Source organism: Bacillus cereus group sp. Sample62 (assembly GCF_036851315.1).
GTDB lineage: Bacteria > Bacillota > Bacilli > Bacillales > Bacillaceae_G > Bacillus_A > Bacillus_A wiedmannii.
In genome coordinates, this window is the sequence record NZ_JAFLPK010000001.1 from 90,001 (window position 1) to 147,119 (window position 57,119).

Consider the following 57,119-nt stretch of genomic DNA (forward strand, 5'->3'; position numbering starts at 1 on the left):
CCGGAAGGGGAGTGAAAGAGATCCTGAAACCGTGTGCCTACAAATAGTCAGAGCCCGTTAATGGGTGATGGCGTGCCTTTTGTAGAATGAACCGGCGAGTTACGATCCCGTGCGAGGTTAAGCTGAAGAGGCGGAGCCGCAGCGAAAGCGAGTCTGAATAGGGCGTTTAGTACGTGGTCGTAGACCCGAAACCAGGTGATCTACCCATGTCCAGGGTGAAGTTCAGGTAACACTGAATGGAGGCCCGAACCCACGCACGTTGAAAAGTGCGGGGATGAGGTGTGGGTAGCGGAGAAATTCCAATCGAACCTGGAGATAGCTGGTTCTCCCCGAAATAGCTTTAGGGCTAGCCTTAAGTGTAAGAGTCTTGGAGGTAGAGCACTGATTGAACTAGGGGTCCTCATCGGATTACCGAATTCAGTCAAACTCCGAATGCCAATGACTTATCCTTAGGAGTCAGACTGCGAGTGATAAGATCCGTAGTCAAGAGGGAAACAGCCCAGATCGCCAGCTAAGGTCCCAAAGTGTGTATTAAGTGGAAAAGGATGTGGAGTTGCTTAGACAACTAGGATGTTGGCTTAGAAGCAGCCACCATTTAAAGAGTGCGTAATAGCTCACTAGTCGAGTGACTCTGCGCCGAAAATGTACCGGGGCTAAATACACCACCGAAGCTGCGAATTGATACCAATGGTATCAGTGGTAGGGGAGCGTTCTAAGTGCAGTGAAGTCAGACCGGAAGGACTGGTGGAGCGCTTAGAAGTGAGAATGCCGGTATGAGTAGCGAAAGACGGGTGAGAATCCCGTCCACCGAATGCCTAAGGTTTCCTGAGGAAGGCTCGTCCGCTCAGGGTTAGTCAGGACCTAAGCCGAGGCCGACAGGCGTAGGCGATGGACAACAGGTTGATATTCCTGTACCACCTCTTTATCGTTTGAGCAATGGAGGGACGCAGAAGGATAGAAGAAGCGTGCGATTGGTTGTGCACGTCCAAGCAGTTAGGCTGATAAGTAGGCAAATCCGCTTATCGTGAAGGCTGAGCTGTGATGGGGAAGCTCCTTATGGAGCGAAGTCTTTGATTCCCCGCTGCCAAGAAAAGCTTCTAGCGAGATAAAAGGTGCCTGTACCGCAAACCGACACAGGTAGGCGAGGAGAGAATCCTAAGGTGTGCGAGAGAACTCTGGTTAAGGAACTCGGCAAAATGACCCCGTAACTTCGGGAGAAGGGGTGCTTTCTTAACGGAAAGCCGCAGTGAATAGGCCCAAGCGACTGTTTAGCAAAAACACAGGTCTCTGCGAAGCCGTAAGGCGAAGTATAGGGGCTGACACCTGCCCGGTGCTGGAAGGTTAAGGAGAGGGGTTAGCGTAAGCGAAGCTCTGAACTGAAGCCCCAGTAAACGGCGGCCGTAACTATAACGGTCCTAAGGTAGCGAAATTCCTTGTCGGGTAAGTTCCGACCCGCACGAAAGGTGTAACGATTTGGGCACTGTCTCAACCAGAGACTCGGTGAAATTATAGTACCTGTGAAGATGCAGGTTACCCGCGACAGGACGGAAAGACCCCGTGGAGCTTTACTGTAGCCTGATATTGAATTTTGGTACATTTTGTACAGGATAGGCGGGAGCCATTGAAACCGGAGCGCTAGCTTCGGTGGAGGCGCTGGTGGGATACCGCCCTGAATGTATTGAAATTCTAACCTACGGGTCTTATCGACCCGGGAGACAGTGTCAGGTGGGCAGTTTGACTGGGGCGGTCGCCTCCTAAAGTGTAACGGAGGCGCCCAAAGGTTCCCTCAGAATGGTTGGAAATCATTCGTAGAGTGCAAAGGCATAAGGGAGCTTGACTGCGAGACCTACAAGTCGAGCAGGGACGAAAGTCGGGCTTAGTGATCCGGTGGTTCCGCATGGAAGGGCCATCGCTCAACGGATAAAAGCTACCCCGGGGATAACAGGCTTATCTCCCCCAAGAGTCCACATCGACGGGGAGGTTTGGCACCTCGATGTCGGCTCATCGCATCCTGGGGCTGTAGTCGGTCCCAAGGGTTGGGCTGTTCGCCCATTAAAGCGGTACGCGAGCTGGGTTCAGAACGTCGTGAGACAGTTCGGTCCCTATCCGTCGTGGGCGTAGGAAATTTGAGAGGAGCTGTCCTTAGTACGAGAGGACCGGGATGGACGCACCGCTGGTGTACCAGTTGTTCTGCCAAGGGCATAGCTGGGTAGCTATGTGCGGAAGGGATAAGTGCTGAAAGCATCTAAGCATGAAGCCCCCCTCAAGATGAGATTTCCCATAGCGTAAGCTAGTAAGATCCCTGAAAGATGATCAGGTTGATAGGTTCGAGGTGGAAGCATGGTGACATGTGGAGCTGACGAATACTAATAGATCGAGGACTTAACCATATAATATGTAGCAATGTTATCTAGTTTTGAAGGAATATGCCTTCATAGTTTGGTGATGATGGCAGAGAGGTCACACCCGTTCCCATACCGAACACGGAAGTTAAGCTCTCTAGCGCCGATGGTAGTTGGGACCTTGTCCCTGTGAGAGTAGGACGTCGCCAAGCAACTAAACACGAGTCATTTGACTCGTGTTTTTTCGTGTTTTCTTTTATAATCCATAGTAATTAAAAAATGTGTTTAAATAATTATTATTTTGATTAAATACAGAGGAATGTGGCTAGGATAGTCAATAAGCAAAAGAGTTGCAAATTTTATTAATACGTATATAATTAAAGTCAAAGATAGTCAAAGTCAATAAAGGTGGCGGATAAATGAGAAATATATCTAATATCATTGAGCAATATCTAAAGCAAGTTATTGACTTAAGTAATAATAATGTGATTGAAATCAAAAGAAATGAGATTGCGGATCGATTCGAGTGCGTACCATCTCAAATCAATTATGTAATCAATACCCGTTTTACGTTAGAAAGAGGATTTGTAGTAGAAAGTAAACGTGGTGGAGGAGGTTACATTCGCATTATAAAAGTCAAACTGCATGACGATATAGACATGATCGATCAAATGCTTCATATGATTGATCATAGCGTTGCGCAAGGGAATGCAGAGAGTATGATTATACGTTTAATGGAAGAGGGAATCATAACAAATCGTGAAGCGAAACTTATGTTAAGTGTACTAGATCGTTCTGTATTATCAATGGATGTTCCTTCTCGAGATGAACTTAGGGCTCGAATATTATGCGCAATGTTAAGAACACTGAAATATAAATAAATATAGCTTTTGTAAAAGAATAATAACTAAGAGATAAGGCAGTTAAATATTGTAGAGGTTTTGAAAAAAGAACACGCACTTTTATTTAAACAAGTAAAGGAAAGTGAACAATCTAGTAATGTATGAAAAGTACTATCAGATAGATCGTTCCTATTGTAAAGGTGGGGATAGTGATGACTTGTCAAAACTGTAATATAAGACCAGCAACTTTACATTATACAAAAGTAATCAACGAAAAGAAGACGGAAGTTCATCTTTGTGAGCAATGTGCAGAACAAAGTGGCTATACGTCTTTCTTTCAATCACCGCAGTCTAACTTTTCATTCCATGATTTATTTGCTGGGTTATTACACGATGAATCAACAATGTTTGAAGAAGGACAAAACGGGCTTTCGAATACAAGTATATTAAGGTGTCCAGATTGTAAGATGACATATGAGCAATTTACAAAGGTGGGACGGTTTGGATGTGCTTCTTGTTACGATACATTTAAGGAACATTTAAAGCCATTATTAAAACGTCTGCACGGCGGACATACAGATCATTGTGGAAAAATTCCGGAACGTATAGAAGGAAATCTTCACTTAAAGAAAGAATTAGATGAACTAAAACTCATTCTGAAACAATACGTACAGAAAGAGGAGTTTGAGAAGGCTGCTGAAGTAAGGGATAATATTCGGGGTCTTGAAAATCAGCTTAGTGAGCATAGAGAGGGGGAATAGTTCTATGTCACTGGACAAAATTATGAATGAAGCGATTAGTCCATGGATGAAGGGGGATGGCCCTGATTCTGATATTGTTTTAAGTAGTCGAATTCGTTTGGCTCGTAATTTTAAAAAATATCAATTCTCTACTATGCAAAACGAAGAAGAAGCTAGACAGATTCATGAATTATTTAAAAAGGAATTTATAAATAAAACGGTAGAACCTTTTGGAGAGTTTGAGCTATTAAAAATGAATGAATTAACGCCTCTTCAAAGGAGAGTATTAGTTGAAAAGCATTTAATTAGTCCTAACCTTGCAGGAACAGAATATGGAGCATGTCTATTATCAGAAAGCGAACATATTAGTGTTATGCTTAATGAAGAAGACCACATTAGGATACAGTGCTTATTTTCAGGGTTGCAATTATCAGAGGCTCTTCAAAGTGCCAATCAAATAGATAATTGGATAGAGGAAGAGGTTGAATATGCTTTTGATGAATCACTTGGATATATAACGAGCTGCCCTACTAACGTTGGTACAGGATTGAGGGCTTCCGTAATGATTCACTTACCGGGACTCGTTTTAACGAAAAGAATTAGCCGCATTATACAAGTAATTCAAAAATTAGGGTTAGTAGTAAGAGGAATATACGGTGAAGGTAGCGAAGCGTTAGGTAATATATTTCAAGTGTCAAATCAAATGACGCTAGGAAAATCTGAAGAAGATATTATTGCAGATTTAAAGAGTGTCATTCAACAAATCATACAGCAAGAAAAAATGGCTAGAGAATTAATTGTACAAAATTCAAGTATTGAGCTTGAAGATAAGGTTTATCGCTCTTATGGCATACTAGCAAACAGTCGGTTAATTCAATCTGCAGAAGCGGCCACTTGCTTATCAGATGTACGACTTGGTATTGATTTAGGATATATAAAAGGTGTATCGAGAAATATTTTGACTGAGCTAATGGTTCTTACACAACCAGGCATTTTGCAACAATATGCAGGTGGACCTTTAGGACCAGAAGAAAGAGATTATCGAAGAGCAACCTTAATCCGTGAGCGATTACGTATTGAAAAAAACTAAGCGCAAGTAGGAGGCGATTTCTATGATGTTTGGAAGATTTACAGAAAGAGCACAGAAAGTATTAGCTTTATCTCAAGAGGAAGCAATTCGTATTGGGCATAATAATATTGGAACAGAACACATTTTACTTGGGCTTGTACGCGAAGGGGAAGGAATTGCAGCAAAAGCGTTAATTGCTCTTGGATTAAGTCCAGAGAAGGTTCAAAAAGAGGTAGAAGCGTTAATTGGACGCGGAACAGAAGCTTCTCAAACTGTACATTATACACCGCGTGCTAAAAAAGTTATTGAGTTGTCTATGGATGAAGCTCGTAAATTAGGTCATTCTTATGTTGGAACAGAACATATCTTACTTGGCTTAATTCGTGAAGGTGAAGGTGTAGCAGCACGTGTTTTAAATAACTTAGGTGTCAGCCTAAATAAGGCAAGACAACAAGTATTGCAGCTTCTTGGAAGTAATGAAGCAAGTTCAGGTCACCAAGGTGGTTCTTCAACGAATGCAAATACACCGACACTGGATAGCTTAGCGCGTGATTTAACAGTTGTTGCACGTGAAAATCGTCTAGATCCTGTTATCGGTCGTGGTAAAGAAATTCAACGTGTAATTGAAGTTTTAAGCCGTAGAACAAAAAACAATCCTGTATTAATTGGAGAACCTGGTGTAGGTAAAACGGCAATTGCAGAAGGATTAGCACAACAAATTGTAAATAATGAAGTTCCTGAAACATTAAGAGATAAGCGTGTTATGACACTAGATATGGGTACAGTTGTAGCTGGAACGAAATATCGTGGTGAATTTGAAGATCGTTTAAAGAAAGTTATGGATGAAATCCGTCAAGCTGGAAACATTATTCTATTTATTGATGAACTTCATACATTAATTGGTGCAGGTGGAGCAGAAGGTGCAATTGATGCATCAAATATTTTAAAACCATCTTTAGCACGCGGAGAGTTACAATGTATCGGGGCGACAACTTTAGATGAATATCGTAAATATATTGAAAAAGACGCGGCTTTAGAAAGACGTTTCCAACCAATTCACGTTGATGAGCCAAGTTTAGACGAATCAACTCAAATTTTGAAAGGTTTACGTGATCGTTACGAAGCACATCACCGTGTATCTATTACAGATGATGCAATTGATGCAGCTGTAAAGCTTTCGGACCGCTATATTACAGATCGTTTCTTACCAGATAAAGCAATTGATTTAATTGATGAAGCTGCTTCAAAGGTTCGCTTACGCTCTTATACAACACCACCAAATCTAAAAGAGCTTGAAGTAAAGCTTGAGGAAATTAGAAAAGAAAAAGATGCAGCTGTGCAAAGTCAAGAATTTGAAAAAGCTGCTTCCTTACGTGATATGGAACAACGCTTACGTGAGAAGTTAGAAGATACGAAGCGTCAATGGAAAGAGCAACAAGGAAAAGAAAACTCAGAAGTGACAGTAGAAGATATTGCAAATGTCGTTTCTACGTGGACTCGTATACCGGTTTCTAAACTTGCACAAACAGAGACTGATAAATTATTAAACTTAGAATCCATTCTTCACAACCGTGTTATTGGTCAAGATGAAGCGGTAGTAGCTGTAGCAAAAGCTGTTCGTCGTGCTAGAGCAGGATTGAAAGATCCGAAACGTCCAATTGGTTCATTTATTTTCTTAGGACCAACAGGTGTAGGTAAAACGGAACTAGCAAGAGCGTTAGCAGAATCTATGTTCGGTGATGAGGATGCAATGATTCGCATCGATATGTCTGAGTACATGGAGAAGCATTCGACTTCTCGTTTAGTTGGATCTCCTCCAGGATATGTTGGATATGAAGAAGGTGGACAATTAACAGAAAAGGTTCGCCGTAAGCCATATTCAGTTGTTCTATTAGATGAAGTAGAGAAAGCTCATCCTGATGTGTTTAACATTTTACTACAAGTATTAGAAGATGGTCGCTTAACGGATTCTAAAGGGCGTACAGTTGATTTCCGTAACACAATTGTTATTATGACATCTAACGTTGGTGCAGATGCGTTAAAACGTAATAAACATCTTGGATTTAACGTACAAGATGAGAGCCGCGATTATTCAGATATGAAAGGTAAAGTAATGGATGAACTGAAAAAGGCATTTCGTCCAGAATTCTTAAACCGTATTGATGAAATTATCGTGTTCCATATGCTTGAGAAAAAACATATTCAAGAGATTGTAACACTTATGGTGAATCAGTTAGTGAAGCGCTTAAAAGAGCAAGAGATTGAATTGCATTTAACAGAAGGAGCGATTTCAGCCATTGCTGATAAAGGATTTGACCGAGAATACGGTGCTCGTCCGCTGCGTAGAGCAATTCAGAAACATGTGGAAGATAGACTATCGGAAGAACTTTTAAAAGGTGCTATTGAGAAAGGACAAAAAGTTATCTTTGATGTTGAAGGGGAATCATTTGTCATTCATAGTGCTGAAAAGGTAAAATAAGTATAGACAAACTAAGAGGGCTACGAGATAGCCCTCTTTCTTGTACGAGAAGGATAAACTGTTTATAGATGAAAGTGAAGTGAAATATAAAACGATATGGCTAAAAAGAAAACAAAATTCACATGTCAAGAGTGTGGTTATCAGTCACCAAAATATATGGGGAAATGCCCTGGTTGTGGTCAATGGAATACGCTTGTTGAAGAGATGGAACCGGTTGTATCATCAAGACGCCTTAATTATGCCAATGCAATTCAATCGGAAGTAACAAAACCAAGACGCCTAACAGAAGTAGAAACAAAATCTGAGGCACGTATTGAAACGAAATTCCAAGAGTTTAACCGTGTACTTGGTGGGGGGATTGTAGATGGATCCTTAGTACTTATTGGTGGAGACCCTGGGATTGGGAAATCAACATTGTTATTACAAATTTCATCGCAATTAGCAGATTCTTCATATGATGTACTATACATATCAGGTGAGGAGTCAGCAAAGCAGATTAAACTTCGTGCAGATCGTTTGCATGTAAAGGGTAGTAATCTATTTGTTGTAGCAGAAACTGATCTACAGCGAATTGCAGCGCACATTGAAGAGATGAATCCAGCTTTTGTTGTTATTGACTCTATTCAAACGATACATTTACCTGAAGTAACGTCAGCCCCAGGAAGTGTAGCGCAAGTACGTGAATGTACAGCGGAATTAATGAAACTTGCAAAAACGAAAGGAATTCCTATTTTTATCGTCGGACATGTAACAAAAGAGGGGGCAATTGCAGGACCTCGTATGTTAGAACATATGGTCGATGCAGTTCTTTACTTTGAAGGAGATCGTCATCATACATATCGTATCTTGCGAGCTGTGAAGAATCGTTTTGGTTCCACGAATGAAATGGGTATTTTTGAAATGAAAGAGCTTGGTCTTGCGGAAGTCTTAAACCCTTCTGAAATTTTTCTTGAGGAAAGACCCGTTGGAGTCGCAGGATCAACAGTAGTTGCCTCAATGGAAGGAACAAGACCGGTTTTAGTAGAAATACAAGCATTAATCTCCCCTACTAGTTTTGGAAATCCTCGAAGAATGGCGACGGGAATTGATCATAACCGTGTATCGCTTATTATGGCAGTGCTAGAAAAACGAACAGGTTTATTATTGCAAAACCAAGACGCATATTTAAAAGTAGCAGGTGGTTTGAAATTAGATGAACCGGCAATTGATTTAGCTGTGGCTTTAAGTATTGCTTCAAGTTTTAGAGATAAATCTACGACACCAACTGATGCAGTAATAGGAGAAGTAGGATTAACTGGAGAAATAAGAAGAGTATCAAGAATTGAACAACGTGTACAAGAAGCAGCTAAATTAGGATTTCAACGTGCTATTATTCCTAGAAAAAATTTGGGGGGATGGACAATTCCGGATGGGATTGAGGTAGTAGGTGTATCTAATTTAGGGGAAGCGCTTCGTTTGACATTAGGAGGCTAGGCTATGGAAGAAAACAAGCAACGTGTCAAAAGTATGATTAATATTTTACAGCTCGTGGCCCCAGGAACACCACTGCGCGAAGGGATAGATAATGTGCTTCGCGCACAAACAGGGGGACTAATTGTTCTTGGATATAATGAACAAATTAAAAGTATTGTTGATGGGGGATTTCACATTAATTGTGCATTCTCTCCTGCTAGTTTATACGAATTAGCAAAAATGGACGGGGCACTTATTTTAAATGAAACTGGAAGTAAAATTTTAATTGCAAATGCACAGTTAGTTCCGGAGGCATCTATTGATTCTATTGAAACAGGTATGCGCCACCGGACGGCAGAGCGTGTAGCAAAGCAGACAGGTAGTCTCGTTGTGGCTATTTCACAAAGACGTAACGTAATTACACTATATCAAGGGAATTTACGTTATACACTAAAGGATATAGGTGTTATTTTAACAAAGGCAAACCAAGCTATTCAAACGTTAGAAAAATATAAGGCTGTATGGAATGATGGTATTACGAATTTGGGCATTCTAGAATTTGAAGAAGTCGTTACAATGTCCGAGGTGGTTCATGTGTTACATAGTGTTGAAATGGTACTGCGGATTAAAAATGAAATATTGAGCTATATTCATGAGCTAGGAACGGAAGGTAGGTTAATTCGTTTACAACTTACAGAACTACTAGCTGATTTAGAGGCAGAGGCAGCGTTATTAATTAAAGATTATTATCAAGAAAAAACACAAGACCATCATCAAATTTTGAAAAAGTTACAAGATCTTGCGAATACACAACTTCTAGAGGATAGCGATTTAGTTAAATTGCTTGGCTATCCAGGACAAATGAGCTTAGAAGAAAGTGTGACGCCGAGAGGATACCGAATCACAAGCAAAATTTCGCGCGTTCCGCCACTTATCATTGAAAATTTAATTAATCGATTTAAGACTTTGCAAGGTGTTTGTCGAGCAACTATTAATGAATTGGATGATGTGGAAGGAATTGGAGAAGTCAGGGCGAAGAAAATACGAGAAGGCCTAAAAAGAATACAAGAGCATCTCTATATGAGTAGACACAATTAAGAATATTACATTGATTCCATAATATAACGACACTAGAACATTTTTGGTATATGATATGGTATATTGGTAAATAAAACTATTTATAAAAAAACACGTCCGCTTTTGCATTCGGCGTTTTGATTAGCGAAACAATGGTTAATAATGAGTAGGAGGTGGTTGGATGTTAAAACGAATTGTACAGCTCTTCTTTCTAGTAATTGGCGGAGCGTTAGGGATTTACTTAATCCCAAAAGTTATTAATGTATTAGACATGGGTGCCGTTCCTTTATTGGAAGGATCGTATGTTCGTGCGATTATTGGTGCAATTATTTTATTTTTAACAACATTTTGGCTTGTAGATTATATTGTTCAACTTATTAAGCACATTGAAGAGGCTCTTGTAAAGGCGCCTGTAGCGGATGTTTTATTTGGTACATTAGGATTAATCTCTGGTCTTATTGTTGCATATTTAATTTTAATACCAATTCGTGAATTTACAATTCCAGTTATTAGTACAGTGTTGCAAGTGTTCTTTACTCTTTTACTTGGATATTTAGGATTCCAAGTAGGGTTTAAAAAGAGGAATGAATTGCTAGGATTATTTACATTACCACAACGTGGGAAGAAGAAAAATAATAATAGTGAGAATGAAGAAACTGAGGTAGAAGAATCTACAACTCATTGGAAAATTCTTGATACGAGTGTAATTATCGATGGGCGTATTGCTGATATTTGCCAAACAAAGTTTTTAGAGGGAACAATTGTGATTCCACAATTCGTGTTAGAAGAACTTCAGCACATTGCCGATTCTTCTGATGCTTTAAAGCGTAATCGTGGTCGCAGAGGATTAGATATTTTAAATCGTATTCAAAAAGAGATGCCGATTCCGGTAGAAATTTATGAAGGCGATTTCGATGATATTCAAGAAGTGGATAGCAAACTTGTAAAGTTGGCGAAAATCACTGGTGGAACGGTAGTAACGAATGATTTCAACTTAAACAAAGTTTCTGAATTACAAGGGGTAACGGTGTTAAATATTAACGATTTAGCTAATGCAATTAAACCTGTTGTACTCCCAGGTGAAGAACTGAGTGTTTATGTTGTCAAAGATGGAAAAGAACAAAATCAAGGTGTTGCATATTTAGATGATGGCACGATGATTGTAGTAGAAGATGGTAGAGAATATGTAGGTTCACAACTCAATGTGCTTGTTACTAGTGTGTTACAAACATCGGCTGGGCGTATGATTTTCGCCAAACGTAAATTATTAGAAAAAGCATTATAAGTAGAGGATTATTAATATGTATACATTAATTATTCCAGCAGCTGGTCAAGGTAAGCGGATGGGTGCTGGTAAAAACAAGTTGTTCTTACTTATTAATGAAGTACCGATTATTGTGCATACGTTACGTGCTTTTGAAAAAGATAAAGAGTGCAAAAGTATTATTATGGCAATTAACGAAGAAGAACGTCCGTATTTTGAAGGATTAATGCAGAAATATCCGATTGAAAAGCCAGTACAATTTATTCAGGGCGGAGCCGAAAGACAAGATAGTGTATATAACGCCATTCAGCATACTAGTGATGTTGAGTATGTTCTTGTACATGACGGCGCGCGTCCATTTGTAACGAATAAAGTGATTCAAGATGTATTAACTGCAGCGGAAAAATATGGAGCGTCCATTTGTGCGGTACCAGTGAAAGATACAGTTAAGAAAGTAGAGCAGGGTATCGTTGTCGAAACGGTAGAAAGATCTCAGCTTAAAGCTGTACAAACACCACAAGGGTTCGCTGTTTCTCTTTTGTTAGAAGCTCATAGAAGTGCAAAACAGGGTTGTTTCCTTGGTACAGATGATGCAAGCCTCGTAGAACGTATCGGGAAGCAAGTAGGTGTAGTAGAGGGGAGTTACTATAATATTAAAGTGACGACTCCAGAGGATTTATTAATTGCTGAAAGTTTCCTTCATGTTCAAAAGAAATGACAGTGATGATTATAGCGAAAAATAAGCTCGGCAACAGCCGGGCTTTTCTTTATAAGGGTAGCGATATAATATAGAATCATAAAGCTCTGTAGTTTAGCTTGAGGAGGATGTAAAAAATGTTTCGAATTGGACAAGGTTTTGATGTGCATGAGTTTGCGGAAGGTAGACCGTTAATTATTGGTGGAATTACAATCCCTCATGAGAAAGGGTTAATTGGTCATTCAGATGCAGACGTATTGTTACATACGATTGCGGATGCATGTTTAGGTGCAATTGCAGCTGGGGATATTGGAAAGCATTTCCCTGATACAGATCCTGCCTTTAAAGATGCTGATTCAGCTGTATTGCTGCAAAAGGTTTGGGAATTTGTACGTGAACAAGGTTACGAGTTAGGGAATCTAGATTGTACAATTATTGCTCAAAAGCCAAAGATGGCACCACATATTGAAAGTATGCGTAAACGTATTAGTGAACTATTAGAAACGTCTATTGACAATATCAATGTAAAGGCAACAACAACAGAAAAATTAGGATTTACAGGTAGAGAAGAAGGAATTGCTTCTCAAGCAGTTGTTTTATTACAGAAAAAATAATGGTTTTTAATTCGTAAGATGGATAATCACATTTTTTTGGTGTACAATTATAGAATGTGTTGACATTAAGAATGGAAGGTGTACCAATTATGGAAAAGCAAGTGAGAGTGCGCTATGCGCCAAGTCCAACAGGACACTTACATATCGGAAATGCGCGTACGGCATTATTTAATTATTTATTTGCTCGTCATCAAGATGGTAAGTTTATTATTCGTATTGAAGATACTGATGTGAAACGTAATGTTGCTGGTGGAGAAGAAAGCCAATTAAAATACTTGAAATGGCTCGGTATGAACTGGGATGAAGGTGTTGATGTTGGTGGTGAATTTGGACCATATCGTCAAACAGAGCGTTTAGATATTTATAAAAAATTATATGAAGATTTATTAGAGCGCGGTTTAGCTTACAAATGTTATATGACAGAAGAAGAGCTAGAAGCAGAGCGTGAAGGTCAAATCTCTCGTGGTGAAACACCGCGTTATGCTGGAAACCACCGTGATTTAACTGAGGAGCAAATGAAGGGATTTGAGGCTGAAGGCCGCATTCCGAGTATTCGTTTCCGTGTACCGGTTGATCGCGACTACACGTTTAAAGATATCGTAAAAGATGAAGTTGCATTCCATTCAAATGATTTCGGTGATTTCGTTATCGTGAAAAAAGATGGAATTCCAACTTATAACTTTGCGGTAGCAGTAGATGATCACTTAATGGAGATTACACATGTACTTCGTGGTGATGATCATATTTCAAATACGCCAAAACAAATGATGATTTACGAAGCTTTCGGTTGGGATATTCCGCAATTTGGTCATATGACTTTAATTGTAAACGAAAGCCGTAAAAAGTTAAGTAAGCGTGATGAATCTATTATTCAATTTATTGAGCAATATAAAGAGCTTGGATATCTTCCAGAAGCAATCTTTAACTTTATTGCACTATTAGGTTGGTCGCCAGTAGGAGAAGAGGAAATTTTCTCTCAAGATGAGTTTATCAAAATGTTTGATGCAGCTCGTTTATCAAAATCGCCTGCATTATTTGATTCTCAAAAACTAAAATGGATGAACAACCAATATATGAAAAAGCAAGACTTAGATACGGTGGTAGAATTAAGTTTACCGCATTTAGTGAAAGCTGGACGTATAGGTGAAAATGTAAGTGAACAAGAACAAGCTTGGATTCGTGATGTAATTGCGTTATACCATGAACAAATGAGTTTTGGAGCTGAAATTGTAGAGCTTTCTGAAATGTTCTTCAAAGATCATGTTGATTATGAAGAAGAAGGACAAGAAGTATTAAAAGGTGAACAAGTACCAGAAGTACTTCGTGCATTTGCTGGTCAAGTAGAAGCACTAGAAGCGATGGAACCAGCAGCAATTAAAGCGGCTATTAAAGCAGTGCAAAAGGAAACAGGTCATAAAGGTAAAAACTTATTTATGCCAATCCGTGTTGCAACTACTGGTCAAACACATGGTCCAGAGCTTCCTAATGCTATTGCACTTCTTGGGAAAGAAAAAGTTTTAAATCGTCTTCAAAAAGTAATTGGTTAACATTTTCTAGGTTTAGAAATATAATAAGTATACTTAAAACCTAATAAGGAAAAGCGACGAGAAGGAGAAGTAGAAAATCAGGCTTTTTACAGAGAGAACCACCTTTAGGCTGGAAGTGGTTTATAAGCGGATTTTTGAAATGCCCCTTCGAGTCTTCTGCTGAACAGCGAATTGTTTTGTGAAACGTCTTAGGGCGTAAAGTAAGCAGAAGCGGTGTACACCGTTATCAGAGATGAGTTTGAGGCTTTTTTTAGCCTAAACAGAGTGGAACCGCGCTTATAAGGCGTCTCTGTCAATATGACAGAGGCGTCTTTTTTTATACCGTAAAAGTGGATATGAGTATAAGTTTTATCCCTGTGTATAAAGATTTAGGAGGATAAGTAGGGAGTAAAGGGAGTTAGTTCACTCGAAAAAGCAGCCCATAAAGGGGAGGGAACATCGATGTTTAAGAGGCTTCGGGAAGATATTGAAGTCGTTTTTGAACAGGATCCAGCGGCAAGAAGTTATTTCGAAGTCATTTTGACTTACTCTGGATTACATGCAGTTTGGGCCCATCGAATTGCACATGCTTTTTATAAAAAGAATTTCTTCTTTATTGCACGTTGGATCTCACAAGTTAGTCGTTTCTTTACTGGTATTGAGATTCATCCAGGAGCAACAATTGGTCGTCGTTTTTTCATAGACCATGGAATGGGGGTTGTAATTGGAGAAACGTGCGAAATTGGTGATAATGTAACGATCTATCAAGGTGTTACATTAGGTGGTACGGGTAAAGAAAAGGGGAAGAGGCATCCTACAATTCAGGATAATGTATTAATTGCAACAGGTGCTAAAGTACTAGGTTCTATTACAGTCGGAGAGAATTCTAAAATTGGAGCAGGGTCTGTCGTATTAAAAGAAGTGCCTGCACATTCTACAGTTGTAGGTATACCTGGCCGAGTCGTTATTCAAAATGGAGTAAAGATCGGTCAAGAATTAAATCATTCTGACCTTCCAGACCCAATTTTTGATAAGTTAAAGATCATGGAAGTAGAACTTGATAAATTGAAAAAACAACTTGAAGTAAAGGTAGAAAGGAAGGATAAAAATGACTATTCACATTTATAATACGTTAACGCGTCAAAAGGAAGAGTTTACTCCATTAGAAGAAAATAAGGTAAAGATGTATGTGTGCGGACCTACAGTTTATAACTATATTCACATTGGGAATGCAAGACCACCTATGGTATTTGATACGGTACGCCGTTATTTAGAATATAAAGGGTATGATGTGCAGTATGTATCTAACTTTACTGACGTAGATGATAAATTAATTAAAGCAGCAAATGAATTAGGTGAAGATGTGCCGACAATTGCTGACCGTTTCGTTGAAGCGTATTTTGAAGATGTAACGGCACTAGGTTGCAAACATGCAACAGTTCATCCGCGTGTAACGGAAAATATGGATATCATTATTGAATTTATTCAAGAACTTGTGAATAAAGGATATGCATATGAATCAGAAGGTGATGTGTACTTTAGAACGAAGGAATTTGAAGGATACGGTAAATTATCGCATCAACCAATCGCAGACTTACGTCACGGTGCGCGCATTGAAGTAGGAGAAAAGAAACAAGACCCTCTTGATTTTGCTTTATGGAAAACTGCGAAAGAAGGAGAAATCTTCTGGGAAAGCCCTTGGGGGAAAGGGCGTCCAGGCTGGCATATTGAATGCTCGGCAATGGCACGTAAATACTTAGGAGATACAATCGATATTCATGCTGGTGGTCAAGACTTGGCATTTCCTCATCATGAGAATGAAATTGCGCAGTCTGAGGCATTAACAGGAAAAACATTTGCACGTTATTGGATGCACAATGGATATATTAATATTAATAATGAGAAGATGTCTAAGTCACTGGGGAACTTCATTTTAGTTCACGATATCATTAAGCAATATGATCCACAGTTAATTAGATTCTTTATGCTATCGGTACATTACCGTCACCCAATTAATTTCAGTGAAGATTTATTACAAAGTACAAATAACGGACTGGAAAGAATTAAAACGGCTTACGGTAACTTAAAACACCGTATGGAAAGTAGTACTGATTTAACAGATCATAATGAGAAATGGTTAGCGGAACTGGAAAAATTCCAGATTGCATTTGAAGAAGCAATGAATGATGACTTCAACACTGCTAATGCAATCACGGAGTTATATAATGTAGCAAATCATGCAAATCAATATTTACTGGAAGAACATACGTCTACAGTTGTAATTGAAGCATACGTAAAACAACTTGAAACATTATTTGGTATTTTAGGGTTAGAATTAGCGCAAGAAGAGTTGCTTGATGAAGAAATTGAGGTACTTATTCAAAAGCGCATTGAAGCTCGTAAAAATCGTGATTTTGCATTATCAGATCAAATTCGCGATGATTTAAAAGACCGTAATATTATTTTAGAAGATACCGCTCAAGGTACAAGATGGAAAAGAGGATAAGAATGATTGATGCAAAGCAATTAAACAGCTTAGCGTTAGCGTATATGGGTGATGCGGTATATGAACAATATATCCGCTATCACCTACTTCAAAAAGGGAAAGTTCGTCCTAATCAATTACATCGATTAGGGACAAGCTTTGTTTCGGCAAAAGCACAGGCGAAAGTTGTTTATCATTTATTAGAGACGGCATTTTTAACAGAGGAAGAAGAGGCGGTACTAAGAAGAGGGCGTAATGCAAATTCAGGTACTGTCCCGAAGAATACTGATGTACAAACATATCGATATAGTACAGCCTTTGAAGCGCTAATTGGCTATCATCACTTATTAAATAATCGTGAAAGATTAGACGAAATTGTATATAAGGCAATTGATGTTTTAGAAGAGAAGGAAGGGGGCACATCATCATGAGTAGTGAATATATTATCGGACGTAACCCTGTAATTGAAGCGTTACGCTCAGGAAGAGATATTAATAAAATTTGGATCGCGGAAGGTGCTGCCAAAGGACAAATACAAATTGTACTAGCACTAGCGAAAGAAAATAAGATTATTTTACAACATGCACCAAAGAAGAAGTTAGATCAATTAGTTGAGGGGAACCATCAAGGTGTAATTGCTCAAGTGGCTGCATATCAATACGCTGAGCTAGAAGATTTATTTAAAGTAGCAGAGAAGCGTAACGAAGATCCGTTCTTCTTAATTTTAGATGAAATTGAAGACCCACATAACCTAGGTTCTATTATGCGTACTGCGGATGCAACGGGAGCTCATGGAATTATTATTCCGAAAAGAAGAGCTGTGGGACTTACGGCATCAGTTGCGAAAGCATCGACTGGAGCGATTGAATATATTCCTGTTGCACGTGTAACGAATTTATCTCGTACAATCGATGAATTAAAAGAACGTGGACTTTGGATTGCTGGTACAGATGCAAAAGGGAAAACGGATTACCGCAATTTAGATGGTAAAATGCCAATTGGATTAGTAATTGGAAGTGAAGGAAAAGGTATGAGTCGTATTATTGGTGAAAAATGTGATTTCCTAATTACTTTACCGATGGTCGGTAAAGTTACATCCTTAAATGCTTCAGTAGCCGCAAGTTTGTTAATGTATGAGGTATATCGTAAGCGTCACGAAATTGGTAAATAAAAAATGAACGATATTTTAATCGTTGACGGTTACAACATTATCGGAGCTTGGGGAGACTTGAAGAAACTAAGGGATGTAGATTTGCAATCATCAAGGGATGCACTGATTGATAAGATGGCGGATTACCAAGGTTACACAGGTACAAAGGTAATGATAGTCTTTGATGCTTATACGGTCCAAGGTATTGAAAAAAAGATGAAACAATCGCGTGTGGAAGTCATATTTACGAGGAAGAATCAAACTGCAGATGAAAAGATAGAGCAACTAGCGATTGAGCTTAGAAATATAAATACGCAAATATATGTTGCGACTTCTGATTATACGGAACAATGGGTGATATTTGCGCAAGGTGCTCTTCGGAAATCTGCGCGTGAATTAGAGTTGGAAGTACAAGCGATGGAGCAACAAGTAAGAAGGCGTACACAAGACACAAAAGAAAAGCAACCCGCCATGCGAAAGATATTCAGTAAAGATATTACAGAAAAATTAGAAAAATTAAGAAGAGGAGAGCGTTGAAGCATTGACGCTCTTTATCTTTTTACTGTATAATATTGCTAAATAAATAGCGGTCGGAGGGATCAAGGTGGAAGCAGGCTTCGTAAGTGTAGGCGACGTTACATTTCGTGATTTAGAGGATGAGGCAATCGTTGAGTTAGTTCGAAAAGGTAATACTGACGCTCTAGAATATTTGATTCACAAATATAAGAACTTTGTTCGCGCGAAATCAAGATCTTATTTCTTAGTGGGTGCCGATCGAGAAGATATTGTTCAAGAAGGTATGATTGGATTGTTTAAAGCGATTCGTGATTATAAAGAGGACAAGCTGTCTTCATTCAAAGCATTTGCTGAACTGTGTATCACTCGGCAAATTATTACCGCTATTAAAACAGCAACAAGGCAAAAACATATTCCGTTAAATTCGTATGTGTCTCTAGATAAACCGATTTATGATGAGGAATCTGATCGGACATTATTAGATGTTATTTCGGAAGCGAAGGTAACGGATCCTGAAGAAATGATTATAAGTCAGGAAGAATATACAGACATAGAATCTAAAATATCTGAATTATTAAGCGATTTAGAAAGAAAGGTGCTTTCTTTATATCTAGATGGTCGTTCTTATCAAGAGATTTCCGAACAGTTAAATAGACATGTGAAATCTATTGATAACGCTTTACAGAGGGTGAAGCGGAAATTGGAACGATATATGGAAATGAGAGAGAGTACCACTTTAAATTCATAACAAATGCTACAGGTGTAAAAAATCACCTGTTTTCTTTTTTGTAGAGAGTACAAAAGGCATGTCATTGACATTGTCTTTTGTTGTATGATACATTTTTAGGGACATAATGTTACAAGGTTGGTGTAACTAATGAGGAAAAAAGTTGTACTCTCATGTGAAGAGTGTAAAAATCGAAACTACTCTACGATGAAAGATACGAGCTCAGTAGAGCGACTTGAAATAAAGAAGTTTTGTAAAACATGCAATCAGCATACAGTTCACAAGGAAACAAAATAAATAATTGAAATAATACACTGGAGGTCCCGTAGATGCGTTTAACGAACTTTTTCGGCGATGTAGGTCGCGAAATGAAAAAAGTAAGTTGGCCTAAAAAAGATGAATTACTCCGTTCAACAGCGACTGTTATCGCTACAGTTGTCTTCTTTGCGATTTTCTTCGCAGTGGTTGATATGGGCATTTCTTCTTTAATTCGGTTAATTCTTGGTTAATTCTTGAATAAGAAGCACTTATCCATGATATAATGTTATTTATAAGAACTGTGTAAAAGCCCGGTGAACGGGTTTTTTCATTTGCGCAAAAAAATGTACGTCAGGGAGGGAAGGACGCTCGTCCTAAATGAATGGAAAAAAGTTGGTATGTTGTCCATACTTATTCTGGATATGAAAATAAAGTAAAAGCAAACCTAGAGAAACGTGTAGAATCAATGGGTATGCAAGATAAAATTTTCCGTGTTGTTGTCCCGGAAGAAGTAGAAGTAGAAATGAAAAATGGTAAAGAAAAATTAATGAAAAGAAAAGTGTTCCCAGGTTATGTATTAGTAGAATTAATCATGACTGATGACTCTTGGTATGTTGTACGTAACACGCCAGGTGTAACTGGGTTCGTTGGTTCTTCTGGTTCTGGATCTAAACCATCACCTCTATTAGAAGAGGAAGTTGTTACTATTATGAAGCATATGGGAATGGATAACGAAGTGGTTGATTTCGACTTTGAACTTCATGAGACAGTGCGTGTAAATGAGGGACCATTCGCAGATTATACAGGTGCTATTGAAGAAATTGATGTGGAGAAGAAAAAGGTTAGCGTGCTTGTGGACATGTTTGGTCGCGAGACTCCAGTTGAGCTTGACTTCCATCAAATTGAAAAATTATAAAATGAAACTTGAAATGAATTGTAAAAAGTGATAATATCTTTTAAGTCAGTACGTCTTCGTTATCGGAGACGTTTTTTGAAAGATTTTATCCTTACAGATAAAATATGACGTGGGAGGGCAAATCACTGTCCAATTGACCACATCACGGACTTAAGGAGGTGTGTCTCGTGGCTAAAAAGGTAATTAAAATGGTAAAGCTTCAAATTCCTGCAGGTAAAGCTAACCCAGCTCCACCAGTTGGTCCAGCATTAGGACAAGCAGGTGTTAACATCATGGGCTTCTGTAAAGAGTTTAACGCTCGTACAGCTGATCAAGCTGGTCTTATCATCCCTGTTGAAATTACGGTATTTGAGGACCGTTCATTCACTTTCATTACTAAAACTCCTCCTGCTGCTGTTCTTCTTAAGAAAGTAGCTGGTATTGAGTCTGGTTCTGGTGAACCAAACCGTAATAAAGTGGCAACTGTTAAGCGTGATAAAGTACGCGAAATCGCTGAAACTAAAATGCCTGACCTAAACGCTGCTAGTGTAGAAGCTGCAATGCGTATGGTTGAAGGTACTGCACGCAGTATGGGCATCGTTATCGAAGACTAATTCGATTTGTTTTTAAAAAAGGTTGCGGGTCTGGAATTCCAATTCGCAACCTTTATTATCGTAAATGATTATCGTTTTTAAATAAATGGATGGCGCGCATCCTCAGGTTATACCTGAAAATAAGCGTAAACGTGGGAGGTTATTCCGCTAAAACCACATTCGAGGAGGAAATAAAAATGGCTAAAAGAGGTAAAAAGTACGTAGAAGCTGCAAAGCTTGTTGATCGTGCAACTGCTTATTCTGCAACAGAAGCGGTAGAATTAGTAAAGAAAACAAACACAGCTAAATTTGATGCGACTGTAGAAGTTGCATTCCGTTTAGGTGTTGACCCTAAGAAAGCTGACCAACAAATTCGTGGTGCAGTTGTTCTTCCGCACGGTACTGGTAAAGTACAACGTGTATTGGTATTCGCTAAAGGTGAAAAGGCTAAAGAAGCTGAAGCTGCTGGAGCTGACTTCGTAGGCGATGCTGATTACATCGGTAAAATCCAACAAGGTTGGTTCGATTTCGATGTAGTAGTAGCAACTCCTGACATGATGGGTGAAGTTGGTAAACTTGGTCGCGTATTAGGACCTAAAGGTTTAATGCCAAACCCTAAAACTGGAACAGTTACTTTCGATGTAACTAAAGCTGTTAACGAAATCAAAGCTGGTAAAGTTGAATACCGCGTTGATAAAGCTGGTAACATCCACGTTCCAATCGGTAAAGTATCTTTCGAAGATGCTAAATTAGTAGAAAACTTCGGAACAATTGCTGACACTTTACAAAAAGTTAAGCCAGCTGCTGCAAAAGGTACTTACATGAAGAACGTAACAGTTGCTTCTACAATGGGACCTGGCGTACGCGTAGACGTTTCTACATTAGCGTAAAAATTGGAAGTTGACTTCATAAAGAAGTTTTTATATAATCATTTATGTTGTGAATTTAATTAGTGTACCGTAGACAGTAGGTGTCAATAGACTTAATTTCCTACCTAGGTGTTAATATACGAAACGGAATTTTTTTTCTGTGACTATATGCCTCCATGTCTACAAGTTGGGCATGGAGGTTTTTAGTGCACTTTCGGTACATCTTCTATATAATCTACAGGAGGTGTAATAACATGAGCAAAGTAATCGAAACTAAACAACAAGTTGTAACTGAAATCGCTGAAAAACTTCGCGAAAGTAAATCTACAATCGTTGTTGACTACCGTGGTTTAACAGTTTCTGAAGTAACAGAATTACGTAAAAACTTACGTGAAGCTGGCGTTGAGTTCAAAGTTTACAAAAACTCTTTAACTCGTCGTGCTGCAGAGTCTGCTGAAATGGCTGAGTTAAACGAATTCTTAACAGGACCAAACGCAATCGCGTTCAGTAACGAGGATGTAGTTGCTCCTGCGAAAGTATTAAACGACTTCGCTACAAAACATGAAGCTTTAGAAATTAAAGCTGGTGTAATCGAAGGTAAACTTGTAACACTTGATGAGGTTAAAGCTATCGCTACTCTTCCATCACGTGAAGGCTTACTTTCTATGCTTCTTAGCGTTCTTCAAGCTCCAATCCGTAACCTTGCACTTGCTACTAAAGCAGTTGCAGAACAAAAGGAAGAGCAAGGCGCTTAATTTTTTAAAAGATAATTACTTGTTATCTATAAAACAATACAAACCTATTTAAGGGAGGATATTTACAATGACTAAAGAACAAATCATTGAAGCAGTTAAATCTATGACTGTATTAGAACTTAACGACTTAGTAAAAGCTATCGAGGAAGAATTCGGCGTAACTGCTGCTGCTCCTGTAGCTGTAGCTGGTGGCGCTGGTGAAGCTGCTGCTGAGAAAACTGAATTTGACGTAGTACTTGCAAGTGCTGGCGCTCAAAAAATCAAAGTTATCAAAGCTGTACGTGAAATCACTGGTCTTGGCTTAAAAGAAGCTAAAGAATTAGTTGACAACACTCCAAAAGCAATCAAAGAAGGCGTTTCTAAAGAGGAAGCTGAAGAAATGAAAGCTAAACTTGAAGAAGTTGGCGCTGCTGTAGAAGTTAAGTAATTAACTTTTGATGCTTTAAAAAAAGCTCGCTCTCATGCGAGCTTTTTTTTTAACTGTAAAGAAAAGAGGTGGCCATATGGCAGACCATTATTTTTCTAACGACCCTTCTAGTAAAAGTGATCGTAAACGATGGGAATTTACACTTCGTGGATCTCGATTTACTTTCTTATCTGACCGTGGGGTGTTCTCGAAAAACGAAGTGGACTTTGGTTCTCGTCTTTTAATTGAAGCGTTTCAAGTGCCAGATATTAAAGGTGATATATTAGACGTAGGTTGTGGATATGGACCAATGGGTTTATCGTTGGCGAAAGAGTTTCAAGACCGTAAAGTTCACATGGTGGATGTGAATGAAAGGGCGCTTGAGCTTGCGAAAGAAAATGCCGCTAACAATAGAATTGGAAATGTACACATTTTTCAAAGTAGCGTCTATGAAAATGTAGATGGTATGTATGCTGCTATTCTATCTAATCCTCCAATTCGTGCAGGTAAAGATATCGTGCATGAGATTTTAGAAAAGGCTGTAGAGTATTTAGTTCCAGGTGGAGAGTTGTGGATTGTTATTCAAAAGAAGCAAGGTGCACCATCTGCGCTGAAGAAACTAGAGGAAGTATTTTCTGAAGTCGAAGTTGTAGAAAAGAAAAAAGGATATTATATCATAAAATCAAAAAAACGTTGACGGTTATTTTTGGCTATGTTAACATTATACAATGCCAATATATGATTTTCTGCGTTGAGAAAGATGTATATTTTTGTTTCTCTTGGAAAAGATAGTAAAATCAGCAGATTATGAAACAGAATGATGGTTTTCTTATAGAAGCCATTTTTCTTTTTTGAGCAGGTAGAAAGACTCAACGTATTTATCTTTAAGAGAAAAAAACTACGCTAATAGCAGTAGTTGTATTTATTTGTGATTTTGCACAAATTTTTTTGTGCATTTATAATACTCATGATTTGAGGGGTGAAGCAGTTGACAGGTCAACTAGTTCAATACGGACGCCACCGCCAACGAAGAAGTTATGCCCGTATTAGTGAAGTATTAGAGTTACCAAATCTTATCGAAATTCAAACCTCTTCTTATCAGTGGTTTCTTGATGAGGGTTTGCGAGAAATGTTCCAGGACATTTCTCCGATCGAAGACTTTACGGGAAATCTATCGCTTGAATTTATCGACTACAGCTTAGGTGAACCTAAATACTCTGTAGACGAATGCAAAGAGCGTGATGTGACGTATGCAGCACCACTTCGTGTAAAAGTGCGTCTAATCAACAAGGAAACTGGTGAAGTAAAAGAACAAGATGTGTTCATGGGAGATTTCCCACTCATGACAGAGACTGGAACATTCGTAATTAACGGTGCAGAACGTGTTATCGTTTCCCAGTTAGTTCGCTCTCCAAGCGTATACTATAGTGGCAAAGTGGATAAAAACGGAAAACGTGGTTTTACTGCTACTGTAATTCCAAACCGCGGAGCTTGGTTAGAGTATGAAACAGATGCTAAGGATGTTGTATATGTGCGTATTGACCGTACGCGTAAACTCCCTGTAACTGTTTTGTTACGCGCATTAGGGTTTGGCTCTGATCAAGAAATCACCGAGCTTTTAGGTGATAACGAATACTTAAGCAACACATTAGAAAAAGACAACACAGATAGCACAGAGAAAGCATTGCTTGAAATTTATGAGCGTCTACGCCCTGGTGAACCACCAACAGTAGAAAATGCAAAGAGCTTACTTGTGTCTCGTTTCTTTGATCCGAAGCGCTATGATTTAGCAAATGTAGGTCGCTATAAGATCAACAAAAAGCTACACATTAAAAACAGATTGTTTAACCAACGTTTAGCTGAAACACTAGTGGATCCAGAAACTGGTGAGATTTTAGCGGCAGAAGGAACAGTCTTAGATCGTCGTACGCTGGATCGCATTCTACCTTACTTAGAGAAAAACATTGGATTCAAAACAGCGAAACCAATGGGTGGAGTGGTAGCAGGCGATGTTGAGCTGCAATCTATTAAGATTTATGCTCCTGAGTCAGAAGGCGAACGAGTGATTAATGTAATTGGTAATGCAAATATTACTCGTGATGTAAAACACATCACACCAGGTGATATCCTTGCTTCTATCAGTTACTTCTTCAACCTACTATACAAAGTAGGGGATACAGATGATATCGACCATTTAGGAAACCGTCGTCTGCGTTCTGTTGGAGAACTATTACAAAATCAATTCCGTATCGGTCTTTCTCGTATGGAACGTGTTGTTCGTGAGAGAATGTCGATTCAAGATACAAATGCAATTACACCACAAGCGTTAATTAACATTCGCCCGGTTATTGCATCTATTAAAGAGTTCTTCGGAAGTTCTCAGTTATCTCAGTTCATGGATCAAACAAACCCATTAGCAGAGTTAACTCACAAACGAAGACTATCTGCATTAGGACCCGGTGGTTTAACGCGTGAGCGCGCAGGTTTTGAAGTACGTGACGTTCACTACTCTCACTATGGTCGTATGTGTCCGATTGAAACACCAGAGGGACCAAACATTGGTTTGATTAACTCATTATCATCGTTCGCGAAGGTAAATGAGTTTGGTTTCATTGAAACACCATACCGTCGTGTTGATCCAGAATCTGGTCTTGTAACAGGGCAGGTTGATTACTTAACAGCAGATGAAGAAGATAATTATGTTGTAGCCCAAGCGAATATGAAATTATCTGAAGAAGGAGAATTCCTTAGTGAAGATATCGTAGCGCGTTTCCGTGGTGAAAACATTGTCACAAATAAAGAACGCATCGACTACATGGATGTATCTCCAAAACAAGTAGTGTCGGCAGCGACAGCTTGTATTCCGTTCTTAGAAAACGATGACTCTAACCGCGCACTTATGGGAGCGAACATGCAACGTCAGGCGGTTCCGTTAATGAATCCGGAATCTCCGATTGTAGGTACAGGTATGGAGTACGTATCAGCAAAAGACTCAGGTGCTGCAGTAATCTGTAAACATCCTGGTGTTGTTGAACGCGTAGAAGCACGTGAAGTTTGGGTACGTCGCTATGTAGAAGTTGACGGTCAAACAGTAAAAGGCGACTTAGATCGCTACAAAATGCAAAAATTCATTCGTTCTAACCAAGGAACTTGCTACAACCAACGTCCAATCGTAAGTGTTGGAAATGAAGTTGTAAAAGGTGAAATCCTTGCGGATGGTCCTTCTATGGAATTAGGTGAACTAGCACTTGGACGTAACGTGCTTGTTGGCTTCATGACTTGGGACGGTTATAACTACGAGGATGCGATCATTATGAGTGAGCGCCTTGTAAAAGACGATGTGTACACTTCTATTCATATTGAAGAATATGAGTCAGAAGCTCGTGATACGAAGCTTGGACCAGAAGAAATTACACGTGACATTCCAAACGTTGGGGAAGATGCATTACGCAACCTTGACGAGCGCGGTATCATTCGCGTTGGTGCGGAAGTAAAAGATGGAGATTTACTTGTTGGTAAAGTAACACCTAAAGGTGTAACAGAATTAACAGCTGAAGAACGTCTATTACATGCTATCTTTGGAGAAAAAGCACGTGAAGTACGTGATACATCACTACGTGTACCACACGGTGGTGGCGGTATTATCTTAGACGTAAAAGTATTCAACCGTGAAGATGGCGATGAATTGCCACCAGGCGTGAATCAACTTGTACGTGCATATATCGTTCAAAAGCGTAAAATCTCTGAAGGTGACAAGATGGCTGGACGTCACGGTAACAAAGGTGTTATCTCTCGTATTTTACCAGAAGAAGATATGCCTTACTTACCAGACGGTACGCCAATCGATATCATGTTAAACCCATTAGGTGTACCATCTCGTATGAATATCGGTCAGGTATTAGAGCTTCATCTTGGTATGGCAGCAAGATACCTTGGTATTCACATTGCAACACCAGTATTCGATGGTGCTCGTGAGGAAGATGTTTGGGGCACGATTGAAGAAGCTGGTATGGCGAATGACGCGAAAACAATTCTGTATGACGGACGTACTGGTGAACCATTCGATAACCGCGTATCTGTTGGTGTCATGTATATGATCAAACTTGCGCACATGGTTGACGATAAACTTCATGCTCGTTCTACTGGACCGTACTCACTTGTAACGCAGCAGCCTCTTGGAGGTAAAGCTCAGTTCGGTGGACAGCGTTTCGGTGAGATGGAGGTTTGGGCACTTGAAGCTTACGGTGCTGCTTATACTCTTCAAGAAATCTTAACAGTGAAGTCTGATGATGTTATTGGACGTGTTAAGACGTATGAAGCAATTGTTAAAGGCGAAAATGTTCCAGAACCAGGCGTTCCTGAATCATTCAAAGTATTGATTAAAGAGCTGCAAAGTTTAGGTATGGACGTTAAAATGATGTCTAGCGACGATAAAGAAATCGAAATGCGTGATACAGAAGATGACGACGATCATCAATCAGCAGATAAATTGAATGTCGAAGTTGAGACAACTAAAGAATAATTGGGATAACCTGTAGACTAAAAGGGAGGTAGGCCCCTTGATAGATGTAAATAACTTTGAATATATGAAGATTGGACTTGCTTCACCTGACAAGATTCGTTCTTGGTCATACGGTGAAGTTAAGAAACCAGAAACAATTAACTATCGTACGTTAAAGCCTGAAAAAGATGGCTTGTTCTGTGAGCGTATTTTCGGACCACAAAAGGACTGGGAATGTCATTGCGGAAAATACAAACGTGTACGTTATAAAGGTGTAGTTTGTGATCGATGTGGCGTTGAAGTAACGCGTGCAAAAGTTCGTCGTGAACGTATGGGTCATATCGAATTAGCTGCTCCTGTATCTCATATTTGGTATTTCAAAGGTATCCCGAGCCGCATGGGACTTGTCTTAGACATGTCCCCTCGCGCGCTTGAAGAAGTAATTTATTTCGCTTCTTATGTTGTAACAGAAAGTGGAGATACACCACTTGATAAGAAGCAATTACTTTCTGAGAAAGAATACCGTGCATATCGTGATCGATATGGTAGCACATTCCAAGCTGCTATGGGTGCAGAAGCGATTAAAAAGCTACTGCAAGACATCGATTTAGATAAAGAAGTAGACTTCTTAAAAGAAGAATTAAAAACAGCACAAGGACAACGACGTACTCGTGCTATTAAACGTCTAGAAGTATTAGAAGCATTCCGTAACTCTGGAAATCACCCATCTTGGATGATCCTAGATGTTCTTCCAGTTATCCCACCGGAACTACGCCCAATGGTACAGTTGGATGGTGGACGTTTTGCTACTTCTGACTTAAACGACTTATACCGTCGTGTAATTAACCGTAATAATCGTTTAAAACGTCTATTGGACTTAGGTGCACCAAGCATCATCGTTCAAAACGAAAAACGTATGTTACAAGAAGCTGTAGACGCATTAATCGATAATGGTCGCCGTGGCCGTCCAGTTACTGGACCAGGTAACCGTCCATTAAAATCACTATCTCACATGCTTAAAGGTAAACAAGGACGTTTCCGTCAAAACTTATTAGGTAAACGTGTTGACTACTCTGGTCGTTCTGTAATCGTTGTAGGACCGAACTTAAAGATGTACCAATGTGGATTACCGAAAGAAATGGCGCTTGAATTGTTTAAGCCTTTCGTTATGAAAGAGTTAGTTGGAAAAGGTTTAGCACACAACATTAAGAGTGCTAAACGTAAAATCGAGCGTGTACAACCTGAAGTTTGGGACGTTTTAGAATCTGTGATCAAAGAGCATCCAGTACTTCTAAACCGCGCACCAACACTTCACCGTCTTGGTATCCAGGCGTTTGAACCTACATTAGTAGAAGGTCGCGCAATTCGTCTTCACCCACTTGTATGTACTGCATACAACGCGGACTTTGACGGTGACCAAATGGCGGTTCACGTACCGTTATCATCAGAGGCACAAGCAGAAGCTCGTATTCTTATGTTAGCGGCACAAAACATCTTGAATCCAAAAGACGGAAAACCAGTTGTTACTCCATCTCAGGATATGGTATTAGGTAACTACTACTTAACACTTGAGCGTGAAGGCGCAATCGGTGAAGGTATGGTCTTCAAAGATGCAAACGAAGCAATACTTGCATACCAAAATGGATATGTACATCTGCACACACGTGTTGCAGTTGCTGCAAGTTCAGTAAATAACGTAACATTTACTGAAGAGCAAAAAGGTAAGCTTCTATTAACAACAGTTGGTAAATTAATATTTAACGAAATCTTACCAGAGTCGTTCCCTTATATTAATGAACCGACAAACTCAAACCTTGAAAAAGAAACACCAGCGGAGTATTTCGTTGAAAAAGGTGCGAACATTAAAGAAATTATTGCTAGTCGCGAAGAAGTGGCGCCATTTAGCAAGAAGATCCTTGGTAACATCATTGCGGAAGTATTTAAACGTTTCCAAATTACGGAAACATCTCGTATGCTTGACCGCATGAAAAACTTAGGATTTAAGTACTCTACAAAAGCTGGTATTACAGTTGGGGTATCTGACATTCTTGTATTAGGCGAAAAAGATGAAATTCTCCACGAAGCACAAGCAAAAGTAGATAATGTAATTAAACAATTCCGTCGCGGTTTAATCACGGAAGAAGAACGTTATGATCGCGTTATCTCTATTTGGAGTAATGCAAAAGATGTTATCCAAGGAAAACTGATGAAATCCTTGAATAAACGCAATCCAATCTTCATGATGAGTGATTCCGGTGCCCGTGGTAACGCATCGAACTTTACTCAGCTTGCTGGTATGCGTGGTCTGATGGCCAATCCATCTGGTCGTATTATCGAACTTCCAATTAAATCAAGTTTCCGTGAAGGTTTAACAGTACTTGAGTACTTCATCTCTACGCATGGTGCGCGTAAAGGTCTTGCCGATACAGCACTTAAAACTGCCGATTCTGGTTACTTAACACGTCGTCTTGTAGACGTTGCACAAGATGTAATTGTCCGTGAAGATGATTGTGGAACAGATCGTGGTCTATTAATTGGTGCGATTAAAGAGGGTAATGAAGTAATTGAGTCATTATATGATCGTCTTGTTGGACGTTTTGCAAGAAAAACTGTAAAACATCCTGAAACAGGTGAAGTATTAGTTAGTGAAAACCAACTAATTACTGAAGATATCGCTCATATCGTTGAAAATTCGGGTGTTGAAACTGTAAACATTCGTTCAGCGTTCACGTGTAACACTCGCCATGGTGTATGTAAGAAGTGTTACGGTCGTAACTTAGCAACTGGTACAGACGTAGAAGTAGGAGAAGCGGTAGGTATTATCGCAGCTCAATCTATCGGTGAGCCAGGTACACAGTTAACGATGCGTACGTTCCATACAGGTGGGGTTGCCGGAGATGATATCACTCAAGGTTTACCTCGTATCCAAGAGATCTTCGAAGCTCGTAACCCGAAAGGTCAGGCAGTTATCAGTGAAATCGATGGTGTTATCGCAGCGATCAACGATGTTAAAGATCGCCAAGAAGTAGTTGTACAGGGTGAAGTTGAAGCTCGTACGTATGCTATTCCTTACGGTGCACGTCTGAAAGTAACTTTAGGACAGCCAATTAGCCACGGTAAAGAGTTAACAGAAGGTTCTATTGATCCGAAAGAATTACTAAAAGTAACGGACATTACGGCGGTTCAAGAATACTTACTACGTGAAGTTCAAAAAGTATACCGTATGCAAGGGGTAGAAATTGGTGACAAACACGTAGAAGTAATGGTACGTCAAATGTTACGTAAAGTTCGTGTAAGTGATGCGGGTGAAACAGATGTATTACCAGGAACACTACTAGATATCCATCAGTTTACTGATGCGAATGCGAAGGTGTTACTGAAAGGTAAACAACCAGCAACGGCTAGACCTGTTCTACTTGGTATTACAAAAGCTTCACTTGAAACTGATTCATTCTTATCTGCAGCATCGTTCCAAGAAACGACACGTGTCTTAACTGATGCAGCAATTAAGGGTAAACGCGATGAGCTTCTAGGATTGAAAGAAAATGTTATTATCGGTAAACTTGTTCCTGCTGGAACAGGTATGAATCGTTATCGCAAAGTGGATCTTGTAAAAACAACACAAGGTGACATGAATGTAGAAAACGATGAAGTTTATGTGGAACAGTAAAATTTTCCTTCGTAAATTTTGTATAAAAACAGTTAATCCTAGTTGACATTGTATGAGTCAAAATGTTACTATAATCAAGGTTGCTCCTGAACGATGCTTTGGAGGATATTTATATGTCTTATCAAAAAGTGTCAAATGCTGAAAATGTAGTCGTTGGTCATAAACGCACATTGGAGGCAATCAAAAATGGTATAGTTAAAGAAGTTGTTATTGCGGAAGATGCTGATATGCGGTTAACCCATATGATCATTCGTACCGCCTTGCAACATAACATACCCATAACCAAAGTTGAATCAGTTCGTAAGCTTGGAAAAGTTTCGGGGATTCAAGTGGGAGCTTCAGCAATAGGAATAATAAGTTAAAACTGTTTTTGTGAGGAGAGAGCATTTGCTCTCCCTTGCAAAAACTTTGTTTTCAACTAATAATGAACCACCTGGATATGTGGTCATACAAACATGCGAAGGGAGGATAATCAAATGCCTACTATTAACCAATTAGTGAGAAATGGTCGTACTGATAAAGTATGGAAATCTAAATCACCTGCGTTAAACAAAGGGTTCAACTCTTTAAAGAAAAAATCAACTGATATCTCTGCACCTCAAAAACGTGGTGTATGTACTCGTGTTGGTACAATGACTCCAAAGAAACCTAACTCAGCGTTACGTAAATACGCTCGTGTACGTTTAACAAACGGTATCGAGGTTACAGCTTACATCCCAGGTATCGGTCATAACCTACAAGAGCATAGCGTAGTATTAATTCGCGGTGGTCGAGTAAAGGATTTACCAGGGGTACGTTACCACATCGTTCGTGGTGCGCTTGATACAGCTGGTGTTGACAAACGTATGCAAGGACGTTCTAAATATGGTACTAAGCGACCAAAACCTGCTAAAAAATAATAAACTTATAATGAAAGGAGGAACTCAATATGCCTCGTAAAGGACCTGTTGCGAAACGTGACGTGTTACCAGATCCAATGTACAAGTCTAAGCTAGTAACACGCCTTATCAACAAAATGATGGTTGACGGTAAAAAAGGTAAATCTCAAACAATTCTTTATAACGCTTTCGATATCGTTCGTGAACGTTCAGATAAAGACCCTATGGAAGTATTCGAGCAAGCTCTTAAGAACATCATGCCTGTTCTTGAAGTACGTGCTCGTCGTGTTGGTGGTGCTAACTACCAAGTTCCAGTTGAGGTTCGTCCAGAACGCCGTACAACTTTAGGTCTTCGCTGGTTAGTAAACTATGCTCGTCTTCGTGGTGAAAAAACTATGGAAGAGCGTCTAGCTTACGAAATCTTAGATGCAGCTAACAACGCTGGTGCATCTGTTAAGAAACGTGAAGACACTCATAAAATGGCAGAAGCTAACAAAGCATTTGCTCATTACCGTTGGTAGGATTCAACGTAAAATAAATGTATGCATAAACCGCTTTATTTGTCGCTTATGGAAGTGTGGAGAGGGAGAATGCCTCTCCCTTTCGTTGGGCGCTCGTTTTACATAATGAGGGTACTGGACACTGGCATATGTAACAATATAAAGTGGCTTTTTTGCTACTTAAAATAAAAATCCAATCCATATATGGAAGGAGCAAGACACCAAATGACAAGAGAGTTCTCTTTAGAAAACACTCGTAATATTGGTATCATGGCTCACATCGATGCTGGTAAAACAACAGCAACTGAGCGTATTCTGTATTATACAGGACGTATTCATAAAATCGGTGAAACTCATGAAGGTGCATCTCAGATGGACTGGATGGAGCAAGAGCAAGAGCGTGGTATCACAATTACTTCTGCTGCAACTACAGCTCAATGGAAAGGTCACCGTGTAAACATCATTGACACTCCAGGACACGTAGACTTCACAGTAGAAGTAGAACGTTCTTTACGCGTACTTGATGGTGCGGTAGCAGTACTTGATGCACAATCTGGTGTAGAACCACAAACAGAAACTGTTTGGCGTCAGGCTACTACTTACGGTGTACCTCGTATCGTATTCGTTAACAAAATGGATAAGATCGGTGCAGATTTCTTATACTCTGTAGGAACAATCCACGATCGTTTACAAGCAAACGCACATCCAATTCAGTTGCCAATCGGTGCTGAAGATGAGTTCAATGGTATCATTGACCTTGTTGAAGAGTGTGCTTATATGTACGGTAACGATTTAGGAACAGACATCGAGCGTGTTGAAATTCCTGAAGAGCACAAAGAATTAGCTGAAGAATACCGTGGAAAGCTTATCGAAGCGGTAGCTGAGCTTGATGAAGAAATGATGATGAAGTACCTAGAAGGTGAAGAAATCACTGTAGAAGAGCTTAAAGCTGGTATCCGTAAGGCTACAACTTCTGTAGAATTCTTCCCAGTAATCTGTGGTTCTGCATTCAAAAATAAAGGTGTTCAAATTCTGTTAGACGCAGTAATCGATTACCTACCGTCTCCATTAGATGTACCTGCTATTAAAGGTACTCTTCCGGATACAGAGGAAGAAATCGAACGTAAGTCTAGCGATGAAGAACCATTCGCAGCTCTAGCATTCAAAATCATGACTGACCCTTATGTTGGTAAGTTAACGTTCTTCCGTGTGTACTCTGGTGTGTTAAACTCTGGATCATACGTGAAAAACTCAACTAAAGGCAAGCGTGAGCGTGTAGGTCGTATCCTACAAATGCACGCTAACAGCCGTGAAGAGATTTCAACAGTTTATGCTGGTGATATCGCTGCTGCTGTAGGTTTAAAAGATACTACTACTGGAGATACTCTTTGTGATGAGAAGAGTCTTGTTATCCTTGAGTCTATGGAATTCCCAGAGCCAGTTATCTCTGTAGCTATCGAACCAAAATCTAAAGCTGACCAAGATAAAATGGGTACAGCATTATCTAAGCTTTCTGAAGAAGATCCAACATTCCGTGCTCACACTGACCAAGAAACTGGCCAAACAATCATCGCTGGTATGGGTGAACTTCACCTTGATATCATCGTTGACCGTATGCGCCGTGAATTCAAAGTGGAAGCAAACGTTGGTGCTCCTCAGGTAGCATACCGTGAGACTTTCCGCGCTGCTGCGAAAGTTGAAGGTAAGTTCGCTCGTCAATCTGGTGGTCGTGGACAATTCGGTCACGTTTGGATTGAGTTTGAACCTAATGAAGAAGGTAAAGGTTTTGAATTCCAAAACAAAATCGTCGGCGGTGTAGTTCCACGTGAATACATCCCAGCTGTTGGAGCGGGTCTTGAAGACTCACTTAAAAATGGTGTACTAGCTGGTTATCCACTAGTTGACATTAAAGCTGCGTTAGTTGACGGATCTTACCATGATGTCGATTCATCTGAGATGGCGTTCAAAATCGCTGCATCTATGGCACTTAAAGCTGCGGTTTCTAAATGTAGCCCAGTAATTCTTGAGCCAATGATGAAAGTTGAAGTTGTAATTCCTGAAGAGTACATGGGCGACATTATGGGCGACGTAACATCTCGTCGTGGACGTGTAGAAGGTATGGAAGCTCGTGGTAACGCACAAGTTGTTCGCGCTATGGTTCCACTTTCTGAAATGTTCGGTTATGCAACGGCATTACGTTCTAACACTCAAGGACGCGGAACATTCTCAATGACATTTGATCATTATGAAGAAGTACCGAAGTCTGTTTCTGAAGAAATTATTAAAAAAAATAAAGGTGAATAATTGATTTTTATCGATTGTTCAAGTATAACTACTTATGTAAGCTTAGAAAGTGAGACTTAAGTTTCGCTTTCTAGTCTGAATATAAAATAACCTATATAAACTAAGGAGGAATTTAGAATGGCTAAAGCTAAATTCGAACGTTCTAAACCCCATGTTAACATCGGTACAATCGGCCACGTTGACCATGGTAAAACTACATTAACTGCTGCGATCACTACAGTTCTTGCAAAAGCTGGTGGTGCTGAAGCACGCGGATACGATCAAATCGACGCTGCTCCAGAAGAAAGAGAGCGCGGAATCACAATCTCAACTGCACACGTTGAGTACGAAACTGAAACTCGTCACTATGCACACGTTGACTGCCCAGGTCACGCTGACTATGTTAAAAACATGATCACTGGTGCTGCTCAAATGGACGGCGGTATCTTAGTAGTATCTGCTGCTGATGGCCCAATGCCTCAAACACGTGAGCACATCCTTCTTTCTCGTCAAGTAGGTGTTCCTTACATCGTTGTATTCTTAAACAAATGCGACATGGTAGACGACGAAGAATTATTAGAATTAGTAGAAATGGAAGTTCGCGACCTATTATCTGAATACGGATTCCCAGGCGACGACATTCCTGTAATCAAAGGTTCTGCTCTTAAAGCTCTTCAAGGAGAAGCTGATTGGGAAGCAAAAATCATTGAATTAATGACTGAAGTTGATGCTTACATCCCAACTCCAGAACGTGAAACTGACAAACCATTCTTAATGCCTATCGAGGATGTATTCTCTATCACAGGTCGTGGTACAGTTGCAACTGGTCGTGTAGAGCGCGGAATCGTTAAAGTTGGTGACGTAGTAGAAATCATCGGTCTTGCTGAAGAAAATGCTTCTACAACTGTAACTGGTGTAGAGATGTTCCGTAAACTTCTTGACCAAGCTCAAGCTGGAGACAACATCGGTGCTTTACTTCGTGGGGTTGCTCGTGAAGACATCCAACGTGGACAAGTTCTTGCTAAAACTGGCTCTGTAAAAGCTCACGCTAAATTCAAAGCTGAAGTTTTCGTATTATCTAAAGAAGAAGGTGGACGTCACACTCCATTCTTCGCTAACTACCGTCCTCAGTTCTACTTCCGTACAACTGACGTAACTGGTATCATCCAATTACCAGAAGGTACTGAAATGGTAATGCCTGGTGACAACATCGAAATGACTATCGAACTTATCGCTCCAATCGCTATCGAAGAGGGAACTAAATTCTCTATTCGTGAAGGTGGACGTACAGTAGGTTACGGTGTAGTTGCTACAATCGTTGCTGAGTAATCTTTAAATAGATTATTAAAAAACCCAAGGGATTCTCCCTTGGGTTTTTTTATTGTTTATTAATATAGAAGAAAGAGGTGTGTTTTCTATCTTTGAATGAGTTTCTTCTATAGTATATAAAACAAGAAGTAACATCCATAAACTGTAAGTTGAATAAGAGCAGATGAAAACTTGAAATTCTTTAAAGTGCCATGTATAATAGCAAAAGTAGAGAAAAGCAGATGCAAACAAAAAGATGCTTGCATCTAGACGAATAACATTGTATAATAGACAATGTTGGTCTTTGACTGCGATGAAGTGGAAGGTTGCTGACACACCCGGCCGCTTTGCCATGGCATGGTGTGGGGAAATTTCCATGGAGAAGGTCTATTTTAGAAATAGGCGAACGAAGGAGGGAAAATAATGGCAAAAGAAAAAATTCGTATCCGTTTAAAAGCTTATGATCACCGTATTCTTGATCAATCAGCTGAGAAAATTGTAGAAACAGCTAAGCGTTCTGGGGCAACAGTTTCTGGTCCGATCCCATTACCAACTGAGAAGACTATTTACACAATTCTTCGTGCTGTTCATAAGTACAAAGATTCTCGTGAGCAATTCGAAATGCGCACACACAAACGTTTAATCGATATCGTGAGTCCTACTCCACAAACAGTAGATTCATTAATGCGTTTAGACTTACCGTCTGGTGTAGATATCGAAATCAAACTATAATTCATATAACTTAAAAATGTAGGAGGTGTAACTCATGACCAAAGGAATCTTAGGAAGAAAGATCGGTATGACTCAAGTATTTGCTGAGAACGGTGAGTTAATCCCAGTAACAGTTATCGCTGCTAATCCAAACGTTGTTCTTCAAAAGAAAACAACTGAAACTGATGGCTACAATGCAATCCAGTTAGGATTTGAAGATAAACGTGAAAAGTTAACTAACAAACCTGAACAAGGCCACACTGCTAAAGCATCTACAACTCCTAAGCGCTTCATTCGCGAAATCCGCGATGCAGACGTGGACGGATTAGAGGTTGGTCAAGAGGTAAAAGTTGAAGTTTTCGCTGCAGGTGAAATCGTTGACGTAACAGGAATTTCTAAAGGTAAAGGTTTCCAAGGTGTTATCAAACGCCACGGACAATCTCGCGGACCTATGTCTCATGGTTCTCGCTATCACCGTCGTCCAGGTTCAATGGGCCCAGTTGCTCCGAACCGTGTATTCAAAGGCAAAAAACTTGCTGGACGTATGGGTGGAGACCAAGTTACTATCCAAAACTTAGAAATCGTTCAAGTTGACACTGAGCGCAACTTATTACTAGTAAAAGGTAACGTTCCAGGTGCTAAGAAATCTCTTGTAGTTGTTCAAGGCGCTGTGAAGGTTAGCAAATAATTCACAATAGGAAGGAGGAATTCCAATGCCAAAAGTTACTGTATATAACCAAACTGGTTCACAGGTTGGTGAAATCGAATTAGCTGAAGCTATTTTCGGTATCGAACCAAATGAAGCTGTACTTTTCGAAGCTGTAATGATGCAACGTGCATCTTTACGTCAAGGTACACACAAAGTAAAAACTCGTTCTGAAGTTCGTGGTGGTGGTCGTAAACCATGGCGTCAAAAAGGAACTGGACGTGCTCGTCAAGGGTCTATCCGCTCTCCTCAATGGCGTGGTGGTGGTACGGTATTCGGACCTACACCAAGAAGCTATGCGTACAAACTTCCTAAGAAGGTTCGTCGTTTAGCAATCAAATCTGCATTAGCTACTAAAGTAGTTGAGAACAACATTGTAGTTCTTGAAGACCTAGTGTTAAATGCACCAAAAACAAAAGACATGCTAGCAGTACTTAAAGGATTAACTGTTGAGAAGAAAGCTCTTATCGTAACTGCTGATGCAAACGAATCTGTAGAGTTATCTGCTCGCAATATCCCTGGAGTAACAGTAATCACTGCTGATGGCGTAAACGTTTTAGACGTGCTTCATCATGATAAGCTAATCATGACAAAAGCGGCAGTGGAAAAAGTAGAGGAGGTGCTTGCATAATGAGAGATCCTCGTGATATCATTAAGCGCCCAGTTATCACTGAACGTTCTATGGAAATGATGGCTGAAAAAAAATACACGTTCGATGTGGACGTTAAATCTAATAAAACAGAAGTTAAAGATGCTCTTGAAGCGATCTTTGGTGTTAAAGTAGAAAAAGTGAACATCATGAACTACAAGCCGAAAGCAAAACGCGTTGGTCGTCACGCTGGTTTTACTAGCCGTCGTCGTAAAGCAATCGTTAAGCTAACTGCTGACAGCAAAGAAATCGAAATCTTCCAAGGCGTTTAATTCTTACTAAAGAAGGAGGGAAATTGAGATGGGAATTAAAAAGTATAATCCAACTACTAACGGTCGTCGTAATATGACTACGAATGATTTCGCTGAAATCACGACTGACAGACCAGAAAAGTCATTACTTGCTCCTTTAAGCAAGAAGGCTGGTCGTAATAACCAAGGTAAAATTACTGTACGTCATCAAGGTGGCGGACATAAGCGTCAATACCGTATCATCGACTTTAAGCGTAACAAAGATGGAATTCCAGGACGCGTTGCTACGATCGAATACGATCCAAACCGCTCTGCGAATATCGCATTAATTAACTACGTTGACGGTGAAAAACGTTACATTCTTGCTCCTAAATCTTTAGAAGTAGGTATGGAAGTTATGTCTGGCCCAGAAGCTGACATCAAAATCGGTAACGCATTACCATTAATCAACATTCCAGTAGGTACTGTTGTTCATAATATCGAGCTTAAGCCTGGTCGTGGCGGACAATTAGTTCGTTCTGCTGGTACATCTGCTCAAGTACTTGGTAAAGAAGGTAAATACGTACTTGTACGTTTAACTTCTGGTGAAGTACGTCTTGTATTATCTGCTTGTCGCGCTTCAATCGGTCAAGTAGGTAACGAACAGCACGAACTTATCAAAATCGGTAAAGCAGGTCGCTCTCGCTGGTTAGGTAAACGCCCAACAGTTCGTGGTTCTGTAATGAACCCGGTTGATCACCCACACGGTGGTGGTGAAGGACGTTCTCCAATCGGACGTAAGTCTCCAATGTCTCCATGGGGTAAACCAACTCTTGGATTCAAGACTCGTAAGAAAAACAAAGCGTCTGACAAATTCATCGTTCGTCGTCGTAAAAAATAATGGGATTGTAGTACGGTTCATTTCTAGAACCGTACGCCAATCACGAAGGGAGGCACCAAAATGGCTCGTAGCTTAAAAAAAGGACCATTTGTCGATGATCACTTAATGAACAAAATGGAAAAATTAGTTGCATCTGAGCAAAAACAAGTTGTTAAAACTTGGTCTCGCCGTTCAACAATCTTCCCTCAGTTCATCGGACACACAATCGCTGTATATGATGGTCGTAAACACGTACCTGTGTACATCACTGAGGATATGGTTGGCCATAAGTTAGGTGAATTCGCACCAACTCGTACGTATAAAGGTCACCTTGCTGACGATAAGAAAACTAGAAGATAATGAGAGGAGGCACTTCAATGCAAGCTAAAGCAGTAGCGAGAACAGTTCGTATTGCTCCTCGTAAAGTTCGTTTAGTAGTAGACTTAATCCGAGGTAAGCAAGTGGGTGAAGCGATTGCTATCCTTAACCACACACCAAAAACTGCTTCTCCAGTTGTAGAGAAAGTTTTAAAATCTGCAATCGCAAATGCAGAGCACAATTATGAGATGGATATTAACAACCTAGTTGTTGAAAAAGTTTTCGTTGACGAAGGTCCAACGTTGAAACGTTTCCGTCCACGTGCAATGGGTCGTGCAAGCCAAATTAACAAACGCACAAGCCACATCACAGTTGTGGTATCAGAAAAGAAGGAGGGATAATCGATGGGTCAAAAGGTTAATCCAATTGGTCTTCGTGTCGGCGTTATCCGTGACTGGGAATCTCGTTGGTTCGCAGAAAAAGATTATGCTACATTATTACATGAAGACATCAAAATCCGTGAGTACATTACTGTACGCTTAAAAGATTCTGCTGTTGCTAAAGTAGAAATTGAACGTGCAGCAAATCGTGTAAATGTTACAATTCACACTGCAAAACCTGGTATGGTAATTGGTAAAGGTGGTACTGAAGTTGAAGCACTTCGTAAAGCTCTTAACCAATTAACAGGCAAGCGTGTACACATCAACATTTTAGAAGTTAAGAGAGCTGATCTTAACGCTAAATTAGTAGGCGAAAACATTGCTCGTCAATTAGAAAACCGTGTATCATTCCGTCGTGCACAAAAGCAAGTTATTCAACGTGCTATGCGTGCAGGTGCTAAAGGTATTAAAACACAGGTTTCTGGTCGTCTTGGCGGAGCTGATATCGCTCGTGCAGAATCTTACAGTGAAGGAACTGTTCCACTTCATACACTTCGCGCTGATATTGACTATGCAGCAGTTGAAGCTGATACAACATACGGTAAATTAGGCGTAAAAGTATGGATCTACCGTGGAGAAGTCCTTCCTACAAAAAAGAAAGCTTCTGAGGAAGGAGGAAAATAATATGTTAATGCCAAAACGCGTAAAATATCGTAGAGAGCATCGTGGTAAAATGCGTGGTCGTGCAAAAGGTGGAACTGAAATTGCTTTCGGTGAATTCGGTTTACAAGCACAAGCTGCTTCATGGATTACAAACCGTCAAATCGAAGCTGCTCGTCGTGCAATGACTCGTTACATGAAACGTGGCGGTAAAGTATGGATTAAAATTTTCCCTTCTAAACCTTACACTGCAAAACCTCTAGAAGTACGTATGGGTTCCGGTAAAGGGGCACCAGAAGGCTGGGTAGCAGTAGTAAAACCTGGGAAAATTATGTTCGAAATCGCGGGTGTATCTGAAGAGGTAGCACGCGAAGCATTACGTCTTGCAGCTCACAAGTTACCTGTGAAATGTAAATTCGTAAAACGTGAAGAAAATGGTGGTGAATCTAATGAAAACTAATGATATTCGTGAATTAACCACTGCCGAAATCGAAACAAAAGTTAAAGCTTTAAAGGAAGAATTGTTCAATCTTCGCTTCCAACTTGCTACAGGACAATTAGAGAATCCAACTCGCATTCGTGAAGTGCGTAAAGCAATTGCTCGTATGAAAACTGTAGTTCGTGAAAGAGAGATCGGAATTAATCGATAAATTGAGGGGAGGTTTGCATAGTGAGCGAACGTAACCAACGCAAAGTTTATACTGGTCGTGTTGTGTCTGACAAAATGGACAAAACGATTACAGTTTTAGTTGAAACTTACAAAACTCATTCCTTGTACGGAAAACGTGTTAAGTATTCTAAGAAGTACAAAGCCCATGATGAGCAAAACCAAGCGAAACTTGGCGATATCGTTAAAATCATGGAAACTCGCCCGCTTTCTGCTACTAAGCGTTTCCGTTTAGTTGAAATCGTTGAAGAAGCGGTTATTATCTAAATAGACGAATCGGAATTTTTAGTCCGAAGGGAGGTTTCATAACATGATCCAACAAGAATCTCGTTTGAAAGTTGCTGACAACTCTGGTGCACGTGAACTTTTAACAATTAAAGTATTAGGCGGCTCTGGTCGTAAATATGCTAACATTGGTGACATTATCGTTGCTACGGTAAAACAAGCAACACCAGGTGGCGTTGTTAAAAAAGGTGACGTTGTTAAAGCAGTAGTAGTACGTACGAAGAGCGGAGCTCGTCGTCCGGACGGTTCTTATATCAAATTTGATGAAAACGCAGCGGTTATCATCAAAGACGATAAGAGCCCACGTGGTACTCGTATCTTCGGACCAGTAGCTCGTGAATTACGTGATAGCAACTTCATGAAGATCGTTTCTTTAGCTCCAGAAGTTCTATAATTTAAGGTATTGCCTTGCTAAGGAGGTGCAGAATTAAGATGCATGTAAAAAAAGGTGATAAAGTACAGGTAATCACTGGAAAAGACAAAGGAAAACAAGGCGTTATCCTTGTGGCTTTCCCAAAGCAAAACCGTGTTATCGTTGAGGGTGTTAACATCGTTAAAAAACACTCTAAGCCATCTCAATTAAATCCACAAGGTGGAATTATTACTAAAGAAGCACCTATTCACGTTTCTAACGTTATGGTTTTAGATCCGAAAACAGGTGAACCTACTCGAGTAGGCTTCAAAGTAGAAGATGGTAAAAAAGTCCGTATTGCAAAAAAATCTGGTGAATTATTAGATAAATAATTTTCTTAAGAAAGGAGGTCACTTCATTGAATCGCCTTAAAGAGAAGTTCCAAAAGGAAATTACTCCTGCTCTTGTGAGCAAGTTTAACTATAAATCTGTGATGGAAGTACCGAAAATCGAAAAGATCGTAATCAACACTGGTGTTGGTGACGCGGTATCTAACTCAAAAGCTTTAGACAATGCAGTAGAAGAATTAACACAAATCACAGGTCAAAAGCCTGTTGTAACTCGTGCTAAAAAATCAATCGCTGGTTTCCGTCTTCGTGAAGGTATGCCAATCGGTGCGAAAGTAACTTTACGCGGCGAGCAAATGTATGAGTTCTTCGACAAATTAGTATCAGTTTCTTTACCACGTGTACGTGATTTCCGTGGTGTTTCTAAGAAATCATTCGATGGTCGTGGGAACTACACATTAGGTGTTAAAGAGCAACTTATCTTCCCTGAGATTGATTATGATAAAGTAAGCAAAGTCCGCGGTATGGACATCGTAATCGTTACTACAGCGAAAACTGATGAAGAAGCTCGTGAACTTTTAACACAATTCGGTATGCCATTCCAAAAATAATGGAAGCCAACGCTAAGTAGAGGAGGCGAAAACGTGGCTAAAAAATCTATGATAGCGAAACAAAAGCGTACTCCTAAGTTTAAAGTACAAGAGTATACACGTTGCGAACGCTGCGGTCGTCCGCATTCTGTATACCGCAAATTTAAGCTTTGCCGTATTTGTTTCCGTGAACTTGCATATAAAGGTCAAATTCCTGGTGTTAAAAAAGCTAGTTGGTAAAACCCACAAATGGGAAGGAGGTAAAACACATGGTGATGACAGATCCAATTGCAGACATGCTTACTCGCATCCGTAATGCGAACATGGTACGTCATGAGAAATTAGAGGTTCCTGCTTCTAAAATCAAAAAAGAGATCGCTGAACTTTTAAAACGTGAAGGTTTCATTCGTGATGTAGAATACATCGAGGATAACAAACAAGGTATCCTTCGTATTTTCCTGAAATATGGTGCAAACAATGAACGTGTAATCACTGGATTAAAACGTATCAGTAAACCTGGCTTACGCGTTTACGCTAAAGCTGATGAAGTACCACGTGTACTTAACGGATTAGGTATCGCTCTTGTTTCTACATCTAAGGGAGTAATGACAGACAAAGACGCTCGTCAATTACAAACTGGTGGAGAAGTAGTAGCATACGTTTGGTAATATATATTTAAAACGAACGGAGGTGTGACCACATGTCTCGTATTGGTAAAAAGATTCTTGAAATCCCTGCAGGTGTTACTATTACAATTGCAGAAGACAATACTGTAGCAGTAAAAGGCCCTAAAGGTGAATTAACTCGTAAATTCAATGCTGATATGTCTATCAAAATTGAAGAAAATACACTAACAGTTGAGCGTCCTTCTGAACAGAAGGAACACCGTGCATTACACGGTACAACTCGTGCTTTAATCGGAAACATGGTTGAAGGTGTAACTACAGGTTTCGCACGCGGACTTGAATTAGTCGGTGTTGGTTACCGTGCTCAAAAACAAGGAGATAAACTTGTATTAAGCGTAGGTTATTCTCATCCAGTAGAAATGACTCCGGAAGCAGGTCTTGAAGTTGAAGTACCTGTACCAACTAAAATCGTAATCAAAGGTATCGACAAGCAACGTGTTGGCGAATTTGCTGCTAACATCCGTGCTGTACGTGCTCCTGAGCCTTATAAAGGTAAAGGTATTCGTTACGAAGGCGAAGTTGTTCGTCGTAAAGAAGGTAAAACTGCTAAGTAAACCCGTTAGGTGAGAGAAAGGAGTGACAAGAATGATCACTAAAGCTGATAAAAATGCGACTCGTAAGAAAAGACATGCACGTGTACGTGCTAAACTTACTGGTACTGCAGAACGTCCACGTTTAAACGTGTTCCGTTCTAACCAACATATTTACGCTCAAGTTATTGATGATGTAAATGGTGTAACGTTAGTAAGTGCATCTACTCTTGATAAAGACCTTGCTCTTAACGGTACTAGCAATACTGAAGCTGCTACGAAAGTAGGAGAATCAGTTGCTAAGCGTGCTGTAGAGAAAGGCGTTAAAGAAGTAGTATTCGATCGCGGTGGTTACTTATACCATGGCCGTGTTAAAGCTCTAGCTGAGGCTGCTCGTGAGGCTGGATTACAATTTTAATGGTCAAAGGAGGGAAAATTGATGCATCGCATTGACCCAAGTAAATTAGAACTTGAAGAACGTGTAGTTACGATAAATCGTGTCGCGAAAGTTGTTAAGGGTGGTCGTCGTTTCCGCTTTGCTGCACTAGTTGTAGTTGGCGATAAAAACGGTCATGTTGGATTCGGTACTGGTAAAGCACAAGAGGTACCAGACGCAATCCGCAAAGCTATCGAAGACGCTAAGAAAAACTTAATCGCTGTACCATTAGTTGGTACAACAATTCCACACACAATCAACGGTCATTTTGGAGCTGGTGAAGTATTCTTAAAACCTGCTGCTGAAGGTACTGGTGTTATTGCTGGTGGACCTGTTCGTGCGGTACTTGAATTAGCTGGTGTACAAGATATTCTTTCGAAATCTCTTGGTTCTAACACACCAATCAACATGATTCGCGCTACTGTGAACGGATTAAGCGAACTTAAGCGCGCTGAAGATGTTGCAAAATTACGCGGTAAATCTGTAGAAGAGCTACTAGGTTAAGGAGGGAAAACAAATGGCGAAAAAGTTAGAAATTACCCTCACTCGTAGTGTAATTGGTCGTCCACAAGATCAACGTGCGACGGTAGAAGCTTTAGGTCTTAAAAAGTTGAATTCAACTGTAGTTAAGGAAGAAACTCCTGCTATTCTTGGTATGATCAACAAAGTTTCTCACCTTATAACTGTAAAAGAAGCTTAAGGATAACTCATTAATATAAGGAGGTGCCTGGGAATGAAACTTCATGAATTAAAACCTGCAGAAGGTTCTCGTAAAGTACGTAACCGTGTCGGTCGTGGTATCGGTTCTGGTAACGGTAAAACTGCTGGTAAAGGTCATAAAGGACAAAACGCACGTTCTGGTGGCGGTGTTCGTCTTGGCTTCGAAGGTGGTCAAACTCCATTATTCCGTCGTTTACCAAAACGCGGCTTCACAAACATTAACCGTAAAGAGTTTACTATTGTAAACTTATCAACGTTAAATCGTTTTGAAGATGGTACAGAAGTAACACCTGAATTATTGCTGGAAACTGGCGTTATCAGCAAGTTAAACGACGGTGTTAAAATTCTTGCAAGCGGCGCAGTAGAGAAAAAATTAACTGTTAAAGCGCACAAGTTCTCTTCAAGTGCTAAAGAAGCAATTGAAGCAGCTGGCGGATCAGTTGAGGTGATCTAATGTTTCGTACAATCTCCAACTTTATGCGCGTTGCTGAGATAAGACGTAAAATATTATTCACTTTAGCGATGTTAATCGTATTCAGGATTGGCACGTTTATCCCAGTGCCATTTACAAATGGAGACGTACTGAAAGCACAAGATCAATTAAATGCCTTAGGTATCCTAAATACATTTGGCGGTGGCGCCTTAAAAAACTTCTCCATCTTCGCGATGGGAATCATGCCGTATATTACAGCATCCATCATCGTGCAATTATTGCAGATGGATGTTGTTCCTAAATTTTCGGAATGGTCGAAGCAAGGTGAAATGGGCCGTCGTAAACTAACGCAATTCACGCGTTATTTTACAATTGTTCTTGCGTTTATTCAGGGGTTTGGTATGTCAATCGGTTTTAACGGTATGGTAGGTGGGCAATTAATTTTGAATCCTGGTTGGAGCACTTATTTATACATTGCTACGGTACTGACTGCTGGTACTGCATTTTTAATGTGGTTAGGTGAACAGATTACAGCTAAAGGTGTAGGTAATGGTATTTCCATCCTTATCTTTGGCGGTATTGCCGCAGCGATCCCAAGTGTTATATCTCAAGTGTATCAACAACAGTTTCAAAATATCGGAGATCAATTGTTCATGAGTATCGTTAAAGTTGCATTGATCTTACTAGCTGTGCTAGCGGTTATTGTTGGTGTTATTTTCATTCAACAGGCTGTTAGAAAGATCCCAATTCAATATGCGAAGCGTGTAACAGGAGGGAATGGGAATCATGCTGGAGCACAAAACACACATTTACCGCTTAAGGTAAATAGTGCGGGTGTTATTCCAGTCATTTTTGCTGTTTCATTCTTAATTACGCCTCCAACTATTGCACAGTTCTTCCCGAATCATGATGTATCGCAGTGGATCATTGCAAACTTTAACTATTCTCACCCAGTGGGAATGATCATATATGTTGCGCTCATTGTAGCCTTCACATATTTCTATGCGTTTGTTCAGGTTAATCCAGAGCAAATGTCAGAGAATCTAAACAAACAAGGTGGATATGTTCCAGGTATTCGTCCGGGTAAGAATACGGAACAATATCTAACAAAAATCTTGTATCGTTTGACCTTTGTAGGATCAATTTTCCTAGCAGCGATTGCAATCTTACCAGTTATCTTTACGAAATTGGGAAATCTTCCTCCATCTGCACAGATTGGTGGAACGAGTATGTTAATCGTTGTCGGCGTTGCTTTAGAAACAATGAAGCAGCTAGAAAGCCAACTGGTAAAACGCCATTACAAAGGGTTTATCAAGCAATGAGTAAGTGGGAAGAATTGTCTTCCCTACATGCTCATGTACTCTGAGGGGGAACAAGGATGAACTTAATTTTAATGGGGCTTCCTGGTGCTGGTAAAGGTACACAAGCCGAACAGATTGTTGCCAAGTATAACATCCCTCACATTTCAACAGGAGATATGTTCCGTGCAGCTATGAAGGCTGAAACTGAAATGGGTCTACAAGCAAAATCTTTTATTGATAAAGGTGCACTTGTTCCAGATGAAGTTACAATCGGAATCGTTCGTGAACGTTTAAGTCAAGAAGACTGCGTAAGAGGTTTCTTACTAGACGGTTTCCCACGAACTGTTGCACAAGCATCAGCTCTTGAAGAGATTATGAAAGATCTTGGTAAAAAAATCGACTATGTTTTAAACATTAATGTGGATTCAGGGTTGTTATTAACACGCCTTACAGGCCGTCGCATTTGTAAAGAGTGCGGTGCGACTTACCACTTAGAATTCAATCCACCAGCAAAAGCTGATGTGTGCGATAAATGTGGTGGCGAATTATATCAACGCTCTGATGACAATGAAGAAACTGTGGCAAATCGTTTAGATGTAAATATTAAGCAAACAAAACCTTTGCTTGATTTCTACGAGGAGCTTGGTTACTTACAAAGCATTAATGGTGAGCAAGATATCAATAAAGTATTTGCTGATATCGATGTTCTCATCGGAGGCTTAGCGTAATGATCATCTGCAAAACTCCTCGCGAGATAGAAATCATGCGAGAAGCTGGCAGGATCGTTGCTTTAACTCATCAAGAGTTGAAACAGCATATTACTCCAGGAATTACAACGAAAGAGCTCGATCAAATAGCGGAAAAGACGATTCGAAAATATGGTGCTACGCCATCTTTTAAAGGATACAACGGATTTCCGGGGAGCATATGTGCTTCTGTAAATGAAGAGCTTGTACACGGAATTCCAGGGAAGCGCAAGCTCGAAGAGGGCGATATCATCAGTATCGATATTGGTGCGAAATACAATGGGTACCATGGAGATTCTGCATGGACGTATCCAGTTGGAAACATTTCTGAATCTGTTCAAAAGCTACTTGATGTCACAGAAAAATCGTTGTATCTTGGTCTAGAACAAGTAAAACCAGGCGAAAGATTATCAAATATCTCACATGCGGTTCAAACCCATGCTGAAGAGAATGGGTTCTCGATCGTTAGGGAGTATGTTGGTCACGGAATCGGGCAAGACTTACATGAGGACCCTCAAATCCCGCACTATGGTCCACCAAATAGAGGCCCTAGATTAAAGCCGGGAATGGTCATCTGTGTTGAGCCGATGGTGAATCAAGGAAGACGATATGTAAAAACACTATCTGATGACTGGACAGTGGTAACGGTAGATGGTAAATGGTGTGCACACTTTGAGCACACGATTGCTCTTACAGAAGCAGGATACGAAATCCTTACCACTTTATAAGTAGCTGGCTCTCCGGGATTTCAGAGCAGTGTAAAATGTTACTGATTTGAAGAAGGGAGAACTATTGAATGGCTAAAGATGATGTAATTGAAGTCGAAGGTACCGTTCTTGAAACGTTGCCAAATGCTATGTTCAAAGTAGAATTAGAGAATGGGCATGTCGTATTGGCTCACGTTTCTGGTAAAATCCGTATGAACTTCATTCGTATTTTACCAGGAGACAAAGTTACGGTAGAATTATCTCCGTACGATTTAAATCGTGGTCGTATTACGTACCGTTTTAAATAATATAGCACTCCGTAATCTTTAAGGAGGTTCGAGACATGAAAGTAAGACCGTCAGTTAAACCAATCTGCGAAAAATGTAAAGTTATTCGTAGACGTGGAAAAGTAATGGTTATTTGTGAAAACCCTAAACATAAACAAAAACAAGGTTAATCAGAAGGAGGTGCATTCAGAATGGCACGTATCGCAGGTGTAGATATTCCTCGAGACAAACGCGTTGTTATTTCTTTAACTTACGTATTCGGCATTGGTCGCACAACTGCTGAAAAAATTCTAACTGAAGCTGGTATTTCTTCAGAAACACGAGTTCGTGATTTAACGGAAGACGAACTAGGACGTATCCGTGATATCATCGATCGTATTAAAGTTGAGGGAGACCTTCGTCGTGAAGTATCTCTTAACATTAAACGTCTAATGGAGATCGGTTCTTACCGTGGTCTTCGTCACCGTCGTGGTTTACCAGTTCGTGGTCAAAACTCTAAAAACAATGCTCGTACACGTAAAGGTCCACGTCGTACAGTAGCAAATAAAAAGAAATAATAAGTAAAGGAGGTTGAACTAACAATGGCACGTAAAACAAACACTCGTAAAAAACGTGTGAAAAAGAATATTGAAGCTGGTATAGCTCATATTCGTTCTACTTTCAACAACACAATCGTAACACTTACAGATACTCATGGTAACGCACTTTCTTGGTCTAGTGCTGGTGCACTTGGTTTCCGTGGATCTCGTAAGTCTACTCCATTCGCTGCGCAAATGGCTGCTGAAGCTGCTGCTAAAGTTGCAATGGAGCACGGTTTAAAAACTTTAGAGGTTACTGTTAAAGGTCCTGGTGCTGGTCGTGAAGCTGCAATTCGTGCTCTTCAAGCTGCAGGTCTAGAAGTAACAGCAATTAGAGATGTTACTCCAGTTCCTCATAATGGATGTCGTCCACCAAAACGTCGTCGTGTGTAATTTTTCTGTATAGAATTTTCCCTTTTGTCTATAATGGATATGATGCATTATCGAGAAATTTCGTACAGAAACATCGCTTGTTGTGCACAATCGGGAACTGCCTAAGGGGGACTTTCGGTTAGACAGGGGGTATCCCTTTGTTTAACCGGGGTTTCGACGTTTTGAAGGAGGGTTTAGTTAATGATTGAAATCGAAAAGCCGAAAATCGAAACGGTTGAACTTAACGAAGATGCTAAATATGGTAAATTCGTAATTGAACCGCTTGAGCGTGGATATGGTACTACTTTGGGTAACTCCTTACGTCGTATTCTTTTATCCTCACTCCCTGGTGCCGCTGTTACTGCTATCCAAATCGATGGCGTATTACATGAATTTTCAACAGTTGAGGGCGTAGTAGAAGACGTTACGACGATCATCTTAAACTTGAAAAAGTTAGCTCTTAAAATCTACTCTGAAGAAGAGAAGACGTTGGAAATTGATGTGCAGGGCGAAGGTATTGTCACAGCTGCTGATATTACTCATGATAGTGATGTAGAAATCTTAAATCCAGATTTACACATTGCAACGTTAGCAAAAAATGCGCATTTCCGCATGCGTTTAACTGCAAAGCGTGGCCGTGGGTATACGCCAGCTGATGCAAATAAAAGCGAAGATCAACCAATAGGAGTAATTCCTATTGATTCTATTTATACTCCAGTATCACGTGTGACTTACCAAGTGGAAAAGACACGTGTCGGACAAGTGGCTAATTATGATAAGCTTACGCTTGATGTATGGACGGATGGAAGCATCGGGCCAAAAGAAGCTATCTCTTTAGGTGCCAAAATCTTAACTGAGCATTTAAATATCTTTGTTGGTTTAACTGATGAAGCACAAAATGCTGAGATTATGGTCGAGAAGGAAGAAGATCAAAAAGAGAAAGTTCTTGAGATGACTATCGAAGAACTAGATCTTTCTGTTCGTTCTTATAATTGCCTAAAACGTGCAGGAATTAATACTGTACAAGAGCTTGCGAACAAAACAGAAGAAGATATGATGAAAGTTCGTAACTTAGGACGTAAATCCTTAGAAGAAGTTAAACATAAACTTGAGGAATTAGGTTTAGGTTTACGTAAAGACGACTGAGGATTTAAACCCATCAACAAAGGAGGGAACTACGAATGGCATACAGAAAATTAGGCCGTACAAGTGCGCAACGTAAAGCTATGTTACGTGATTTAGCTACTGATTTAATTATCAACGAGCGCATCCAAACGACAGAAACTCGTGCAAAAGAACTTCGTTCTGTAGTGGAAAAAATGATCACTTTAGGTAAACGCGGAGATCTTCACGCTCGTCGTCAAGCAGCAGCTTTCATTCGCAATGAAGTAGCTAACGCTGAGACTGGTCAAGATGCACTTCAAAAATTATTCGCTGATGTAGCTCCACGCTATGCTGAGCGCCAAGGCGGATACACTCGTATTGCAAAAATTGGTCCACGTCGCGGAGACGCAGCACCAATGGTAATTATCGAGTTAGTATAATGATAATTAAAAGGGCAGGACAGTTCTTTTCAAGAAACTGGTCATGGCCCTTTTTTTTAAATATAAAAATAGGCTAACTTGGCGAAGGAAAGGGTGCCTTGTATTGAAAAAAGAGAAACTTCGGACAGAAAATATATCATTTCAATATCCTGGGGCAGCCACTTATGCATTAAAAGATGTTTCATTTTCCTTGTATGAGGGAGAATGGGTATCTGTTATTGGACAAAACGGTTCAGGGAAGTCTACACTTGCAAAATTATTGAATGGTTTGTTTTTGCCGGAAGCAGGGACTATCACAGTAAATGACACAATGGTTTTATCAGAGGACACGGTATGGGATGTTCGAAAACAAATTGGGATGGTATTTCAAAATCCAGACAATCAATTTGTTGGAACGACAGTGCAAGACGACGTTGTTTTTGGCTTAGAGAATATCGGAATGCCAAGAGAGCAAATGGTAGAAAGATTAAATCAGGCCCTCAAACTTGTCCGTATGGAAGATTATCTTAATGATGAACCTCATTCGTTATCTGGTGGGCAAAAGCAGCGAGTGGCAATAGCAGGCGTTTTAGCACTTCAGCCATCTATTTTGATATTAGATGAAGCAACGTCAATGCTAGATCCTCAAGGGAGACGTGAAGTAGTAGAAACGGTTAGACAACTTGTTAATCAAAAAGGTATTACCGTGTTATCAATTACGCACGATTTAGAAGAAGCGGCACAATCAGACCGTGTCATTATTTTAAATAAGGGAGAAATATTAGAGGAAGGGACTCCAAAGCAAATCTTCAAGTCCTCTCATATGCTCCAAGAAATTGGATTAGATGTACCATTTTCAGTGAAAATAGCAGAATTATTAAAAAGAAATGAAATTCTCTTGCAAAATACGCATCTTACAATGGAAAGCTTGGTGAACGAACTTTGGAGATTACATTCCAAAAAGTAGAACATCGTTATCAATATAAAACTCCATTTGAAAGACGCGCACTTTATGATGTAGACGTGTCGTTTCCAAGTGGGGGCTATTATGCCATTATCGGTCATACTGGTTCAGGTAAGTCGACGATGATTCAACATTTAAATGGTTTATTGCAGCCGACGAATGGAACAGTTCAAATTGGTGAACAATTCATTTCGGCAGGAAAGAAAGAAAAAAAGCTAAAGCCACTACGTAAAAAGGTAGGGGTTGTCTTTCAATTTCCAGAACATCAGTTGTTTGAAGAGACTGTGGAGAAAGATATTTGTTTCGGCCCTACTAATTTTGGGGTATCTGTAGAAGAAGCGAAGCAAAAGGCAAGAGAGGCAATTGAACTTGTAGGGTTAGAACCAGAACTGTTAACACGTTCACCATTTGAGTTAAGTGGTGGGCAAATGAGGCGTGTTGCGATAGCGGGTGTATTGGCGATGGAACCCGAAGTGCTTGTATTAGATGAACCTACAGCAGGACTAGATCCAAAAGGGCAGAATGAACTTATGGAGATGTTTTATAAGCTGCATAAGGAAAAAGGTCTTACAGTTATCCTAGTAACACATAATATGGAGGATGCTGCTAAGTATGCGGAGCAGATTGTAGTCATGCATAAAGGAACGGTCTTTTTGCAAGGAAGTGCAGAGGAAGTATTTTCACATGCTGATGAACTAGAGAAAATCGGCGTGGATCTTCCTATGTCTTTAAAGTATAAACGTGCAATTGAAGAGAAGTTTGGCATTTCAATCCCAAAGGCTACCTTATCTTTAGAGGATCTTACTCATGAAGTTGTGCAGGTGTTACGAAAAGGTGGTCATGAATCATGCAGCAGTTGATTATTGGAAGGTATATTCCAGGGAAGTCTCTTATTCATCAACTTGATCCACGTACGAAGCTGCTGATTGTCTTTTTATATGTATTTGTTGTTTTCTTAGCAAATAATGCGATTTCATATGGATTTTTATTTTTATATGCACTCATTGCTTTATTTTTTGCAAAAGTGCCGATTCGTTATGTACTTTCGGGCTTAAAACCAATTCTATGGATTTTTCTTTTTACATTTTTCCTGCATATTTTTACAAATAAAGAAGGGGAAGTACTATTCCAGCTTGGTTGGTTTTCGATACATGAAAAAGGATTAGAGCAAGGGATATACATTTCTATACGATTCTTCGTTATTATTTTAATGACGACATTATTAACGTTAACGACGACACCCATTGAGATTACAGATGGTTTGGAGACGTTATTAAAGCCGTTGAAACGTATAAAAGTTCCTGTTCATGAAATCGCATTAATGATGTCAATTTCTCTTCGTTTTATTCCGACATTAATGGATGAAACGAGTAAAATAATGAAGGCACAAGCTTCACGTGGTATTGATTTCGCAGGAGGACCGATAAAAGATAGGATAAAAGCCATTATCTCACTACTCGTTCCTCTATTTATCAGTGCTTTTAAGCGTGCTGAGGACTTAGCAATTGCTATGGAAGCACGTGGATATCAAAATGGCGAAGGACGTACTAAATTTAGGCAACTACGCTGGAAAACAAGCGATACAGTAACAATTATAAGCTTACTTTGTTTAGCTTGTATTTTGGCATGGGTGCGATCGTAATGGAGAATAGAGAAATGGATAGAATAAAATGTACGGTTGCATATGATGGCATGCATTTTTGTGGTTATCAAATTCAGCCGCAGCAACGTACTGTTCAACAAGAGATTGAGAAAGCTTTGCAGAAATTGCATAAAGGAGAACTTGTTCGTGTTCAGGCATCGGGCAGAACGGATTCTACCGTTCACGCTAAAGGACAAGTCATACACTTTGATACACCGTTGTCTCTTGAAGAGTGGCAATGGAGTAATGCATTAAACACAATGTTGCCAGATGATATTGTTATCAGACAGGTAGAGAAAAAAACAGAAGAATTTCATGCGCGTTACGGTGTCGAGAGAAAAGAATATCGTTATCGTGTATTATTATCAAAGACTGCGGATGTATTCCGTAGAAATTACGTATATCAATATCCATACTCGCTCGAAATAAGCTCTATAAGAAAAGCGATTCCTTATTTTATTGGAACGCATGATTTCACTTCTTTTTGTTCGGCAAAAACTGACAAAAAAGATAAAGTGCGAACGATTTATGAAATTGAGTTAATTGAGCAAGGCGATGAATTAATTTTTCGTTTTGTAGGTAATGGATTTTTATATAATATGGTCAGAATTATTGTTGGTACGTTACTTAGCGTAGGGCAAGGAAAGCTTGATCCTGATAGCATTCCAGAGATTTTAGCGAAACAAAATCGTCAGTTTGCTGGAAAGATGGCTCCAGGTCATGGACTTTACTTATGGCAGGTAAACTATAACAACTAATCCTGGTGTAACATTTGCTTGACATTAGAAACTCAAAAGTATATCATAACATATGGTATTGTTTCTAAAACCACGATTAGCCCCGGAAGGAAATCGTGTTTAAGATAAACAATAGATTTTTTCTATGGAAAAGATAACGAGGAGGGAAACACATGCGTACGACTTTTATGGCAAAAGCTAACGAAGTTGAGCGTAAATGGTATGTGGTTGATGCTGAAGGTCAAACTTTAGGTCGCCTATCTACTGAAGTAGCATCTATTTTACGCGGTAAAAACAAACCTACATTTACACCACACGTTGACACGGGTGATCATGTAATTATTATTAACGCTGAAAAAATTCATTTAACAGGTAATAAATTAAACGATAAAATTTACTACCGTCACACTAACCACCCAGGTGGACTTAAACAAAGAACAGCTCTAGAAATGCGTACAAACTACCCTGTACAAATGTTAGAGCTTGCAATTAAAGGGATGCTTCCAAAAGGACGTTTAGGGCGTCAAGTATCTAAGAAATTAAACGTGTATGCTGGAGCAGAGCATCCACACCAAGCACAAAAACCAGAAGTTTACGAACTTCGCGGATAATCAATTAAAGGAGGGCTTACTTTGGCACAGGTTCAATACTATGGCACTGGACGTCGTAAGAGTTCAGTAGCGCGCGTACGCCTAGTTCCAGGCGAAGGACGCGTTATCATTAACGGTCGTGATTTTGAAAACTATATCCCATTTGCTGCATTACGTGAAGTAGTGAAACAACCTCTAGTTGCAACAGAAACTTTAGGTAACTACGATGTACTTGTAAACGTAAATGGTGGTGGATACACTGGTCAAGCTGGTGCTATTCGTCACGGTATTTCTCGCGCTTTATTAAAAGCTGATCCAGAATACCGTCTAACACTAAAACGTGCAGGTCTATTAACTCGTGACGCACGTATGAAAGAGCGTAAAAAATACGGTCTTAAAGGCGCACGTCGTGCACCTCAGTTCTCAAAACGTTAATTTTTGCGAACTACAAACCCCAACCATTTTGGTTGGGGTTTTTTTATGTTTCATTCCTCTTTTGTAATTTTTGTAGTTTGGAATATTTTAGTGCTATTCTCTCGCGTATGCTTCTTCTTTAGAAGTTTAGACTAATACGTATTAGGGAGGTTTATAAGTACTATGAATGTCATTGTCAGCTTACAAGAAAAACAAAAAGAAAAGCAGTTGAAATATGAACGGAAGATGCTGCGAGAATTATCATTAAAAACATTACGTTCAAATATTAGGGATGCCTTTCAGATGCAGGAACTTCATCGTCAGTATGAAGATTACTGTATTGAATTAGGGATAGAATCGTATTTATTAGGAGCGAGATACAGTAAGTTTGGTTATTATGGTGAATCATTCTTTGATGTGAAATATAGAGCCTTAGAAGAAGAGCAACAATTAACGGAAACACTATTTCAATTTTTAACGAGCATGACTATGCGGGAAATTAAGTTACAAGATGAGGAATTACTTTTTGAATCTTGCCAGCAGTTTATCGGCTTATGGTGGCAGGAAGGATATGAAAAAGGTGAAAGAAGATATCGATTAAAGCTTCATTAAGACAAGCATAAACTTTCCTCTTGTCCCATATAAGTAATTAGAGGGACTAGCTGGAGGAGGAAAGGTATGAAGAGAATTCGAATTATCTCTTTTGCACTCGCTGCGGTTATTTTGTTTTTTTTAGTCAAACAAGAATTTCAAATTACAAAATCGTGGCGAGCTTGGAATTTACCCTTATCAGGGAAAGTGATTGTATTAGATGCTGGGCATGGTGGGCCAGACGGAGGGGCAGTTGGTGGAAAAGATATTATAGAAAAAGATATTACGCTTGAAATTACAAAGAAGGTACAAGATTATTTACAAGAACAAGGTGCACTAGTTATTTTAACACGTGAGGGAGATTATGATTTAGCTCAGAAAGATACAAAATCATATAGTAGACGTAAAGCAGAGGATTTAAAAAAGCGTGTAGAGATTATTAATAAGCCTGATGTAGACTTTTTTGCGAGTATTCATTTAAATGCTTTAACTAGCAGTGGATCGAAAGGCGCACAAACGTTCTATTACCGTTCTTCGGTTGAAAATGAACGTGCTGCGAAATTTATACAAGCTGAATTGAGAACGAGTTTAGAGAATACGAATCGTTCTGCTAAAACAATTTCTCATGTGTATTTATTGAAGTATGCGAAAACACCAGGTGCTCTAATTGAAGCTGGCTTTTTATCGAATGTAAACGAAAGGTATATGTTAAATTCGGAGAAATATCAGCAAAAGGTAGCGGCTGCAGTATATCGTGGTATATTACGTTATTTCACGGAAAAAGGGAATCCTCCAGAATAAGGAGGATTTTTTGAGTTTCTCTCGTTAACGAAGTTTTCCGAAAATATGTTATACTGGAAATGTAAACGCATTTATTTTAAAAATAAAGAGAGATAAATTTAATTAACATTACGTTATTTTTCATACAGGGGGCTGGGTTAACTATGGTAACGAAAGAGCAAGTAGTGGAAGCGTTAGAAGGGATTGTAGATCCATTTTTACATAAAACGTTAAAAGAAACAGGTGCAATTAAAGAGGTAACAGTTAAGCCTGAGAAGGAACATGTAAGTGTTAAAATTGCAATCGTAAAAACCGGTACAGCGGAACAAATGCAATTGCAATCTGGAATTGTAAAGTTAGTAAAAGAACTAGGAGCAGCAACAGTAGGGCTTCGCTTTGCAGAATTTGCGG

The 57,119-nt window shown here is 39.7% G+C and carries 70 protein-coding genes, 2 rRNA genes and 2 other annotated features (2 of these 74 only partly in view); all 72 genes read left to right on the forward strand.

Annotated elements, in window-relative coordinates:
• Positions 1–2,390: ribosomal RNA gene (locus J0835_RS00500) — 23S ribosomal RNA — on the forward strand (it extends 532 nt beyond the left edge of the window).
• A 48-nt stretch (positions 2,391–2,438) separates the two neighbouring features.
• Positions 2,439–2,554, forward strand: a 5S ribosomal RNA gene (gene rrf / locus J0835_RS00505).
• A 207-nt stretch (positions 2,555–2,761) separates the two neighbouring features.
• Positions 2,762–3,223, forward strand: coding sequence for a transcriptional regulator CtsR (gene ctsR / locus J0835_RS00510; RefSeq protein WP_087979115.1), 462 nt, complete (start codon positions 2,762–2,764; stop codon positions 3,221–3,223).
• 173 nt (positions 3,224–3,396) lie between these two features.
• Entirely contained in the window at positions 3,397–3,945 is a 549-nt protein-coding gene (locus J0835_RS00515) for a UvrB/UvrC motif-containing protein (RefSeq protein WP_000128403.1), read from the forward strand.
• A gap of 4 nt (positions 3,946–3,949) precedes the next feature.
• Positions 3,950–5,014, forward strand: coding sequence for a protein arginine kinase (locus J0835_RS00520; protein ID WP_000050830.1), 1,065 nt, complete (start codon positions 3,950–3,952; stop codon positions 5,012–5,014).
• Between the two features lie 22 nt (positions 5,015–5,036).
• Complete coding sequence (clpC, locus tag J0835_RS00525) at positions 5,037–7,472, forward strand: ATP-dependent protease ATP-binding subunit ClpC (RefSeq protein WP_000971181.1); 2,436 nt, start codon at positions 5,037–5,039, stop codon at positions 7,470–7,472.
• Between the two features lie 96 nt (positions 7,473–7,568).
• Positions 7,569–8,945, forward strand: coding sequence for a DNA repair protein RadA (radA, locus tag J0835_RS00530; protein WP_001085205.1), 1,377 nt, complete (start codon positions 7,569–7,571; stop codon positions 8,943–8,945).
• Between the two features lie 3 nt (positions 8,946–8,948).
• The gene (gene disA, locus J0835_RS00535) at positions 8,949–10,022 is read left to right on the forward strand and encodes a DNA integrity scanning diadenylate cyclase DisA (protein ID WP_000392165.1); all 1,074 of its coding nucleotides are present in this window, start codon (positions 8,949–8,951) and stop codon (positions 10,020–10,022) included.
• A 160-nt stretch (positions 10,023–10,182) separates the two neighbouring features.
• Positions 10,183–11,286: a PIN/TRAM domain-containing protein gene (locus J0835_RS00540; RefSeq protein WP_000919687.1), complete on the forward strand. Its 1,104-nt coding sequence runs from the start codon at positions 10,183–10,185 to the stop codon at positions 11,284–11,286.
• Between the two features lie 16 nt (positions 11,287–11,302).
• The gene (gene ispD / locus J0835_RS00545; RefSeq protein ID WP_087979116.1) at positions 11,303–11,983 is read left to right on the forward strand and encodes a 2-C-methyl-D-erythritol 4-phosphate cytidylyltransferase; all 681 of its coding nucleotides are present in this window, start codon (positions 11,303–11,305) and stop codon (positions 11,981–11,983) included.
• Between the two features lie 116 nt (positions 11,984–12,099).
• Positions 12,100–12,576, forward strand: a complete 477-nt coding sequence (ispF, locus tag J0835_RS00550) for a 2-C-methyl-D-erythritol 2,4-cyclodiphosphate synthase (protein WP_000488386.1) — start codon at positions 12,100–12,102, stop codon at positions 12,574–12,576.
• A gap of 89 nt (positions 12,577–12,665) precedes the next feature.
• Positions 12,666–14,123, forward strand: a complete 1,458-nt coding sequence (gene gltX, locus J0835_RS00555) for a glutamate--tRNA ligase (RefSeq protein WP_087979117.1) — start codon at positions 12,666–12,668, stop codon at positions 14,121–14,123.
• A 47-nt stretch (positions 14,124–14,170) separates the two neighbouring features.
• Positions 14,171–14,417 (forward strand) — a binding site (T-box leader).
• A gap of 147 nt (positions 14,418–14,564) precedes the next feature.
• The gene (gene cysE / locus J0835_RS00560; protein WP_076542633.1) at positions 14,565–15,230 is read left to right on the forward strand and encodes a serine O-acetyltransferase; all 666 of its coding nucleotides are present in this window, start codon (positions 14,565–14,567) and stop codon (positions 15,228–15,230) included.
• Entirely contained in the window at positions 15,211–16,608 is a 1,398-nt protein-coding gene (gene cysS / locus J0835_RS00565; protein ID WP_087979118.1) for a cysteine--tRNA ligase, read from the forward strand. The genes cysE and cysS overlap by 20 nt, the downstream gene beginning before the upstream one ends.
• Before the next feature lie 2 nt (positions 16,609–16,610).
• On the forward strand, positions 16,611–17,018 hold the full coding sequence (locus J0835_RS00570) for a Mini-ribonuclease 3 (RefSeq protein ID WP_087979119.1): 408 nt from the start codon (positions 16,611–16,613) through the stop codon (positions 17,016–17,018).
• Positions 17,015–17,758 carry a 23S rRNA (guanosine(2251)-2'-O)-methyltransferase RlmB gene (gene rlmB, locus J0835_RS00575; RefSeq protein ID WP_000093757.1) on the forward strand — a complete coding sequence of 248 codons (744 nt, stop codon included), beginning with the start codon at positions 17,015–17,017 and terminating at the stop codon, positions 17,756–17,758. The genes J0835_RS00570 and rlmB overlap by 4 nt, the downstream gene beginning before the upstream one ends.
• 3 nt (positions 17,759–17,761) lie before the next feature.
• Positions 17,762–18,274, forward strand: coding sequence for an NYN domain-containing protein (locus tag J0835_RS00580; RefSeq protein ID WP_000997888.1), 513 nt, complete (start codon positions 17,762–17,764; stop codon positions 18,272–18,274).
• Positions 18,275–18,341: 67 nt separating this feature from the next.
• Positions 18,342–19,001, forward strand: coding sequence for an RNA polymerase sporulation sigma factor SigH (locus J0835_RS00585; RefSeq protein WP_000387198.1), 660 nt, complete (start codon positions 18,342–18,344; stop codon positions 18,999–19,001).
• Positions 19,002–19,130: 129 nt separating this feature from the next.
• Positions 19,131–19,277 (forward strand): 50S ribosomal protein L33, encoded by a 147-nt coding sequence (rpmG, locus tag J0835_RS00590; RefSeq protein WP_002070160.1) that lies wholly within the window; start codon positions 19,131–19,133, stop codon positions 19,275–19,277.
• Positions 19,278–19,309: 32 nt separating this feature from the next.
• Entirely contained in the window at positions 19,310–19,489 is a 180-nt protein-coding gene (secE, locus tag J0835_RS00595; RefSeq protein WP_001241321.1) for a preprotein translocase subunit SecE, read from the forward strand.
• A gap of 131 nt (positions 19,490–19,620) precedes the next feature.
• Entirely contained in the window at positions 19,621–20,154 is a 534-nt protein-coding gene (gene nusG / locus J0835_RS00600; RefSeq protein WP_000415794.1) for a transcription termination/antitermination protein NusG, read from the forward strand.
• A 167-nt stretch (positions 20,155–20,321) separates the two neighbouring features.
• On the forward strand, positions 20,322–20,747 hold the full coding sequence (rplK, locus tag J0835_RS00605) for a 50S ribosomal protein L11 (RefSeq protein WP_001085872.1): 426 nt from the start codon (positions 20,322–20,324) through the stop codon (positions 20,745–20,747).
• Between the two features lie 176 nt (positions 20,748–20,923).
• On the forward strand, positions 20,924–21,616 hold the full coding sequence (rplA, locus tag J0835_RS00610) for a 50S ribosomal protein L1 (RefSeq protein WP_002096939.1): 693 nt from the start codon (positions 20,924–20,926) through the stop codon (positions 21,614–21,616).
• A 49-nt stretch (positions 21,617–21,665) separates the two neighbouring features.
• Positions 21,666–21,810 (forward strand) — a sequence feature (ribosomal protein L10 leader region).
• A 39-nt stretch (positions 21,811–21,849) separates the two neighbouring features.
• Positions 21,850–22,350, forward strand: coding sequence for a 50S ribosomal protein L10 (gene rplJ, locus J0835_RS00615; protein ID WP_000048724.1), 501 nt, complete (start codon positions 21,850–21,852; stop codon positions 22,348–22,350).
• 67 nt (positions 22,351–22,417) lie between these two features.
• The gene (gene rplL, locus J0835_RS00620) at positions 22,418–22,777 is read left to right on the forward strand and encodes a 50S ribosomal protein L7/L12 (protein ID WP_000159737.1); all 360 of its coding nucleotides are present in this window, start codon (positions 22,418–22,420) and stop codon (positions 22,775–22,777) included.
• A gap of 76 nt (positions 22,778–22,853) precedes the next feature.
• Complete coding sequence (locus J0835_RS00625; RefSeq protein WP_087979120.1) at positions 22,854–23,453, forward strand: class I SAM-dependent methyltransferase; 600 nt, start codon at positions 22,854–22,856, stop codon at positions 23,451–23,453.
• A gap of 291 nt (positions 23,454–23,744) precedes the next feature.
• The gene (gene rpoB / locus J0835_RS00630) at positions 23,745–27,278 is read left to right on the forward strand and encodes a DNA-directed RNA polymerase subunit beta (RefSeq protein WP_076542641.1); all 3,534 of its coding nucleotides are present in this window, start codon (positions 23,745–23,747) and stop codon (positions 27,276–27,278) included.
• 37 nt (positions 27,279–27,315) lie between these two features.
• The gene (rpoC, locus tag J0835_RS00635; RefSeq protein WP_000567948.1) at positions 27,316–30,927 is read left to right on the forward strand and encodes a DNA-directed RNA polymerase subunit beta'; all 3,612 of its coding nucleotides are present in this window, start codon (positions 27,316–27,318) and stop codon (positions 30,925–30,927) included.
• A gap of 113 nt (positions 30,928–31,040) precedes the next feature.
• On the forward strand, positions 31,041–31,289 hold the full coding sequence (locus tag J0835_RS00640) for a 50S ribosomal protein L7ae-like protein (RefSeq protein WP_000121828.1): 249 nt from the start codon (positions 31,041–31,043) through the stop codon (positions 31,287–31,289).
• Positions 31,290–31,403: 114 nt separating this feature from the next.
• Complete coding sequence (gene rpsL, locus J0835_RS00645) at positions 31,404–31,826, forward strand: 30S ribosomal protein S12 (RefSeq protein ID WP_001142341.1); 423 nt, start codon at positions 31,404–31,406, stop codon at positions 31,824–31,826.
• 29 nt (positions 31,827–31,855) lie between these two features.
• Positions 31,856–32,326, forward strand: coding sequence for a 30S ribosomal protein S7 (rpsG, locus tag J0835_RS00650; RefSeq protein WP_001137489.1), 471 nt, complete (start codon positions 31,856–31,858; stop codon positions 32,324–32,326).
• A gap of 204 nt (positions 32,327–32,530) precedes the next feature.
• A complete protein-coding gene (fusA, locus tag J0835_RS00655) occupies positions 32,531–34,609 on the forward strand; it encodes an elongation factor G (protein ID WP_076542643.1) in 2,079 nt (692 codons plus the stop codon).
• A 117-nt stretch (positions 34,610–34,726) separates the two neighbouring features.
• Entirely contained in the window at positions 34,727–35,917 is a 1,191-nt protein-coding gene (gene tuf / locus J0835_RS00660; protein ID WP_001029616.1) for an elongation factor Tu, read from the forward strand.
• A gap of 402 nt (positions 35,918–36,319) precedes the next feature.
• Positions 36,320–36,628, forward strand: a complete 309-nt coding sequence (rpsJ, locus tag J0835_RS00665) for a 30S ribosomal protein S10 (RefSeq protein ID WP_001040595.1) — start codon at positions 36,320–36,322, stop codon at positions 36,626–36,628.
• A 34-nt stretch (positions 36,629–36,662) separates the two neighbouring features.
• Entirely contained in the window at positions 36,663–37,295 is a 633-nt protein-coding gene (gene rplC, locus J0835_RS00670; protein WP_000160209.1) for a 50S ribosomal protein L3, read from the forward strand.
• A gap of 25 nt (positions 37,296–37,320) precedes the next feature.
• The gene (gene rplD / locus J0835_RS00675; protein ID WP_001127258.1) at positions 37,321–37,944 is read left to right on the forward strand and encodes a 50S ribosomal protein L4; all 624 of its coding nucleotides are present in this window, start codon (positions 37,321–37,323) and stop codon (positions 37,942–37,944) included.
• Complete coding sequence (gene rplW / locus J0835_RS00680; RefSeq protein WP_001205558.1) at positions 37,944–38,234, forward strand: 50S ribosomal protein L23; 291 nt, start codon at positions 37,944–37,946, stop codon at positions 38,232–38,234. Before rplD ends, rplW begins: the two co-directional genes overlap by 1 nt.
• 28 nt (positions 38,235–38,262) lie before the next feature.
• A complete protein-coding gene (rplB, locus tag J0835_RS00685; protein ID WP_000511583.1) occupies positions 38,263–39,093 on the forward strand; it encodes a 50S ribosomal protein L2 in 831 nt (276 codons plus the stop codon).
• A 60-nt stretch (positions 39,094–39,153) separates the two neighbouring features.
• Positions 39,154–39,432: a 30S ribosomal protein S19 gene (rpsS, locus tag J0835_RS00690; protein WP_000124452.1), complete on the forward strand. Its 279-nt coding sequence runs from the start codon at positions 39,154–39,156 to the stop codon at positions 39,430–39,432.
• Between the two features lie 17 nt (positions 39,433–39,449).
• The gene (rplV, locus tag J0835_RS00695) at positions 39,450–39,791 is read left to right on the forward strand and encodes a 50S ribosomal protein L22 (protein WP_001148024.1); all 342 of its coding nucleotides are present in this window, start codon (positions 39,450–39,452) and stop codon (positions 39,789–39,791) included.
• 3 nt (positions 39,792–39,794) lie between these two features.
• On the forward strand, positions 39,795–40,454 hold the full coding sequence (gene rpsC / locus J0835_RS00700; protein ID WP_000529958.1) for a 30S ribosomal protein S3: 660 nt from the start codon (positions 39,795–39,797) through the stop codon (positions 40,452–40,454).
• Between the two features lies 1 nt (position 40,455).
• A complete protein-coding gene (gene rplP / locus J0835_RS00705; protein ID WP_000928969.1) occupies positions 40,456–40,890 on the forward strand; it encodes a 50S ribosomal protein L16 in 435 nt (144 codons plus the stop codon).
• The gene (rpmC, locus tag J0835_RS00710; RefSeq protein ID WP_000855718.1) at positions 40,880–41,080 is read left to right on the forward strand and encodes a 50S ribosomal protein L29; all 201 of its coding nucleotides are present in this window, start codon (positions 40,880–40,882) and stop codon (positions 41,078–41,080) included. The genes rplP and rpmC overlap by 11 nt, the downstream gene beginning before the upstream one ends.
• A gap of 20 nt (positions 41,081–41,100) precedes the next feature.
• Positions 41,101–41,364: a 30S ribosomal protein S17 gene (gene rpsQ / locus J0835_RS00715; protein ID WP_000004106.1), complete on the forward strand. Its 264-nt coding sequence runs from the start codon at positions 41,101–41,103 to the stop codon at positions 41,362–41,364.
• A gap of 43 nt (positions 41,365–41,407) precedes the next feature.
• Complete coding sequence (gene rplN / locus J0835_RS00720) at positions 41,408–41,776, forward strand: 50S ribosomal protein L14 (RefSeq protein WP_000615912.1); 369 nt, start codon at positions 41,408–41,410, stop codon at positions 41,774–41,776.
• Between the two features lie 38 nt (positions 41,777–41,814).
• Entirely contained in the window at positions 41,815–42,126 is a 312-nt protein-coding gene (gene rplX, locus J0835_RS00725) for a 50S ribosomal protein L24 (protein ID WP_000558201.1), read from the forward strand.
• Positions 42,127–42,152: 26 nt separating this feature from the next.
• Positions 42,153–42,692: a 50S ribosomal protein L5 gene (rplE, locus tag J0835_RS00730; RefSeq protein WP_076542645.1), complete on the forward strand. Its 540-nt coding sequence runs from the start codon at positions 42,153–42,155 to the stop codon at positions 42,690–42,692.
• Between the two features lie 33 nt (positions 42,693–42,725).
• Positions 42,726–42,911 carry a 30S ribosomal protein S14 gene (gene rpsN / locus J0835_RS00735; RefSeq protein WP_001085700.1) on the forward strand — a complete coding sequence of 62 codons (186 nt, stop codon included), beginning with the start codon at positions 42,726–42,728 and terminating at the stop codon, positions 42,909–42,911.
• A 29-nt stretch (positions 42,912–42,940) separates the two neighbouring features.
• Entirely contained in the window at positions 42,941–43,339 is a 399-nt protein-coding gene (rpsH, locus tag J0835_RS00740) for a 30S ribosomal protein S8 (protein ID WP_000245511.1), read from the forward strand.
• A gap of 32 nt (positions 43,340–43,371) precedes the next feature.
• The gene (gene rplF / locus J0835_RS00745; protein WP_000086550.1) at positions 43,372–43,911 is read left to right on the forward strand and encodes a 50S ribosomal protein L6; all 540 of its coding nucleotides are present in this window, start codon (positions 43,372–43,374) and stop codon (positions 43,909–43,911) included.
• Between the two features lie 31 nt (positions 43,912–43,942).
• On the forward strand, positions 43,943–44,305 hold the full coding sequence (gene rplR / locus J0835_RS00750; RefSeq protein ID WP_000628818.1) for a 50S ribosomal protein L18: 363 nt from the start codon (positions 43,943–43,945) through the stop codon (positions 44,303–44,305).
• Between the two features lie 21 nt (positions 44,306–44,326).
• Positions 44,327–44,827: a 30S ribosomal protein S5 gene (gene rpsE / locus J0835_RS00755; RefSeq protein ID WP_000554646.1), complete on the forward strand. Its 501-nt coding sequence runs from the start codon at positions 44,327–44,329 to the stop codon at positions 44,825–44,827.
• Positions 44,828–44,840: 13 nt separating this feature from the next.
• Entirely contained in the window at positions 44,841–45,023 is a 183-nt protein-coding gene (gene rpmD, locus J0835_RS00760; protein WP_001085231.1) for a 50S ribosomal protein L30, read from the forward strand.
• A 33-nt stretch (positions 45,024–45,056) separates the two neighbouring features.
• On the forward strand, positions 45,057–45,497 hold the full coding sequence (gene rplO, locus J0835_RS00765; RefSeq protein WP_000766083.1) for a 50S ribosomal protein L15: 441 nt from the start codon (positions 45,057–45,059) through the stop codon (positions 45,495–45,497).
• The gene (gene secY / locus J0835_RS00770) at positions 45,497–46,798 is read left to right on the forward strand and encodes a preprotein translocase subunit SecY (protein WP_000490119.1); all 1,302 of its coding nucleotides are present in this window, start codon (positions 45,497–45,499) and stop codon (positions 46,796–46,798) included. The genes rplO and secY overlap by 1 nt, the downstream gene beginning before the upstream one ends.
• A 56-nt stretch (positions 46,799–46,854) precedes the next feature.
• Complete coding sequence (locus J0835_RS00775; RefSeq protein ID WP_001048998.1) at positions 46,855–47,505, forward strand: adenylate kinase; 651 nt, start codon at positions 46,855–46,857, stop codon at positions 47,503–47,505.
• Positions 47,505–48,251: a type I methionyl aminopeptidase gene (map, locus tag J0835_RS00780; RefSeq protein ID WP_000582542.1), complete on the forward strand. Its 747-nt coding sequence runs from the start codon at positions 47,505–47,507 to the stop codon at positions 48,249–48,251. Before J0835_RS00775 ends, map begins: the two co-directional genes overlap by 1 nt.
• Positions 48,252–48,319: 68 nt before the next feature.
• Positions 48,320–48,538, forward strand: a complete 219-nt coding sequence (gene infA / locus J0835_RS00785) for a translation initiation factor IF-1 (protein WP_001029884.1) — start codon at positions 48,320–48,322, stop codon at positions 48,536–48,538.
• Positions 48,539–48,573: 35 nt separating this feature from the next.
• Entirely contained in the window at positions 48,574–48,687 is a 114-nt protein-coding gene (gene rpmJ, locus J0835_RS00790) for a 50S ribosomal protein L36 (protein WP_000868344.1), read from the forward strand.
• Between the two features lie 21 nt (positions 48,688–48,708).
• Positions 48,709–49,074, forward strand: a complete 366-nt coding sequence (rpsM, locus tag J0835_RS00795; RefSeq protein WP_000090790.1) for a 30S ribosomal protein S13 — start codon at positions 48,709–48,711, stop codon at positions 49,072–49,074.
• A gap of 24 nt (positions 49,075–49,098) precedes the next feature.
• On the forward strand, positions 49,099–49,488 hold the full coding sequence (gene rpsK, locus J0835_RS00800; RefSeq protein ID WP_000101797.1) for a 30S ribosomal protein S11: 390 nt from the start codon (positions 49,099–49,101) through the stop codon (positions 49,486–49,488).
• 180 nt (positions 49,489–49,668) lie between these two features.
• Positions 49,669–50,613, forward strand: coding sequence for a DNA-directed RNA polymerase subunit alpha (locus J0835_RS00805; protein WP_000569644.1), 945 nt, complete (start codon positions 49,669–49,671; stop codon positions 50,611–50,613).
• A gap of 35 nt (positions 50,614–50,648) precedes the next feature.
• Entirely contained in the window at positions 50,649–51,011 is a 363-nt protein-coding gene (gene rplQ, locus J0835_RS00810; protein WP_000331490.1) for a 50S ribosomal protein L17, read from the forward strand.
• A gap of 103 nt (positions 51,012–51,114) precedes the next feature.
• Positions 51,115–51,957 carry an energy-coupling factor ABC transporter ATP-binding protein gene (locus J0835_RS00815; protein ID WP_140386633.1) on the forward strand — a complete coding sequence of 281 codons (843 nt, stop codon included), beginning with the start codon at positions 51,115–51,117 and terminating at the stop codon, positions 51,955–51,957.
• Entirely contained in the window at positions 51,933–52,814 is an 882-nt protein-coding gene (locus J0835_RS00820) for an energy-coupling factor ABC transporter ATP-binding protein (RefSeq protein ID WP_087979123.1), read from the forward strand. Before J0835_RS00815 ends, J0835_RS00820 begins: the two co-directional genes overlap by 25 nt.
• Entirely contained in the window at positions 52,802–53,596 is a 795-nt protein-coding gene (locus J0835_RS00825) for an energy-coupling factor transporter transmembrane component T family protein (RefSeq protein ID WP_001186519.1), read from the forward strand. The genes J0835_RS00820 and J0835_RS00825 overlap by 13 nt, the downstream gene beginning before the upstream one ends.
• Positions 53,597–53,610: 14 nt before the next feature.
• Positions 53,611–54,354 (forward strand): tRNA pseudouridine(38-40) synthase TruA, encoded by a 744-nt coding sequence (gene truA, locus J0835_RS00830; protein WP_087979129.1) that lies wholly within the window; start codon positions 53,611–53,613, stop codon positions 54,352–54,354.
• Positions 54,355–54,506: 152 nt separating this feature from the next.
• Positions 54,507–54,944 (forward strand): 50S ribosomal protein L13, encoded by a 438-nt coding sequence (rplM, locus tag J0835_RS00835; RefSeq protein ID WP_001260795.1) that lies wholly within the window; start codon positions 54,507–54,509, stop codon positions 54,942–54,944.
• Positions 54,945–54,965: 21 nt separating this feature from the next.
• A complete protein-coding gene (gene rpsI, locus J0835_RS00840; protein WP_000079986.1) occupies positions 54,966–55,358 on the forward strand; it encodes a 30S ribosomal protein S9 in 393 nt (130 codons plus the stop codon).
• Positions 55,359–55,520: 162 nt separating this feature from the next.
• Entirely contained in the window at positions 55,521–55,949 is a 429-nt protein-coding gene (locus J0835_RS00845) for a YbaK family protein (RefSeq protein ID WP_001101006.1), read from the forward strand.
• A 66-nt stretch (positions 55,950–56,015) separates the two neighbouring features.
• The gene (gene cwlD, locus J0835_RS00850; RefSeq protein ID WP_087979124.1) at positions 56,016–56,729 is read left to right on the forward strand and encodes an N-acetylmuramoyl-L-alanine amidase CwlD; all 714 of its coding nucleotides are present in this window, start codon (positions 56,016–56,018) and stop codon (positions 56,727–56,729) included.
• A gap of 143 nt (positions 56,730–56,872) precedes the next feature.
• Positions 56,873–57,119 carry the start of an Mrp/NBP35 family ATP-binding protein gene (locus J0835_RS00855; protein WP_087979125.1) on the forward strand. 821 nt of this gene lie beyond the right edge of the window, so only the first 247 of its 1,068 coding nucleotides appear in the window; the start codon lies at positions 56,873–56,875; its stop codon lies beyond the right edge, outside the window.

Bases quoted from the DNA above. Each gene is read 5' to 3' on its own strand.
- truA (WP_087979129.1), top strand. From the start codon at position 53,611: ATGGATAGAATAAAATGTACGGTTGCATATGATGGCATGCATTTTTGT.
- rpsS (WP_000124452.1), top strand. From the start codon at position 39,154: ATGGCTCGTAGCTTAAAAAAAGGACCATTTGTCGATGATCACTTAATG.
- rpmC (WP_000855718.1), top strand. From the start codon at position 40,880: ATGAAAACTAATGATATTCGTGAATTAACCACTGCCGAAATCGAAACA.
- J0835_RS00640 (WP_000121828.1), top strand. From the start codon at position 31,041: ATGTCTTATCAAAAAGTGTCAAATGCTGAAAATGTAGTCGTTGGTCAT.
- rpsH (WP_000245511.1), top strand. From the start codon at position 42,941: ATGGTGATGACAGATCCAATTGCAGACATGCTTACTCGCATCCGTAAT.
- rpsL (WP_001142341.1), top strand. From the start codon at position 31,404: ATGCCTACTATTAACCAATTAGTGAGAAATGGTCGTACTGATAAAGTA.
- cwlD (WP_087979124.1), top strand. From the start codon at position 56,016: ATGAAGAGAATTCGAATTATCTCTTTTGCACTCGCTGCGGTTATTTTG.
- J0835_RS00515 (WP_000128403.1), top strand. From the start codon at position 3,397: ATGACTTGTCAAAACTGTAATATAAGACCAGCAACTTTACATTATACA.
- secE (WP_001241321.1), top strand. From the start codon at position 19,310: ATGCGTTTAACGAACTTTTTCGGCGATGTAGGTCGCGAAATGAAAAAA.
- rpsG (WP_001137489.1), top strand. From the start codon at position 31,856: ATGCCTCGTAAAGGACCTGTTGCGAAACGTGACGTGTTACCAGATCCA.
- rplA (WP_002096939.1), top strand. From the start codon at position 20,924: ATGGCTAAAAGAGGTAAAAAGTACGTAGAAGCTGCAAAGCTTGTTGAT.
- J0835_RS00540 (WP_000919687.1), top strand. From the start codon at position 10,183: ATGTTAAAACGAATTGTACAGCTCTTCTTTCTAGTAATTGGCGGAGCG.
- rpsK (WP_000101797.1), top strand. From the start codon at position 49,099: ATGGCACGTAAAACAAACACTCGTAAAAAACGTGTGAAAAAGAATATT.
- rplX (WP_000558201.1), top strand. From the start codon at position 41,815: ATGCATGTAAAAAAAGGTGATAAAGTACAGGTAATCACTGGAAAAGAC.
- rpsE (WP_000554646.1), top strand. From the start codon at position 44,327: ATGCATCGCATTGACCCAAGTAAATTAGAACTTGAAGAACGTGTAGTT.
- radA (WP_001085205.1), top strand. From the start codon at position 7,569: ATGGCTAAAAAGAAAACAAAATTCACATGTCAAGAGTGTGGTTATCAG.
- secY (WP_000490119.1), top strand. From the start codon at position 45,497: ATGTTTCGTACAATCTCCAACTTTATGCGCGTTGCTGAGATAAGACGT.
- rplB (WP_000511583.1), top strand. From the start codon at position 38,263: ATGGGAATTAAAAAGTATAATCCAACTACTAACGGTCGTCGTAATATG.
- rpsJ (WP_001040595.1), top strand. From the start codon at position 36,320: ATGGCAAAAGAAAAAATTCGTATCCGTTTAAAAGCTTATGATCACCGT.
- J0835_RS00805 (WP_000569644.1), top strand. From the start codon at position 49,669: ATGATTGAAATCGAAAAGCCGAAAATCGAAACGGTTGAACTTAACGAA.
- rpmD (WP_001085231.1), top strand. From the start codon at position 44,841: ATGGCGAAAAAGTTAGAAATTACCCTCACTCGTAGTGTAATTGGTCGT.
- ispD (WP_087979116.1), top strand. From the start codon at position 11,303: ATGTATACATTAATTATTCCAGCAGCTGGTCAAGGTAAGCGGATGGGT.
- tuf (WP_001029616.1), top strand. From the start codon at position 34,727: ATGGCTAAAGCTAAATTCGAACGTTCTAAACCCCATGTTAACATCGGT.
- rplO (WP_000766083.1), top strand. From the start codon at position 45,057: ATGAAACTTCATGAATTAAAACCTGCAGAAGGTTCTCGTAAAGTACGT.
- J0835_RS00625 (WP_087979120.1), top strand. From the start codon at position 22,854: ATGGCAGACCATTATTTTTCTAACGACCCTTCTAGTAAAAGTGATCGT.
- cysE (WP_076542633.1), top strand. From the start codon at position 14,565: ATGTTTAAGAGGCTTCGGGAAGATATTGAAGTCGTTTTTGAACAGGAT.
- rplV (WP_001148024.1), top strand. From the start codon at position 39,450: ATGCAAGCTAAAGCAGTAGCGAGAACAGTTCGTATTGCTCCTCGTAAA.
- clpC (WP_000971181.1), top strand. From the start codon at position 5,037: ATGATGTTTGGAAGATTTACAGAAAGAGCACAGAAAGTATTAGCTTTA.
- gltX (WP_087979117.1), top strand. From the start codon at position 12,666: ATGGAAAAGCAAGTGAGAGTGCGCTATGCGCCAAGTCCAACAGGACAC.
- nusG (WP_000415794.1), top strand. From the start codon at position 19,621: ATGGAAAAAAGTTGGTATGTTGTCCATACTTATTCTGGATATGAAAAT.
- rplR (WP_000628818.1), top strand. From the start codon at position 43,943: ATGATCACTAAAGCTGATAAAAATGCGACTCGTAAGAAAAGACATGCA.
- J0835_RS00580 (WP_000997888.1), top strand. From the start codon at position 17,762: ATGAACGATATTTTAATCGTTGACGGTTACAACATTATCGGAGCTTGG.
- ctsR (WP_087979115.1), top strand. From the start codon at position 2,762: ATGAGAAATATATCTAATATCATTGAGCAATATCTAAAGCAAGTTATT.
- J0835_RS00825 (WP_001186519.1), top strand. From the start codon at position 52,802: ATGCAGCAGTTGATTATTGGAAGGTATATTCCAGGGAAGTCTCTTATT.
- rpsM (WP_000090790.1), top strand. From the start codon at position 48,709: ATGGCACGTATCGCAGGTGTAGATATTCCTCGAGACAAACGCGTTGTT.
- rpsC (WP_000529958.1), top strand. From the start codon at position 39,795: ATGGGTCAAAAGGTTAATCCAATTGGTCTTCGTGTCGGCGTTATCCGT.
- rplC (WP_000160209.1), top strand. From the start codon at position 36,663: ATGACCAAAGGAATCTTAGGAAGAAAGATCGGTATGACTCAAGTATTT.
- cysS (WP_087979118.1), top strand. From the start codon at position 15,211: ATGACTATTCACATTTATAATACGTTAACGCGTCAAAAGGAAGAGTTT.
- J0835_RS00520 (WP_000050830.1), top strand. From the start codon at position 3,950: ATGTCACTGGACAAAATTATGAATGAAGCGATTAGTCCATGGATGAAG.
- disA (WP_000392165.1), top strand. From the start codon at position 8,949: ATGGAAGAAAACAAGCAACGTGTCAAAAGTATGATTAATATTTTACAG.
- rplF (WP_000086550.1), top strand. From the start codon at position 43,372: ATGTCTCGTATTGGTAAAAAGATTCTTGAAATCCCTGCAGGTGTTACT.
- map (WP_000582542.1), top strand. From the start codon at position 47,505: ATGATCATCTGCAAAACTCCTCGCGAGATAGAAATCATGCGAGAAGCT.
- rplD (WP_001127258.1), top strand. From the start codon at position 37,321: ATGCCAAAAGTTACTGTATATAACCAAACTGGTTCACAGGTTGGTGAA.
- rplJ (WP_000048724.1), top strand. From the start codon at position 21,850: ATGAGCAAAGTAATCGAAACTAAACAACAAGTTGTAACTGAAATCGCT.
- rplN (WP_000615912.1), top strand. From the start codon at position 41,408: ATGATCCAACAAGAATCTCGTTTGAAAGTTGCTGACAACTCTGGTGCA.
- J0835_RS00775 (WP_001048998.1), top strand. From the start codon at position 46,855: ATGAACTTAATTTTAATGGGGCTTCCTGGTGCTGGTAAAGGTACACAA.
- rlmB (WP_000093757.1), top strand. From the start codon at position 17,015: ATGAGTAGTGAATATATTATCGGACGTAACCCTGTAATTGAAGCGTTA.
- rplP (WP_000928969.1), top strand. From the start codon at position 40,456: ATGTTAATGCCAAAACGCGTAAAATATCGTAGAGAGCATCGTGGTAAA.
- infA (WP_001029884.1), top strand. From the start codon at position 48,320: ATGGCTAAAGATGATGTAATTGAAGTCGAAGGTACCGTTCTTGAAACG.
- fusA (WP_076542643.1), top strand. From the start codon at position 32,531: ATGACAAGAGAGTTCTCTTTAGAAAACACTCGTAATATTGGTATCATG.
- rplM (WP_001260795.1), top strand. From the start codon at position 54,507: ATGCGTACGACTTTTATGGCAAAAGCTAACGAAGTTGAGCGTAAATGG.
- rpmJ (WP_000868344.1), top strand. From the start codon at position 48,574: ATGAAAGTAAGACCGTCAGTTAAACCAATCTGCGAAAAATGTAAAGTT.
- rplL (WP_000159737.1), top strand. From the start codon at position 22,418: ATGACTAAAGAACAAATCATTGAAGCAGTTAAATCTATGACTGTATTA.
- ispF (WP_000488386.1), top strand. From the start codon at position 12,100: ATGTTTCGAATTGGACAAGGTTTTGATGTGCATGAGTTTGCGGAAGGT.
- rplW (WP_001205558.1), top strand. From the start codon at position 37,944: ATGAGAGATCCTCGTGATATCATTAAGCGCCCAGTTATCACTGAACGT.
- J0835_RS00845 (WP_001101006.1), top strand. From the start codon at position 55,521: ATGAATGTCATTGTCAGCTTACAAGAAAAACAAAAAGAAAAGCAGTTG.
- rplQ (WP_000331490.1), top strand. From the start codon at position 50,649: ATGGCATACAGAAAATTAGGCCGTACAAGTGCGCAACGTAAAGCTATG.
- J0835_RS00570 (WP_087979119.1), top strand. From the start codon at position 16,611: ATGATTGATGCAAAGCAATTAAACAGCTTAGCGTTAGCGTATATGGGT.
- rpmG (WP_002070160.1), top strand. From the start codon at position 19,131: ATGAGGAAAAAAGTTGTACTCTCATGTGAAGAGTGTAAAAATCGAAAC.